Source organism: Parabacteroides sp. TM07-1AC (assembly GCF_003480915.1).
Lineage (GTDB): Bacteria > Bacteroidota > Bacteroidia > Bacteroidales > Tannerellaceae > Parabacteroides > Parabacteroides chongii.
On the sequence record NZ_QUKD01000008.1, the window covers coordinates 85,525 to 143,195 of the forward strand.

40 protein-coding genes (2 of these 40 only partly in view) are annotated in these 57,671 nt (G+C 43.0%); 17 read left to right on the forward strand and 23 right to left on the reverse strand.

Going from position 1 to position 57,671, the window contains the following annotated elements:
- The 4 genes from DXD68_RS16075 to DXD68_RS16090 form a co-directional block, all read right to left on the reverse strand.
- On the reverse strand, nucleotides 1-111 hold the 5' end (the start) of the coding sequence (locus tag DXD68_RS16075; protein ID WP_122362543.1) for a tyrosine-type recombinase/integrase. It extends 807 nt beyond the left edge of the window; the window shows 111 of its 918 coding nt (coding positions 1-111); its start codon is at nucleotides 109-111; the stop codon falls past the left edge of the window.
- Between the two features lie 631 nt (nucleotides 112-742).
- On the reverse strand, nucleotides 743-1,084 hold the full coding sequence (locus DXD68_RS16080; protein ID WP_122362544.1) for a DUF86 domain-containing protein: 342 nt from the start codon (nucleotides 1,082-1,084) through the stop codon (nucleotides 743-745).
- A complete protein-coding gene (locus DXD68_RS16085) occupies nucleotides 1,068-1,364 on the reverse strand; it encodes a nucleotidyltransferase family protein (RefSeq protein ID WP_122362545.1) in 297 nt (98 codons plus the stop codon). Before DXD68_RS16085 ends, DXD68_RS16080 begins: the two co-directional genes overlap by 17 nt.
- 267 nt (nucleotides 1,365-1,631) lie before the next feature.
- Nucleotides 1,632-3,584: an alpha-L-arabinofuranosidase C-terminal domain-containing protein gene (locus DXD68_RS16090; protein ID WP_122362546.1), complete on the reverse strand. Its 1,953-nt coding sequence runs from the start codon at nucleotides 3,582-3,584 to the stop codon at nucleotides 1,632-1,634.
- 189 nt (nucleotides 3,585-3,773) lie between these two features.
- On the opposite strand from DXD68_RS16090, the gene DXD68_RS16095 reads away from it, so the two are divergent.
- The 6 genes from DXD68_RS16095 to rpiB all read left to right on the forward strand — a co-directional run bounded on the left by DXD68_RS16095 (nucleotide 3,774) and on the right by rpiB (nucleotide 10,787).
- Entirely contained in the window at nucleotides 3,774-4,850 is a 1,077-nt protein-coding gene (locus tag DXD68_RS16095; protein WP_122362547.1) for an aldose epimerase family protein, read from the forward strand.
- Between the two features lie 45 nt (nucleotides 4,851-4,895).
- Nucleotides 4,896-6,152 carry an MFS transporter gene (locus tag DXD68_RS16100; RefSeq protein ID WP_122362548.1) on the forward strand — a complete coding sequence of 419 codons (1,257 nt, stop codon included), beginning with the start codon at nucleotides 4,896-4,898 and terminating at the stop codon, nucleotides 6,150-6,152.
- A gap of 90 nt (nucleotides 6,153-6,242) precedes the next feature.
- Complete coding sequence (galK, locus tag DXD68_RS16105; RefSeq protein WP_183669366.1) at nucleotides 6,243-7,388, forward strand: galactokinase; 1,146 nt, start codon at nucleotides 6,243-6,245, stop codon at nucleotides 7,386-7,388.
- Nucleotides 7,389-7,416: 28 nt separating this feature from the next.
- On the forward strand, nucleotides 7,417-8,109 hold the full coding sequence (locus tag DXD68_RS16110; protein ID WP_122362549.1) for an NUDIX hydrolase: 693 nt from the start codon (nucleotides 7,417-7,419) through the stop codon (nucleotides 8,107-8,109).
- A gap of 159 nt (nucleotides 8,110-8,268) precedes the next feature.
- Nucleotides 8,269-10,296 (forward strand): transketolase family protein, encoded by a 2,028-nt coding sequence (locus tag DXD68_RS16115; protein WP_122362550.1) that lies wholly within the window; start codon nucleotides 8,269-8,271, stop codon nucleotides 10,294-10,296.
- Nucleotides 10,297-10,355: 59 nt separating this feature from the next.
- Entirely contained in the window at nucleotides 10,356-10,787 is a 432-nt protein-coding gene (gene rpiB, locus DXD68_RS16120; RefSeq protein WP_122362551.1) for a ribose 5-phosphate isomerase B, read from the forward strand.
- A 119-nt stretch (nucleotides 10,788-10,906) separates the two neighbouring features.
- On the opposite strand, the gene DXD68_RS16125 is transcribed toward rpiB, so the two are convergent.
- From DXD68_RS16125 to DXD68_RS16155, 7 genes are all read right to left on the reverse strand, one after another.
- The gene (locus tag DXD68_RS16125) at nucleotides 10,907-12,490 is read right to left on the reverse strand and encodes a carboxylase (RefSeq protein WP_122362552.1); all 1,584 of its coding nucleotides are present in this window, start codon (nucleotides 12,488-12,490) and stop codon (nucleotides 10,907-10,909) included.
- A gap of 63 nt (nucleotides 12,491-12,553) precedes the next feature.
- Nucleotides 12,554-14,473, reverse strand: a complete 1,920-nt coding sequence (locus tag DXD68_RS16130) for a SusD/RagB family nutrient-binding outer membrane lipoprotein (protein WP_122362553.1) — start codon at nucleotides 14,471-14,473, stop codon at nucleotides 12,554-12,556.
- A 37-nt stretch (nucleotides 14,474-14,510) separates the two neighbouring features.
- The gene (locus DXD68_RS16135; RefSeq protein ID WP_122362554.1) at nucleotides 14,511-17,678 is read right to left on the reverse strand and encodes a SusC/RagA family TonB-linked outer membrane protein; all 3,168 of its coding nucleotides are present in this window, start codon (nucleotides 17,676-17,678) and stop codon (nucleotides 14,511-14,513) included.
- A gap of 286 nt (nucleotides 17,679-17,964) precedes the next feature.
- On the reverse strand, nucleotides 17,965-18,636 hold the full coding sequence (locus DXD68_RS16140) for a hypothetical protein (protein WP_122362555.1): 672 nt from the start codon (nucleotides 18,634-18,636) through the stop codon (nucleotides 17,965-17,967).
- Between the two features lie 108 nt (nucleotides 18,637-18,744).
- A complete protein-coding gene (locus DXD68_RS16145) occupies nucleotides 18,745-19,167 on the reverse strand; it encodes a hypothetical protein (RefSeq protein ID WP_122362556.1) in 423 nt (140 codons plus the stop codon).
- Nucleotides 19,168-19,303: 136 nt separating this feature from the next.
- Nucleotides 19,304-21,082: a SusD/RagB family nutrient-binding outer membrane lipoprotein gene (locus tag DXD68_RS16150; protein ID WP_122362557.1), complete on the reverse strand. Its 1,779-nt coding sequence runs from the start codon at nucleotides 21,080-21,082 to the stop codon at nucleotides 19,304-19,306.
- A 13-nt stretch (nucleotides 21,083-21,095) separates the two neighbouring features.
- On the reverse strand, nucleotides 21,096-24,458 hold the full coding sequence (locus tag DXD68_RS16155; RefSeq protein WP_122362558.1) for a SusC/RagA family TonB-linked outer membrane protein: 3,363 nt from the start codon (nucleotides 24,456-24,458) through the stop codon (nucleotides 21,096-21,098).
- A 694-nt stretch (nucleotides 24,459-25,152) separates the two neighbouring features.
- Here DXD68_RS16155 and DXD68_RS16160 point away from each other — a divergent pair.
- On the forward strand, nucleotides 25,153-28,575 hold the full coding sequence (locus tag DXD68_RS16160; protein ID WP_122362559.1) for a SusC/RagA family TonB-linked outer membrane protein: 3,423 nt from the start codon (nucleotides 25,153-25,155) through the stop codon (nucleotides 28,573-28,575).
- Between the two features lie 19 nt (nucleotides 28,576-28,594).
- Nucleotides 28,595-30,505 (forward strand): SusD/RagB family nutrient-binding outer membrane lipoprotein, encoded by a 1,911-nt coding sequence (locus tag DXD68_RS16165; protein WP_122362709.1) that lies wholly within the window; start codon nucleotides 28,595-28,597, stop codon nucleotides 30,503-30,505.
- A 98-nt stretch (nucleotides 30,506-30,603) separates the two neighbouring features.
- Here the strand turns inward: DXD68_RS16165 and DXD68_RS16170 are convergent, their stop codons facing one another.
- On the reverse strand, nucleotides 30,604-31,260 hold the full coding sequence (locus DXD68_RS16170) for an HU family DNA-binding protein (protein ID WP_122362560.1): 657 nt from the start codon (nucleotides 31,258-31,260) through the stop codon (nucleotides 30,604-30,606).
- 318 nt (nucleotides 31,261-31,578) lie between these two features.
- On the opposite strand from DXD68_RS16170, the gene DXD68_RS16175 reads away from it, so the two are divergent.
- From DXD68_RS16175 to DXD68_RS16195, 5 genes are all read left to right on the forward strand, one after another.
- Nucleotides 31,579-32,670: a BT4734/BF3469 family protein gene (locus tag DXD68_RS16175; protein WP_122362561.1), complete on the forward strand. Its 1,092-nt coding sequence runs from the start codon at nucleotides 31,579-31,581 to the stop codon at nucleotides 32,668-32,670.
- The gene (locus DXD68_RS16180; protein WP_122362562.1) at nucleotides 32,667-33,131 is read left to right on the forward strand and encodes a DUF3874 domain-containing protein; all 465 of its coding nucleotides are present in this window, start codon (nucleotides 32,667-32,669) and stop codon (nucleotides 33,129-33,131) included. Before DXD68_RS16175 ends, DXD68_RS16180 begins: the two co-directional genes overlap by 4 nt.
- Before the next feature lie 436 nt (nucleotides 33,132-33,567).
- Nucleotides 33,568-36,993, forward strand: coding sequence for a SusC/RagA family TonB-linked outer membrane protein (locus tag DXD68_RS16185; protein ID WP_122362563.1), 3,426 nt, complete (start codon nucleotides 33,568-33,570; stop codon nucleotides 36,991-36,993).
- Nucleotides 36,994-37,023: 30 nt separating this feature from the next.
- The gene (locus DXD68_RS16190; protein ID WP_122362564.1) at nucleotides 37,024-38,928 is read left to right on the forward strand and encodes a SusD/RagB family nutrient-binding outer membrane lipoprotein; all 1,905 of its coding nucleotides are present in this window, start codon (nucleotides 37,024-37,026) and stop codon (nucleotides 38,926-38,928) included.
- A 69-nt stretch (nucleotides 38,929-38,997) separates the two neighbouring features.
- Complete coding sequence (locus DXD68_RS16195; protein ID WP_147383002.1) at nucleotides 38,998-39,636, forward strand: hypothetical protein; 639 nt, start codon at nucleotides 38,998-39,000, stop codon at nucleotides 39,634-39,636.
- 128 nt (nucleotides 39,637-39,764) lie between these two features.
- Here DXD68_RS16195 and DXD68_RS16200 read toward each other — a convergent pair whose 3' ends face one another.
- The 5 genes from DXD68_RS16200 to DXD68_RS16215 form a co-directional block, all read right to left on the reverse strand.
- On the reverse strand, nucleotides 39,765-40,298 hold the full coding sequence (locus DXD68_RS16200; RefSeq protein WP_233577189.1) for an FKBP-type peptidyl-prolyl cis-trans isomerase: 534 nt from the start codon (nucleotides 40,296-40,298) through the stop codon (nucleotides 39,765-39,767).
- A 36-nt stretch (nucleotides 40,299-40,334) separates the two neighbouring features.
- Nucleotides 40,335-41,333, reverse strand: a complete 999-nt coding sequence (locus DXD68_RS16205) for a M28 family metallopeptidase (RefSeq protein ID WP_122362567.1) — start codon at nucleotides 41,331-41,333, stop codon at nucleotides 40,335-40,337.
- Between the two features lie 196 nt (nucleotides 41,334-41,529).
- Nucleotides 41,530-41,688, reverse strand: coding sequence for a hypothetical protein (locus DXD68_RS24315; RefSeq protein WP_199715706.1), 159 nt, complete (start codon nucleotides 41,686-41,688; stop codon nucleotides 41,530-41,532).
- A 180-nt stretch (nucleotides 41,689-41,868) separates the two neighbouring features.
- Entirely contained in the window at nucleotides 41,869-42,420 is a 552-nt protein-coding gene (locus DXD68_RS16210; protein WP_122362568.1) for a beta-class carbonic anhydrase, read from the reverse strand.
- 33 nt (nucleotides 42,421-42,453) lie between these two features.
- Nucleotides 42,454-43,227 carry a Cof-type HAD-IIB family hydrolase gene (locus DXD68_RS16215; protein ID WP_122362569.1) on the reverse strand — a complete coding sequence of 258 codons (774 nt, stop codon included), beginning with the start codon at nucleotides 43,225-43,227 and terminating at the stop codon, nucleotides 42,454-42,456.
- A 108-nt stretch (nucleotides 43,228-43,335) separates the two neighbouring features.
- Here DXD68_RS16215 and DXD68_RS16220 point away from each other — a divergent pair, with 108 nt between their 5' ends.
- Entirely contained in the window at nucleotides 43,336-44,370 is a 1,035-nt protein-coding gene (locus DXD68_RS16220) for an aldo/keto reductase (protein WP_122362570.1), read from the forward strand.
- A gap of 107 nt (nucleotides 44,371-44,477) precedes the next feature.
- On the opposite strand, the gene DXD68_RS16225 is transcribed toward DXD68_RS16220, so the two are convergent.
- The 4 genes from DXD68_RS16225 to DXD68_RS16240 all read right to left on the reverse strand — a co-directional run bounded on the left by DXD68_RS16225 (nucleotide 44,478) and on the right by DXD68_RS16240 (nucleotide 51,960).
- Nucleotides 44,478-45,875: a DUF1186 domain-containing protein gene (locus tag DXD68_RS16225; protein ID WP_122362571.1), complete on the reverse strand. Its 1,398-nt coding sequence runs from the start codon at nucleotides 45,873-45,875 to the stop codon at nucleotides 44,478-44,480.
- A 110-nt stretch (nucleotides 45,876-45,985) separates the two neighbouring features.
- Nucleotides 45,986-49,543, reverse strand: coding sequence for a pyruvate:ferredoxin (flavodoxin) oxidoreductase (gene nifJ, locus DXD68_RS16230; RefSeq protein ID WP_122362572.1), 3,558 nt, complete (start codon nucleotides 49,541-49,543; stop codon nucleotides 45,986-45,988).
- Nucleotides 49,544-49,576: 33 nt separating this feature from the next.
- Complete coding sequence (locus tag DXD68_RS16235) at nucleotides 49,577-50,755, reverse strand: ATP-binding protein (RefSeq protein WP_075557002.1); 1,179 nt, start codon at nucleotides 50,753-50,755, stop codon at nucleotides 49,577-49,579.
- A 185-nt stretch (nucleotides 50,756-50,940) separates the two neighbouring features.
- Entirely contained in the window at nucleotides 50,941-51,960 is a 1,020-nt protein-coding gene (locus DXD68_RS16240; protein WP_122362573.1) for a branched-chain amino acid aminotransferase, read from the reverse strand.
- A gap of 84 nt (nucleotides 51,961-52,044) precedes the next feature.
- Between DXD68_RS16240 and metF the strand changes: the two genes are divergently transcribed.
- Entirely contained in the window at nucleotides 52,045-52,995 is a 951-nt protein-coding gene (gene metF / locus DXD68_RS16245) for a methylenetetrahydrofolate reductase [NAD(P)H] (protein WP_122362574.1), read from the forward strand.
- A 193-nt stretch (nucleotides 52,996-53,188) separates the two neighbouring features.
- On the opposite strand, the gene DXD68_RS16250 is transcribed toward metF, so the two are convergent.
- Nucleotides 53,189-54,094 (reverse strand): metallophosphoesterase, encoded by a 906-nt coding sequence (locus tag DXD68_RS16250; RefSeq protein ID WP_199715708.1) that lies wholly within the window; start codon nucleotides 54,092-54,094, stop codon nucleotides 53,189-53,191.
- 391 nt (nucleotides 54,095-54,485) lie between these two features.
- Between DXD68_RS16250 and DXD68_RS16260 the strand changes: the two genes are divergently transcribed.
- A complete protein-coding gene (locus tag DXD68_RS16260) occupies nucleotides 54,486-55,610 on the forward strand; it encodes an ATP-binding protein (RefSeq protein WP_122362576.1) in 1,125 nt (374 codons plus the stop codon).
- 8 nt (nucleotides 55,611-55,618) lie between these two features.
- On the opposite strand, the gene DXD68_RS16265 is transcribed toward DXD68_RS16260, so the two are convergent.
- The gene (locus tag DXD68_RS16265; RefSeq protein WP_122362577.1) at nucleotides 55,619-56,941 is read right to left on the reverse strand and encodes an MATE family efflux transporter; all 1,323 of its coding nucleotides are present in this window, start codon (nucleotides 56,939-56,941) and stop codon (nucleotides 55,619-55,621) included.
- Between the two features lie 256 nt (nucleotides 56,942-57,197).
- On the opposite strand from DXD68_RS16265, the gene DXD68_RS16270 reads away from it, so the two are divergent.
- A protein-coding gene (locus DXD68_RS16270; RefSeq protein ID WP_122362578.1) for a gliding motility protein GldB crosses the window boundary here: on the forward strand, nucleotides 57,198-57,671 show its start. 522 nt of this gene lie beyond the right edge of the window; 474 of the gene's 996 nt are visible here — the first part of the coding sequence; its start codon is at nucleotides 57,198-57,200; its stop codon lies off the right edge, out of view.

Below are 57,671 nucleotides of genomic sequence, written 5' to 3' on the forward strand. Positions count from 1 at the left end.
TATAAAATGATTACGCACTGCCCGATACAGATCAGCCGTACTTTCATCGCCGCAGGAACGTTTATCCTCTTCCTGCAACAACATCTGTCTATAAAAATCTCTTTTCTTCATAACTTTTCCTCCATTTATTCGGATTAATCAAAAAGATAAAGATAAACATTCACAGCTTTCAGAATGTTCGATTTTTACAGTTCAGGCTAACAGCAGTTTTCAGTCAAACAGCTGTTCCGGAAGAAAACCCCGCCTTATCACCCCGTTTTCCTCTCTTCATAACCTCTCCTTTCGGAAATCATTGCAATGATTCTTCCCTGTCATCACAATGTCCCGACAGAGTCATCACAATGTCCCGACAGAGTCATCACAATGACTTCACGTACTCATCACAATGATGTGGGACAATCATTGTGATGAAAATTTTAACACTACAAAATATGGGGATATTTACTTCGAGATTATACTCCAAAACCAGGTTTACGTGTCTTTCTGAAAGCTAGAAGCTCTTTCTGAACGATTCATTTTCATTTGACAAATAATAGTAGGTTCCGCCTTTTCCCTGTCACTAACTCCGAAATCATTATGATGATTACATTTTCCCCACTTAAATGTTTCCGCTAAAAAGAAAATCCCCTCAATCCGTCATTGCTGAACTCCGGATCAAGGGGATATATGTTTTTAAACTCTCCTTTACCTCTATACACGACAAAGAAAGAGTACATGAATTAACTGATTGTCAAAATGATAATTACTTATCCAATATTTCTTGAATCTGCTTTTTTAAAGGTAAAAGTTCTTGCGTAATTGTAGCCCAAACAATTTCATCTCTGATCTGATAATAACCATGAACCAAAACATGACGCATACCGATTATTACATTCCATTCTATCTCGCAATGAGAATCACGAAATTCTTTCGTTAATAAATATGCTGCTTCACCAATTATTTCAAGATTCTTAATTACAGCAAAGCGAAGGATTTTATTTTGCTTATAAGATTCAAAATCTACGCCTTGTGTAAACTCTACTATATTATCGATAGCCTCAATTATATGAAGTAACCGACTTTCATCTTTAGGCTTTTCTCTCATAGATCAACAGTTTATCTTGGTTAGCACTCTCTTTAGCAAAATCTTTTAGTTGCCCTTCTTCCACAAGGTCTACTTTCTTTTTCAGTAGTTTTTGAAGTGCATCGACCATTCCTGCATATTTAAAAAGAGTAATATTAGCATCCGGTAAAAATTGAACCAAAATATCAATATCACTCTTCTTCGATTCCTCCCCTCTGGAATAAGAACCGAACACCCATGCCCTTTGAACAGGTTGCATAGAGAAAAATGAGGACAGTTTATTTAAAATTGAAACCTTCATATATAACTACTTCATATCACAAAGATAGCTAAATATGTGAAAAATATCAACATGAGTTCTTTTTTAACAACTATCTGATAATTCTAACTTTCATAAGTCATCATTCATGATTCTATTTTCCACTCTTCTATATTGCGCGTCTTTGCGCTAAAATTCACCCCTATCTTAAATATTTTTTGAGAAGCTCATGTTTATCTGTTTAAGATTTTTGCCCCAAACGGCAAATTACTAAAGCCTAACAAACTCCGGATTGAGGGAAAACTAATATCAAAACGCAATGCGATAAACAGAGAAACTTAACGGGCGAAGTACTACTTCTGCAGCCGGAGCTTCCAGTTCAATTTCTGAAACAACAGGCACTACCTGGTCCGGTTTGCAGATCGTATTTTTAGCTTCCAAGTCAGAAGCGTGAAGTACGGTTACTGTACCTTTATGTTTTCCACCGGAAAGGCCGTTTAAATCCAGTTTCACTTTTCTGTTTTGAATGCCGGTATTGGCGATCTTAATGATTAACTCATTTGTCTTCTTATCGACTGCTGCTGTTGCATACAGATCATTTTGTCCGGTAACCGGTTCGTTCTGCATGGTCAAAGGCACGACATTCGTACCGGCATTATGACCGTAAAGTTGCTGCACATAGTAATTCGGTGTCTTCACCAAAGAAAGATTATCGAACCAGATCAAATCCGGACGCCATTGCCAGGCATCCACATGGGCAAACAGAGGGGCATAAGTACAGATATGTACAACATCCGCATTACGCTCAAAACCAGTCATAAAAGCCGCCTCAGCCAATGCTGTCAGGAAACTATTCTCGCGATTGTTCGGATGACAGGCATATTCACCGGCAAAAACCTTAGGACCATTACGATCGTATGAGTCATAGCGCTTGGCACCATTCAGGAACCATTCGGGAGAACGGTAAAAATGTTCATCTACCAAATCGACTTTCATCCGCTTCATTTCAGGCCACAAGAAGTCGAAATCTTCCCCTTCCGCCTGTGGGCCAGAACTACCAATAACTTTGATATCCGGATATTTGGCACGAATAGCCTTTACAAAAGGTTCCAGGCGTTCAGTAAACAAAGTACCCCACTGCTCATTACCAATAGCTATAAACTTCAGGTTGAAAGGAGCCGGATGTCCCATATCGGCACGCAGTTTTCCCCATTTAGAAGCCACAGGACCGTTGGCAAACTCGATCAGGTCAAGTGCATCGTCAATATAAGGTTGCAATTTATCGACCGGACAGTTTTCTTTCGGATCATCATTTTCATACTGACAGGAAAGACCGCAGTTCAATACAGGAAGCGGCTCGGCACCGATATCCTCACTCAACTGAAAATATTCGAAGAAACCTAAACCATAAGACTGATAATAATCGGAGAACCTCTTATGAGGAAATGTATAATTCCAACGATTGATATTGATCGGACGGTTTTCAACCGGACCTACCGTATTTTTCCACTGATAACGGGTGGCCAGGTTCGTTCCTTCCACGATACAACCTCCGGGAAAGCGGAATACACCCGGCTTAAGATCTTTCAATGCCTGTGCAAGATCGGCACGCATACCGTTCGGACGGTTATTGAATGTTTTCTGAGGGAATAAAGATATATGTTCCAGATCCGCCGTTCCCTGTGTAAGCATCGTGATACGTAAACGGGAATGGGCTTCTGTTGCCGCAGGAGTCAGGACAACGGAATACTTTTTCCAATCTTTACCGTTTATCTCAACTTCCTTTGTTTCATAAATGTCATGCCCACTATTTACCAGATTTATACGAAACTTGATCGGACCGTTAGTTACCGTACGGGCATAGAAAGAAAAGTCATACTTCTCCCTTGCCTTTATACCAATACCTTTAAAACCTTCGTTATCCAGTCCTGTACCGGTCAGTTCTTTATTATAAGAAAGACGTACATAATGCGGGTTCTCGTCAAAACAGGGGGATTTGGTCTGTACCGTTACATTTCCAAAAGGAACCCAGCCCCCGAAAGGATTTTCAAACTCAAAAGAACGGTTCTTAATCAGCTCTGCATACAATCCTCCATCCGCTCCGAAGTTGATATCTTCAAAAAAGATACCGTACATGGTGGATTGGATAGGCGCACCCGTTTGCTGCACGTCTATTTTAAATTCATTGGTCTGTGCCATCAGACTGCTTACCCCCATGCTTAAGAGGAACAGGGAGATAGCGTTTTTCATGCTTCTTCTCATATCAAGTGTTTTTCCGTAAATAAAAGATTTATTTAGTTGCAAATGTACACTAAATACATATTTAAAAGGTGGACTAATACACTAAATTGGTAGACAAAAAGCGGCTTTATGCTCTATAACATCTTTTCGTGCATCCTATTTACGAAGAAGTAGGCTAATTTTACACGCAATTTTGATAACATTACATACATGAAGAACAAGAATACACTGTCTGGCTTGACTGTGGCTAATTTCAGCAAGCAAATAGACGGGAAGGAGACGATGCTATGTATCCTGACCAATAAGAAAGGAGCAGAACTTACCATTACCAACTACGGTGCAAAAATTGTATCGCTTATGGTACCGGATCGGTCCGGCAAGTTAACCGATGTTGTTACCGGACATAATTCAATCGATGATTATCTGGTTTCTGAAGAGCCTTACTTCGGAGCTATCTGCGGTCGCTACGGGAACCGTATAGCCAAGGGTTCATTTACACTCGACGGCGTTGTGTACGATAAGTTGGCCATCAACAATGGCCCCAACAGCCTTCACGGAGGACTCAAAGGTTTTAATTCTGTTGTATGGGATGCTAATCAGACCGATGACCAGACCGTAGAACTGAAATATACGTCAGCAGACGGTGAAGAAGGTTTCCCCGGAACATTAAAAGTGACTGTTACATACCATCTGACAGACGACAATGAAGTCGCAATCATGTATCATGCCGTAACAGACAAACCGACCGTATTGAACCTGACCAACCACTCCTACTTCAACTTATCAGGAGCAGGCGATCCGTCAGTAGCAGATCATACACTGACAATCAATGCCGATCAGTATCTTCCTACGGATGAAACAGCCATCCCTTACGGAGCACCGGAAAAGGTGGAAGGTACCCCGATGGATTTTCGTACCCCTTATCTGGTTGGTGCACGCATAGACGAACCGACCGACCAGTTGACTTGGGCAAGAGGCTACGACCATACCTATATATTAAATAAGGAAGAAGGCGAACTGGGTTTCTGTGCCCGTTGTCAATCGCCGAAGACCGGTATTGTCATGGAAGCATATACAACCGAACCGGGTGTACAATTATATACAGGTAACTGGATGACCGGTAATTTCGAAGGAAAGAACGGACAGCGTTACCCGGCAAGAGCTGCTTTATGCCTGGAAACACAACATTTCCCCGACAGCCCGAACAAACCGGAATACCCCTCTACCGTACTCCGTCCGGGAGAAGTTTTTGAAAGCAAGACCATTTATAAATTCTCTGCTGAATAACAAATAACAAAATTAATATATCAATAATAATAAAAATATCAATCAATGACTCAAGAAAAAAAACAATGGGGTGCCATCATCATTATGATTGCACTGTTTGCAATGATCGCATTCGTGACTAACCTTTGTTCACCAATGGCTATTATCGTAAAGAACGACTTCGGGGCTAGCAATGTTCTTGCCCAAATTGGAAACTATGGTAACTTCATTGCCTATTTGGTAATGGGTATTCCTGCCGGTATGCTTATCGCCAAATATGGCTATAAGAAAACAGCTCTTATCGGTCTTGTTGTAGGTATCGTAGGTATTTTAGTTCAATGGCTGAGTGGTCATGTGGGCAAGGAGAGCGCTTTCCTGGTTTACCTGGTCGGAGCATTTATCAGCGGTTTCACTATGTGTATTCTTAACTGTGTGGTTAACCCGATGCTTAACCTGCTCGGTGGCGGTGGTAACAAGGGTAACCAGCTTATCCAGCTCGGCGGTGTATTCAACAGTACTGCAGCCGTTGCCTGCTACATCCTGATGGGAGCTCTTATCGGTGACGCAGCCAAAGCACATATTGCCGACGCAACACCGGCATTGATGATCGCTCTTGCTATCTTCGTTATCGCATTTGTAGTTATCGTATTTACTAAAATTGAAGAACCTGAACAGGCACCTGTTGACACCAGTTTGATCAAGGGCGCTTTGAGCCATCGCCATTTTGCACTGGGAGCACTCGCTATCTTCCTTTACATGAGCGTTGAAGTAGGTACTCCTACTTATATTCTTCAATACCTTACAGCAAAAGGTATACCGGCCAGCACCGTGGGTCTTATCGTAGCTGTTTACTGGCTTATGATGCTTATCGGACGTTTCGTAGGAGCTAGTATCGGAGGTAAGGTTTCCAGCCGTACGATGATCACCATCGTATCGATTGCAACTCTTCTGTTGGTTAGCTTCGGTATGTTCTCACCTGAAACAAATACAGTTGAAGTTCCTGGTGTAGACTGGGCTTCATTAAGTGTGATCTGGCAGGAAGTTCCCGTTGGTATTCTGGCATTCCTTCTCGTAGGTCTTTGCACCAGCGTAATGTGGGGTGGTATATTCAACATGGCTGTAGAAGGATTAGGAAAATATACAGCTATTGCCAGCGGTATCTTTATGACAATGGTATTCGGTTGCGCTGTAATGGTTGCTGTTCAGGGTTGGGTTGCCGATATGACTGATTATATGACCAGCTACTGGGTTGTACTCTTCAGTGCTGCTTACATTTTATTCTATGCGGCTATCGGTTCTAAACCATCGAAAAAATCAGAATAAAATAAACAATATGCCAATTTATGAAATTATCCGGTTTTACCTTATAACCGGATAATTTCTTCATTTATAACCTTTAAAAGAAATAATATCATGCAGAAAAAAATTAGAAATAAATTTCAGGAGTTATTTAATACAGAAGGTAGTGTATATGCTTCTCCGGGCCGTATCAACCTGATCGGTGAACACACAGACTATAATGGTGGTTTCGTATTTCCGGGTGCTATCGATAAAGGCATGATCGCTGAGATCAAACCGAACGGCACAGGTAAAGTTCGCGCATTTTCTATCGACCTGAACGATTATGCAGAATTCGGACTGAACGAAGAAGATGCACCAAAAGCAAGCTGGGCAAGATATATCTTCGGTGTATGCCGCGAGATCATCAAACGTGGCGGTCAGATCCAGGGATTCGATACCGTATTTGCAGGCGACGTTCCTCTGGGTGCCGGTATGTCTTCATCAGCCGCTTTGGAAAGTACCTATGCTTTTGCTTTGAATGACCTTTTCTCTCTGGGTATCGACAAATTCGAATTAGCTAAGATCGGTCAGTCTACAGAACACAACTATTGTGGTGTTAACTGTGGTATCATGGACCAGTTCGCTTCTGTATTCGGTAAAGAAGGAAGCCTGATCCGTCTGGATTGCCGTTCTTTGGAATATAAATATTTCCCGTTCAATCCGGTTGGCTATAAGTTGGTATTACTGGATTCCGTGGTTAAACACGAACTGGCTTCTTCTGCATACAACAAACGTCGCCAGTCTTGCGAAAATGCAGCAGCTGCTATCCGTCGCAATCACCCGGAAGTAGAATTCCTGCGTGACGCAACAATGGACATGCTGAACGAAGTGAAAGGCGATATCAGCGCAGAAGACTATATGCGTGCCGAATACGTAATCGAAGAAGTACAGCGCGTACTCGACGTTTGCGAAGCTCTGGAAAAAGGCGACTACGAAACTGTAGGTCAGAAAATGTACGAAACTCATCACGGCATGAGCAAATTGTACGAAGTGAGCTGCGAAGAACTGGACTTCCTGAACGATGTAGCCAAGAAATGTGGCGTAACAGGTTCACGTGTGATGGGCGGTGGTTTCGGCGGCTGTACGATCAACCTTGTAAAAGACGAGTTGCATGATGATTTCATCAAAGAAGCATTCGAGTCTTATACAAAGAAATTCGGTCACGAACCTAAAGTTTACGAAGTAGTAATCAGCGACGGCGCACGCAAACTCGCATAATAAATTAATTCAATATCCATAAAATATCATGACAGCCGCATTTTATCAGAACGAAGTCAAATTTTTTGTTGCAGTAGATTGTATTATTCTGGGATTCAACAGTGGTGAACTCAACGTATTACTTTACAAACGGAATTTTGAACCACTAAAAGGACAGTGGTCTCTGATGGGCGGCTTTATCAAATCGGGCGAAAGTGTAAACGAAGCGGCTTCTCGCGTTCTTACCGAATGTTCCGGTATCGATCGTCTTTTTATGGAGCAGGTAGGTGCTTACGGAGATGTTACCCGCGATCTTGGAGAACGGGTTATCTCCGTAGCATACTATTCATTAGTCAATATGAACGATTTCAATCCGGAGTTGCTGAAAGAACATAATGCCGAATGGGTTAAAATCAGCGATATTCCCGAACTAATCTTCGACCACAACCAAATGATCGACGACACCCTGTCGCTCCTGAAGAAAAAAGCAGCAACACGCCCTGTCGGATTCAACCTTCTTCCGGAAAAATTTACCCTACCCCAGCTTCAAAGCCTATATGAAGCGATCTATCAGACCCCGTTAGACAAACGTAATTTCCGTAAGAAGTTAAACTCAATGGACATTCTCGAAAAACTGGACGAGAAGGATAAAAAGAGTTCTAAAAGAGGCGCTTTCTATTATATGTTCAATAAAGAGAAATACGACCGTTTACTGGATCAAGGATTCTATTTCTCCCTGTAACAAACCATCCGAATCGCGAAAATCGCCTTGCATATCCGGCTCTCTATGAGAAATATCGCTAATTAGGAAACTTTACAGAAAATGAATTGTTTGTATGATATAGCGGTCTATAAGAAGAGATTCCCTATCTTTGTGCAAAAATTAAAATAATTCATCAAAATGAACGATATCAAAGTAATGAACAGAGCAGCGGATAATATCCGCGTCCTGGCAGCGTCAATGGTAGAAAAGGCTAAATCCGGTCATCCGGGCGGTGCAATGGGTGGTGCTGATTTTATCAATGTACTATTTTCAGAGTATTTAGTCTATGATCCCAAGAACCCGGAATGGGAAGGTAGGGACCGCTACTTCCAGGACCCGGGACACATGTCTCCGATGCTTTATTCAGCCCTCGCCCTTACCGGCAAATTCACGATGGAAGAGCTGTCACAGTTCCGCCAGTGGGGAAGTCCTACTCCGGGCCATCCTGAAGTAAACGTCAAGCGAGGAATCGAAAATACCTCAGGTCCGCTGGGACAAGGCCATACTTACGCAGTAGGTGCTGCGATCGCTGCCAAGTTCTTGAAAGCCCGCCTGGGAGATGTAATGAACCAGACTATTTACGCATATATATCCGATGGTGGTATCCAGGAAGAAATCTCACAAGGTGCCGGACGTGTTGCCGGAACACTGGGACTGGACAACCTGATCATGTTCTACGACTCCAACAACATCCAGCTTTCTACAACCGTAGAAGAAGTAACGACTGAAAATGTTGCTATGAAATACGAGGCATGGGGCTGGAAAGTGATCAGCATCAATGGAAACGATGTAAATGAAATACGTAAGGCTTTGGATGAAGCGAAGGCTGAAACCCAACGTCCTACCCTGATCATCGGTGATACCATTATGGGTAAAGGTGCCCGCGGAACCGACGACAGCAGCTACGAAAACAAAGTATCCACACACGGTCAACCCTTGTCTGCTGCAGGTGCATCGATCGAAGAGACAATCAAGAACCTGGGAGGCGATCCTAAGAATCCGTTTACTGTATTTCCGGAAGTTGCCGAACTGTATGCAAAGCGTGCAAAAGAACTGGAAGCTATCGTAGCCGAACGTTATGCTGCTAAAGAAGCATGGGCGAAAGCCAATCCGGAACTGGCTGAGAAAATGCAATTCTGGTTCTCCGGCAAAGCTCCTAAACTGGACTGGGAAGCTATCGAACAGAAAGCAAACCAGGCAACACGTGCCGCATCCGCTACCGTATTAGGCGTATTGGCAACCCAGGTTGAAAATATGGTTGTTTCATCTGCCGACCTTTCCAACTCGGACAAGACAGACGGTTTCCTGAAGAAAACACATTCATTTATAAAAGGAGATTTCAGCGGAGCTTTCTTCCAGGCTGGCGTTTCCGAATTGACCATGGCATGTGTATGTATCGGTATGTCACTGCACGGTGGTGTGATCGTGGCTTGCGGTACCTTCTTCGTATTCTCCGATTATATGAAGCCAGCCATCCGTATGGCAGCATTGATGGAGCAGCCGGTTAAGTTCATCTGGTCGCACGACGCTTTCCGTGTCGGTGAAGACGGACCTACTCACGAACCGGTTGAACAGGAAGCACAGATCCGCCTGATGGAAAAACTGAAGAACCACAAGGGACACAACTCTATGCTGGTTCTCCGTCCGGCCGATGTTATTGAAACGACAATTGCATGGAAGATGGCAATGGAAAATACCGCCACTCCTACCGCTTTGATCCTTTCCCGTCAGAACATTAATGACCTGCCCGCAAAAGGAAGCCGTTACGACGAAGCTCTGCAGGCAGAAAAGGGTGCTTATATTGTAGAAAGCGATGAAAACCCGGACGTTATCATGGTCGCTTCCGGCTCGGAAGTAGCCACATTGGTTGAAGGAGCTGCATTGCTTCGCGCCGATGGCGTAAAGGTTCGTATCGTATCCGTTCCGTCTGAAGGACTGTTCCGCAGCCAGAGCAAGGAATATCAGGAATCTGTTATTCCGACAGGAAGCAAGATTTTCGGTCTGACAGCCGGTCTGCCGGTCAACCTGGAAGGATTGGTCGGAGCCAACGGTAAGGTATGGGGACTCGAATCATTCGGATTCTCCGCTCCTTACAAGGTTTTGGACGAAAAACTGGGCTTCACCGGACAGAATGTATACAATCAGGTAAAAGAATTATTAGCATAAGAAACTATTAGTAAAAAGGGGTGTAACAGCCCCTTTTTGTCTACCTCTAACAGATAAAGATGAAAACACTAGGTTTATGTTGTGACCACGCAGGTTACGAACTAAAAGAGTATGTGAAACAAATACTGGACTCCAAAGGATTATCCTATAAGGATTTCGGAACCTGTTCAACAGAAAGTTGCGATTATCCCGATTTCGCCCATCCGTTGGCTTACGCTGTAGAAGCCGGGGAAGTATATCCCGGAATAGCGATCTGCGGATCAGGAAACGGTATTGCGATGACTTTAAACAAACACCAGGGAATACGGGCCGCTTTATGTTGGCAGGAAGAGATTGCACGACTGGCTCGTGAGCACAATGATGCCAATATACTTGTCATGCCCGGTCGGTTTATCAGTCAGGAGGAAGCTACCCGCGCTGTCGAAGCCTTTCTGAACACTCCTTTCGAAGGCGGTCGGCATATACGAAGAATAAATAAAATCCCGTTGTAAAAACAACGGGATTATTATATTAGTGTCAACCCCTGTGACACTATAGAGTTAACAGTTGTAGGATTATAGGACTGATACCTATAGGTATATAGTGCCAACAGCTCCATAGACCTTTGTGCCTAGGAGAACATATTATCTTTGAATTTTTCCTTTTTACGTTTAGTCAGGAAATTACGGGCCGACATCGGAAAGAGTTCCAGCAACAAGACTTCTTTCTCATTTTCGGCAACCAGGATACCGACTTCATCTATCATCGGGTTTTCCTGCATCTCATAATCCGAAGCATCATAACATTGTTCTTCCCGTTTACCGGTTATTTTCAAACGAAATTCCGGATCTATCGGTAAAGGTGTTTTTCCAAACTCTCCCCGGATCAGGGAGATAAAAGGATATACAGGTTTACTGTAGAGAGGGCGACCATTCAGTTCATCCAATGCACAAGCTACAGCCTGTGAAGCGATCACCTGGCTTACCGGGGTAACCAAAGGAGGCAAACCGGCATCCATACGTACCTGAGGAATCAGCGACATCGCTTTCTCCAACAATTCGGGATGTCCCTGTTGCTTCAACAAAGCTACAATCTGATTATACATATTTACCGGGATCTGTGACTTCTGAACCAATTCATTCGGTTCGGGGAAGTTGAAATATTCCTCGATAGCACGACAGAAAATGATCAGGTCGTCTTCCTTGTCATGGCGGGCAGCTTCGATAGCGTCATTGAAGAAACGGTCTATTTCGGTAGGTAATTTATCGGTCAGAGGATTAAAGGGATTAGGAAGTTCTTTGGCGGAATCGTAAGCCCTCAACTCCTTGCGTATCTTGAAAAGTTCGGCATTGATACGGGCGACAGCTTCCATATCGATCTCCAACTCTATTCCCATCTTCTTGCAGAAAACATAGATCAATTCGATAGCGGGTGCAGAGCAACCTCCGGCAAAATACCATATATTCGTATCGACGATATCCACACCGTTGACAATAGCAGCCAGCATAGAAGGTAGTCCGTATCCGGCAATACAACGGGTATGGAAGTCAACGGGAGCCTTCAGATTCTTCTTGAAAAGACGTATCAGCTCGGCTGTCTTTCCCGGAGTGATCAGGCCGTTGGCATCTTCCAGAGTAATAATGTCGGCACTATAATTTTCCATTTGCCGGGCTTTGTCCAGAAAATAGTCATTCTTAAAAATCGGCTTATGCAACGGGCGGCCATGCAGGGCGGCTTCTATCCGTTCCAAAGCAGAATGATGTGGATCGATGGCATAGCAGACGGCGCAATCGGCCATTCCTCCATAACGATCGGTATATTTGATAGCCGGCTTCATATTGTCGACATCGTTCATAGCATCGAAGATACGCATAATATTAATGCCCGACTCGACAGCGTTACGGCAAAGACCTTTGACGACATTGTCCGGATAAGGATTGTAGCCGAACAGGTCACGCCCGCGGCATAAGGCGGCGAGCTTGGTTGTCATACCTACGGCTGCTTTTATCTTTTCCAGTCTCTCCCAGGGATCTTCATTCAGATATCGCATGGCAGCATCGGGAACTGCCCCACCCCACACTTCCATTGCGTAGAAACCAACCTCTTTATAGAAAGATAATACACGGTCGATTTGTTGTTGTGACATGCGTGTTGCAAATGCTGACTGCTGCCCGTCACGGAGGGTGAGGTCGCGGATTAATAATTTATGTACCATATTTTTGTTTAATTTCACTTTTCTCTTGATCTTTTGTCTACTTTTGGATCAAGCCAAAAGTAGTTAATGTTGATTCCACCAAAGCGGGGTTGTCGTTAGATCCGGTCCCCCCAGCAATTCCAAAGCTTTCTGATACCCTTCCAGGTTATTTGTCTGGATATTGGCAGGATAACGGTAGCGTTTAGGGTAGAAATCCCAGCGGCATTCTTTGGCTGTTGCCATAGTCAGAGGAACCTGGTTCAATGGGTTGTAGTCTTTTTCTACAGCCTGATTCTCAAAGAACGGCAAACCGAGACGGCGATGATCGCTCCAGGCTTCTTCCGGTAACCAGGGTACCTGTGCAATGTATTTCTGAGTGATAATTTTCGTCAGTGCATCGTTGTTGTAAGAGCCACCGCGATAGATGGAATTTTTCGGATAATTATATGTCATTGTCTTATTTTCCTTTGTATAAGGATCGACATAATTGACAGTGTACGGTTGCGCTTCTGTTGTATGGTCAAAGCTGACAGAGGTACCTACACGATTATAATCCGTCGATGTCAGATATTGTGCAACCTGGTTTTGCAAGCCATGATATTCGAAACTGGCAGTGATGCCACTCTCATAATTCGACTTGGCGGTACCCGGAACCGTCCAACCCTTCAGAGCAGCTTCCGCCAACAGGAAATAACTTTCCCACGGACCGAAGAAAACACGTTTCTGAGTATTCATACGATACTGTTTCGACATGGAAGGATAGTTATAATTCTTTCCTGTCAGTGCACTGACCAGACCGGATAGATTATTCCATTCTCCGGCTACCCAGGTACCCCAGGTATAACGAGGATCGACCGTCAGCATCGGTTTAGTATTATCGTTCGGGTCCATCAATTCGACCGGCTGTACTTCGCTGGCCGCACCGATATAATCGGAATAAACCACACCGTCATTCCAGCCTACCACGCTGAACAGTTTAGGTCCACGCGGATCGACATACTGAGGGATCGCATCAAAATAGAATCCGGCACACGGATCGTTCGTCTTCAGCGGGAAATGTTTGTCCAGATATAACCCCATATAGGTATGAGGATCTTTCAGATGACTCTTCAGTGAGTCAGGAACAGGAAATTCGATACCGCCTAACCCTTCTGCCAGATTCTTGAAAGTGACAGACATTGCCTGTGCATTCCAGGTACGCGACATGACACTTGTCAAATCGTTCCAACCATCTTTTTCCTGTACGCCAGCCAGGTCATTCAGGGAAGAGATAAAAGTCTTGCCCGCTGCATCTTCGAACTCAGTCTTTGCCAGTTCCGGAGAGACAGCCGAAATACGCATGGCGTAACGCATACGCAAAGAGTTGGCATATTTCTTCCATTCATTGATATTTCCGGCATAGAAAGCATCTTCACCAGCCATCGGTTCCATATTAATGGAAGGATCGAGGGCAGCCTCCGCTTCTTTCAGCTCTTTCAGGATAAAGCCGTAAATAGTTTCCACACTATCATATTCGGCAGGCACACCCGTGAAAGCCGACAAAGCCGGGATCGGTCCGAAACCATCCGATACTTCCGCATTCAGGTAAGCACGCCAGATACGTGCCATCTGTATCACATTCTTATAATAAGGATATTGTTCGGCTTCGCCTTCGGCAACCTTCTTTTCACCCAGTTCGATCGCTTTGGTGGCTTTGTTCAACCAACCGACAGCGTATGAGTTACTCAGATATAGGGTAATATAGTCGTTATTGTCCGTTCCGATCGTAAAACCGCTACCCCGGTTAAAACGGGAAGCACGGTTCCACTCGGCAATGAAGATACGCTCGGCAATCTCCGGATTCATCTGTGCTCCGACAATAGAGCCGTTCAGGAACCATTCAGGCTTAACTTTGTCCTCACCTACCTGGTTAGGGTCTTCGTTTATTTCCTGAAAATCATTACAGGATGTAAACAAAGCGGCTATCGAGAACATGCCTGCCAGTAATATATTCTTGGTGTTCATCTTGTTTTATTTCTTTATTGTTCTTATTAAACCATCTTTAAAATCCTACCGTTACGTTGAACGTAAATGAGCGGCTGGTCGGTGCAGCCCCGTTTTCAAATCCGGTGGCATTCGTATTGGTTGCCGATACGGATTCGGGGTCGATACCCGGCAGGTTATAATGGATCATCCATACATTGTTACAAGTGGCCGACAGACGCAGACGCTGGAACGGTGTCTTTTGTAACATGGCCCGGTTAAAGTCATAGCCAAGCGTGATATTACGCAGACGGATATTGGTAGCATCATACGTAAACATTTCAGGCAAACCGTAGTTTCCGGTCGAACCGATACGTTCCCAATAGTTCTGATGAGTTACAGGGACTTTATTTTCCGCATAACCGTTAGAGGTCTGTACGACAGAATTAGGAACTACGAAGTCCTGACGATTACCGTTGACTACTGTTCCGGCAGCATTACCACGAACATACAGGTTGGAAGCCGTAGCCGAATACAAGTCACCACCGATACGGAAGTCTACCAGGAAGCTAAGATTGAAGCCTTTATAAGAGAAGCTGTTCGTCCATCCCAGCATCCAATCGGGACTTTGATTACCGACCTTCGATTTGCCGGTCGTGATCAGAGGCAGACCGTCTTCACCTACAATGATCTTGCCATAGTTAGGATCGTTCTTATCTTCTACACGCTGGAATGTTTGTCCGTAGATATCACCGTAATAACTACCTTGTACGGCTACGATCTGGATAGCATCCAATGTTTTTATATCATAGAGGGTAACACCCGGATACAGGTCGATGATCTTGTTCCGGTTCAGAGAGAATTGCGCCGTTGAATTCCAGCTCAATCCTTTCGGGTTATCGAGGATCGCACCGTTCAATGAAATTTCGATACCTTCGTTCTGGATATTACCGGCATTTACTTTCCGTGAACTATAACCGGAGAACGGGTCCATCGGGAGGTTCAGCAACTGACGGGTGGCGTTTGTCTTATACCAGGCAGCATCCAATCCCAAACGATTATTGAAGAAGCGGACATCGAAACCGGCTTCCCACGATTTGATCAACTCACTGCGTACCGTAGAATCAAAGAGCACATTACCCGGAGCAGCCGTCGTATTCCCATTCTCATCTTTTCCTACCGTAAAGTTATTGTATAACTGATACGGATCGAGGTCGTTACCTACTTCTGCATAAGAAGCTCTCACCTTGGCAAAAGTAAACCATTCAGGCATCTGCCCACCCAACTTCGGAACCATATCGGAGATAACGCCCGACAAGCTGACTGACGGATAGAAATAAGAACGATTGGCTTTCGACATAGTAGACGACCAGTCGTTACGTGCCGTCACATCCAGGAACAGATAACCGTCCCAGTTCAATTGCAACGATCCATACAGCGAATTCATCTTGCGGCGGGTCAGTTCGGAGGTGACTGTCGGTTTATTGATACCATTGTTCAGAGAGAAAAGGTTCGGGACAAGCAGTTCGCCTGCCGAAGCATTCATCTTCGTTCGTTTCTGCATCATCAGGTTACCGCCGAAAGAAACAAATCCACCCAGACGGTCGATCAGGTTATCCTTACGGGCCGTAGCCAGGAAACTATAGTTATTTTCGTAGAATGTTTCAGAACCTTCATTGTACAGACCGCTTGGCGTTGTATTCCCACCGGCATATACTTTTTCATTTTTAGTAGTCGTATAATAGTCGGTACCACCCCGGAGTTCGATATCGAACCAGTTCGTTGGAGCGTATTTCAATGCGATATTACCCAGCAAACGGTTACGGGTATCGTTGTTTTGCCGGTATTTAGTTACCCAGTACGGGTTTTCCTGCGGATTCTTCGAGGCATCCCACCAGATCATGTTTCCTTGTTCATCCACATCCTGTTTGAACTCAGCTACATTCAGTGAACGTGGCAAATTGTAGATCGTATTGAATGCATTGGAAGGATTGACACCCTGGATCGGGCGGTTGTGGGCATTCATATTGATGTAATTCACTTTGGCATCGATCTTCCACTTTTCGGCTTCATCGAGGAAAGTGGTTGCACGCAAAGTAATGTTCGTCTTGTTCAGTTTTGATTCGGGAGTGATACCGGCATCATCCGAACGGTTGATAGAAGAGAATACCGATGTCCCTTTTATATTCTGCTGGAAGCTGACACCTTCATTGAAGGAAGTCCCGGTATTGAAAAAGGCATCTATATTATCATAAGTCTTTAAAGGCACCTGACGTCCGAGCCAGTCGGAGACCATCTGTCCTTCCGCTTTCGGTCCCCAGCTCAAACGCGACTGATTATCGTAAGCGCCGACCGAACCTTGTCCGAAGCTGTTCTGCAGATCCGGTTTAAGGAAAATAGATTCAGTCGTGATACCGGCATTGACCGTGATACCCAGACCTTCGTTCTTCTTTCCCGACTTAGTGGTGATCAGGATCACACCGTTACCGGCACGCGACCCGTACAAAGCGGCAGCAGAAGCACCTTTCAGTACCGTCATCGATTCGATATCTTCGGGGTTGATATCGGAAAGACCGTTACCCATATCGGCACCGGAGTTACCCCATACATCATCGACACCGCCTGTGAAGTTATCCATCGGCGTACCGTCGACTACGATCAGCGGCTGGTTACTACCGGTTAGGGAGTTATTACCACGCAGAACGATTTTAGAAGAACCACCTACCCCATTACTGGAGCGCACGATCTGCAGACCGGAGACTTTTCCTGATAATGAATTGGCAAGATTCGGTTCGCGTGACGACAGCAATTCGTCACCTTTCAGTTCCTGCATCGCGTAACCCAGTGCTTTCTTGTCACGTTTCATACCTAAAGCGGTCACAACGACTTCATCCAGCTTCTGGGCATCTTCTACCAGTTTCACATTCAATGTAGCTTGTCCGGTGTAAGGGATATCTTGTGTGGCAAAACCAATAAAAGAGATTTGGATAATGTCTCCCTTCTTTACGCCTTCCAGAGTGAAATGACCATCCATATCGGTCATGGTACCTGTGGTAGTGCCTTTTATCACAACAGAAGCCCCTGCGACGGGTCCGAACTCATCTTCTACTGTTCCCGTTACTTTCGTATCCTGTTGGGAAATGTCAATAGCAGGATTCCCGGTATTCGGATTGGCAAAGGCGTTTCCGTTGAAACCCAACGCGCCCGCCAGGAGAATCATGCTGACAGATTTGAATCTTTTCAACATACTGATGTTTTTTGTTTAATTTATTAGATTAAATGTGTTTGGCGTCAACCAACGTCATTTGGTAATATAAACAGAAAGAAACAAGCGTTGTTGCAAGATTAACATTGGGGAACAGCGGGATTTGTTCCCTCTAAAAGCCTTCCCGGCGAAAGGCACAAGCTATAAATCAAAAGGAGGTTGAGAACTCTTTTTTATTGGTTATTCAATCAGAGCATAACTTTTTTTTATTTTTAATCACAAATACTTGTAATGGATTTGTGAAAATAAAGAAGAAAGAACCTTCTTCCTACATAGTCTGACAAAGAACTATCAATTTAGCTACTTGCCATGGATCATCAAAATGAATAGATTGCTCTTTTACCAGCTGACGGATGGCTTTCCGATGAGTATCGGGATAGAGTTTTAAGAATGATTTTAGGTTACTGAAAGATACTTGCTGTCCATCCAGACAGGTCCGATAGGTATTTTGATAGTCCTTTTTATATACACTGTTAGTGGGAAAACTAAGACCTTTATTCTGCATTAATGCCACATCCACCGAAGCCTGACCTCCGGATTGGGTAACAACCCCCATCGCACCGCGCTTACCTTTGTAATGCAATTTTACTTTCCAATCAACTAGTAATATATCCTCTCCTACAGGAATACATTCAAAAAAACTGGCACCTTCACGACTTGGAACAAACTTCCGATTTTGTATATAAAGAGTATCGATATTAGATGTATTATACATCATTTGATATTCATTACCGTCTTTGTAATATAATTCCTGCTTTTCACAATTATAGTTGAATTGGGTTTCTATACAGCGTTTATCAGTCAGTAAAATCTTTCCATCAGCAAACTGGTCAAACAAAAAAATACCCGACTGTTTTTCTAAAATCTTCTGTGCTCCCAAAATGAAAGGAAACAAAAACAAGATAAAACTTCCTTTCAGCAAAGAATTCACTTTCTTCATTCTATATATGATAGTTCAAGGGGATTCGTCTAAAACTTAACAGATACTATAAATTTAGTTATTTGCTAAACTTATAAGAGGGTGTGATGCACCCTCTTATAAAATTTTTCAATCAAATCCTCCATCTGAACCATATATAGAAAGATAAATATCACTACTACTATGGGGACTTTTTAATTTAATAGAATATTCCTTAGTTCCAGAAGGTTTTCCTATTGCAGAATCTTGAAAACTTCCCAAATCATTGTCAAAATAACCAGATTTAATATTAACTATATATACAACCTGTGGGTTCGTTAACGGACCTGTATATTGCCATGACACAGTAAAATTTACCTTTTCCACATATCCATATGAATCATACGAATAACTTATATTCGAAATTCTATAATCAACATGATTTTCCGAAGATAATGAAACAATCCAAGTAGTATTGTTTTCATTAGAAGGAGTATTTTCCATTTCAGAAGCAAAAGCATTATTTACATTACATAAAAATGCTACAAATAATAATAATACTAGATGTTTCATAATAATACCTTTTTAAGTTTGTGCACACAAGATAAGTATTATTTATCATACAATCTACTAAATTGTATGTTTTTTTAACAAAAAGGCGTTTCAATTTACACTGAAACGCCTTTATATATTGAAACTTAATACTTAATTACAAAGCATCACCATTCGTATTCACAGCTGTAGTAGTTCTATCAGCCCACCATACTGGAGTGGTATGATTATTCTTATGAGCTACTTCCTGGAAGTTCTCAGAATTTTCTTGACCTTCACTATCCGGATAATAGAAACGATCCATAAAGACTATATTGGCCAACGGAATAATTGGAAGTTCTCCATTTAAATCCTTAACCAAACGACGCGCTTCATTATAAATTTCGTATGGATTCATTATATTCATATCCAAGAATTTCTGGTCGAAAATAAATTTATACTTCTCTTGTGCAGAAGATAATGTATTAAACTTATTAGCCACAAACTCACAATAATCAGCCAAGTGAGCCTCATCCAAACGAGGTGCTTCTGCACTTGCTTTCAAATACTGCAAAGCTGGAATTGTCGCTGCATTATATTTATTATTTATATTCGAATCATAATAGAAACGAGTAGAAATATCAATAGCTTGTTTAATATGTTCTGCCGGATTTATATCGCTAAAAACACCCGGCCAACGAACTGCAGCTTCAGCCAATAATAGATGAACTTCCGGAGCATGAATTACAGGGAATGCCATATCGAAATTAAAATAAGTCCGACGATTGTACATTGTTACTAATCGTGTAGGAGACCAAGGACTATCGCTATAGTCATCATACTGGAAAAGATCATAAATTTCCTGATCTGTGTAATATTCATGTAATTTAACAGTATCAGCCATATGCATTGGCAGACCTATATAACGTCCATGTCTATCCGGCTGGAACATAGCATACAAACGAGGATCAAAATCATGTCGATCCGCAGCAATACCATTTTCATCACCAGGTTGATATTTGTAATTCATGATACCTTGAATCATCGTCTCCGGAGCAATACATTCATTTGCACGTTCTTCAATGCCACGATAGAAAGTAACCTCAAAAGCATGTGTTTTATCTTGCTCTTCAAAGCCGATATTATATTCATATTCAGTAATCATACGGTTATCGTTAATCAGTTCACGGATTGTAGCCTGTGCTACATCCGGTTTCACATGACATAAACGCATCGCCATACGTAAACGTAAAGAATTAGCTAAGCGAATCCATTGATCAATATCTCCTTTACAAAGGATATCAGCCGCTTTAAACTGACTCTGATCCATTTCTGTTTGAAATTCAAATACAGATAATCCGTTAACAGCCTCTTTCAGCTTTGTCATAATGTCATCGTAGATTTCTTCCTGCGTATCATACTCTACATAAAATTCACCATGAAAAGCACCACCTGCACCAAAATAAGGAATATCATCATACAAGTCAGTACAACGTTGATAAGCATATGCACTTACTATGTTCCGACAATAAACATATTCCATATTTCGTTCCCGATCTTCTTCTGACATCTCTGCAAACATCAAGTCCATGGCATTCAAGTTCTTACTGTAATCCACAGCAGTCTTATTAAAAATCACCTTATTGAATTCCACACCTGACCAGCCTAACCAAGGCTGAGATATCGAATTATTTTGACTCGCATCCAAAAAGTCCGGACGGCTACACAAACCTAACATTCGACTAAAGCCAATCATGTAATGGTATGTAGGACCGTATTCCATACGGAACAAATGACCTTGTGTTAATGCCGAAGAAAAGAATAAATTAAACTGAGGCTCTGTCATCTGATCCGGATCGTTAAAATCTTCACGCAAATCATCCGCGCAAGAAGAGATAGATCCAGCTGTCAATGTGCCTAAAGCCAGGCAAGCAATATATTTTGTTATCTTTTTCATTTTCTATAAACTATTAGAATGATACATTAAGACCCAAGCCGACACTACGAAGTCCCGGAGTGATAGACTGCTCCGTATATGAGCTAGTACCCATTGATGATTCCGGAGTTACATTAGGCACATCTTTATAGATATAGCACAAATTATTTGCAAAGAGACTCAAACGAGCATTCTGAAGTTTGAATCGACTAATCAAGTTCTTTGGCAAATTATAGCTAAAAGAAAGTGAACGCAAGCTAATGTAATCACTCTTGTACATCTTATCCTCAGACATTGCGCTACCAGACTGCCAATATAGTTGGCTATAATATTGTTCTGCAGGAATTAACATTTCATTCTTTTTACCATCAGGAGTAACACCAGGAGTGATCACACCATCATGTAAGATGAAAGGATAATAAGAATCTGCCGGAACAGCAGCATTATGGCTATCTAACAAAATACGATCACCATTAGTGTTCATATAGTAAGGAAGACCGCCACGAGCTTCGTCACGATATTTCAAAGATTCTTTTCCAGAACCATTACCAAGCAAGTACATATTTGTCTGTGAAATCATAGTTGCACCAAACTGGAAGTCGAACACAGCACTCAGAGAAAAATCTTTATAAGAAATACTTGTATTGATACCCCCTATGATATCCGGAGTAATTTTTCCTACCTTCTTATATTTTGTTTGATCAAATTCCCAAACACCAGTACTCTGATTTACAATTCGATTTCCTTGCTCATCCGTTTTATATGGACGAATCCAGATTTCACCATATTGACCACCTACTGGAGCCATAACTTGTGCCCCTGTTTCCTTCCAAATTGTCAACTGATTGATTCCGCCACCTAATTCATTGATCTTTGTAGTATAATTAGAAAGATTGAAACCTAATTCCCATGTCCAATCTTTAGTCATGATAGGCTTTGTATTCACTGATAATTCCACACCGTTCTGAGCAATATCACCAGCATTCATATAAGCATATTCAACGCCGGAAGAAGTAGGTACTGATAATTTAATAATCTGATCGTACGTATTATTATGGAAATAAGAGAAATCCACACTGATTCGATTTCCTTGCAAGAAGGATGTTTCAAAACCTATTTCATACTCACGTTTACGTTCCGGTTTCAAGTTTGGAACAGGGAAACCTCCCGTAGAACCAGCAAAATCAGCAGGCGGTAAGAAATTACCCATGCTCATAGTCGGAACACCACCGTAGGAACCCACAGAGAAAGCTACGTTACCAAAATAACGTGGACCCGGCCGACCTACATCAGCCCAAGAAGCACGAACCTTACCAAAAGTCATTGTCGGAATATCGAAAGTTTCAGTAAAGATCCAAGAAGCACTTACACCTGGATAAAAATAATGATTGTTTTCCGGAGGTAGAATAGATGACCAGTCATTACGTGCCTGAACTTCCAAATACAATTGATTATCGTAAGCCAACTGAGCAGATCCATACACACTTAATAACAAATCTTTTCCACGCTCACGAGAACCACGCGGACCAAAGTCTTCCCTTGTGTTTTTCAAAGAAAACCAGTTTTCCAATGCAAAATTTTCCATTACATATTGATTCTGATTTTCCATTAGGTTTTGTTTTACAGCACCACCCAGCATCACACTCAAATCCCATTTTTCATTGAAAGTCTGATTGTAATTAAAGGCAGTCTGTGCATAATAAGTTGTATTACGAATGCTCTGAATACCATAATACCCTTGTTTACTTTCCTGAGTTAACGGTTGAGTTACATGCTGTTTAATTTCATGATCCACAATAGTATAATCCATACCACCCAATGTAGTCCAAGAGAAATTGTCATTAAAAGTAACATCCATATTCAAAGACTGGATCAAATGGTTACGTCTATAATCGTTAGAGTTTACCAACTGTGACCAATAATAATTTCCTATATACTGAGTAGCACGATAACGATCTCCCATGGAACGGTCAACAGAAAATCTGTTATAACCTTCTTCTGTCATTAACAGATCACGAATCAGATTTACATCCAATTCACGCGGCACACCATACGTAACCATATCTCCAATCTGATAAGGAGCATTATGATCTTTTGTAGTAGAAAAAGAAGTATTAGCTTTCAGTTTTATAAAATCGTTGGCTTTTAAATCTCCTGCAAAGTTGAAAGAATGCGCATCATTCGTTGCTCCTACAGAGGTTGCAGCATAGTCACGATAATTATAGGACAAACGAAAACTACCAAGATCACCACTATTACTAAGAGCAAAATTGACATTTGACTGATGACCAGTACGGAACATATCCGTCAAGTTATTTTCCTGAGCGACATAAGGACGATAAGTATCGTCAAACCATAACAAGTTGCGACCATCCAAACGCGGACCAAAGTTAGCAGAGGCACCTTTCCATAAAGATTCTACCATATTACCAGTTGTCGGATCCTGCATCATATAAAAGCCATCTTTAGACAAATTGGCAATACGAGCAGAACCTGCACTAGAACCTGTACCAAATTCATTCTGGTATTCTGGATAATAGGCCGACATGTTCCAAGTATAGTTCACACCAAAGTCTATACCTAATCCCTTCTTACTTCCAGTTTTTGTGGTAATCAACATAACACCATTAGCACCTTCTGATCCATACAATACAGCTGCTTTTGCACCTTTCAAAATTTCGATCGAAGCAATATCTTCTGGATTGATATCGTTTAGACCAGTACCATGGTCACCACCATCACGACTGTTGCTAGTCATTTTCGTGTTTTCATCATGAATTGGAATGCCATCTACTACGATCAACGGACGAGTAGTAGATCCTTCATTCAACGATGCCGCATTACGAATCTTAATATTCATACCACCGGAAGGACCAGATGCAGTAGTTTGCAGTTGCAAACCTGAAGTTTTACCATACAAAGCCTGCATAGCATTCATCGGCGTACCGGCTTCAGTCAGTTCTTCACCTTTTACGCTACTTACAGAATAACCCAGCGCTTTCTTTTCGCGTTTGATACCCAAAGCTGTTACAACAACCTCATCCAACTTTTGAGTATCTTCCGCAAGTTTCACTTGTAAAGCAGGTTGACCTGTGTATTTGATTTCCTGGGTTGCGTAACCTATAAAAGAAATCTGAATAACGTCACCGCTCTTCACACCTTCCAATGTAAAGTTACCGTCCATATCGGTAATCGATCCATTAGTTGTACCTTTCACTACGACAGATGCTCCGGCAACAGGACCGAATTCATCTTCAACTACTCCCGTCACTTTCCCATTCTGTTGGGAAATACTGGTTTTTGGCATTGCTGCAACCGTATCCGCAGACACATATCCGGGGATACCTAGTGTTCCGGCTAACAGCAATAAGCCCACAGGCTTAAAGTTTTTCAACATAATTGATGGTTTTATTTGAACATAAAATAGACACTGCTTTGGCGAAACAATGGTCTGTTCTAATCTCCTTGGATATAAACTGCAACTATGATTTAGAAACTAGTGTGTATTTTAGTTGGCGTTAACCTTAGTTCTAAAAGAACTCTGTACATTTTATATCCGCGACAAATATATGAAATAATTATTACACAGTGTTATTTTTCGTCAAGAAATTATCATGAGATTACGTTTTTAACACATTGGCTAACAATAATCCATCGTAATTAAGTTAATAGAACAGTTGAATCATGGCTCATATGTTAATATAAATTTACCGGAATGCCGCATTAAAACAATCTTACATTTCTTTCTTAACATTTATAAAGTAGCTCTATTTTATCCTCAAAATGGATAAAAAACAATTCTATCCTCAAAACAAATATGAGGGATAGATTTTAATACTATTACAAGGAAAGACAGCACGCAACCGTTTAATTCTCCATGATTATCAATAAATCCTAAAATTTATTCAGTCCTTGTATTCATTTTTTCACTATAAACTCCAATAACCTTAGTTCTTTTAGTACTACGAACGCCACAAAACGCCAAATCATCCAGGCGTTCAACAATAAAGCCTCTGGGGTCTTATATCAAATTATGTTCAAAAGTGCTTTTTACGCCAAATAGCACTGGAGTATTTTAAAAACCATCAATTATGTTGAAAAACTTTAAACCAGTTAGCTTAATTTTGTTTGCCGGAGCGTTATGTTTACCTAAAACATACGCAGAGACAACACCAGTTAGGCCGGAAGTGAATTTTTCCCAGCAAAACGGGAAAGTCACAGGAACAGTTGAAGATGAATTCGGTCCTGTTGCCGGAGCGTCTGTCGTAGTGAAAGGAACAACCAACGGTAACATTACCGACATGGACGGTAATTTTACATTGGAGGGAGTAAACAATGGTGATATCATCCAGGTCTCTTTTATAGGATATGCCACTCAGGAAATTCAGTATACAGGACAAGCATCTCTGCAGATTAAATTAGCAGAAGACACTCAGAAGCTGGACGAAGTCGTTGTGACGGCTTTAGGTATGAAACGTTCGACGAAAGCTTTGGGATACGCCATGACAGAAATGAAAGGCGACGACTTGAACAAGAATGTCATCAACCCGGTATCCGCTTTGCAAGGGAAGGTAGCAGGTGTGGAAATCTCCGGCTCTGATGGTGGTATGTTCGGTTCTTCCAAAATTTTGATTCGCGGTGCTTCTACATTAGGAGCGAACAACCAGCCTATATACGTCGTAGACGGTGTCATCCTGGATAACGGAATTAAAGACGGAGATCCTGAATATTCTACGACCGACGCCGACTATGGTAACGAACTGAAAAACTTGAATCCGGACGATTTCGAATCCATCTCTGTATTGAAGGGGGCTGCTGCAACCGCTCTTTACGGTTCACGCGGTCTGAACGGTGCTGTCGTTATTACGACAAAAAGCGGTAAAGGCATGAATGGTCTGGGTATCAATTTCTCTCAGACTGTCGGTATCGACCATATGTATAAACAACCGAATCTGCAGTATGAATACGGACCGGGACAATATGCTGGTAACGTTTCTTACGGCCAGACAGACGGCTCTGGTAATTACTATAAATGGGACAACATCGGCCAGTTCATGCTGAACAGCGCAGGACAGCATACCTTGATCGGTGCCAGCGGACGTCACTGGGGACCGAAATATGACGGTTCAGCAATCGAAATGTGGGATGGTTCTATGGGCGTCTACAGTCCGTATAAGAACAATATGAAAGATGCCTACGACCTGGGAGTAAACTCGAATACGAATATCTCTGTCAGCGGTTCAAACGAAAAGACCTCTTTCTACACCTCCCTTTCTTACAAATATGCAAACGGAACATTACCGAACAATAGCTTCCAACGTTTGTCTTTCATGGCAAAAGCTTCCCACAAAATCACCAACAAGGTCGAATTGGAAGCATCCATCAATTTCGCCAACTCAAATCCGAAAAATGCACAGCCTAATATCGGTGAATATTTTGTAGATACAAACTTAGGTCCGTTCGGCGGTTTGTATGACACCCGTCACTGGAGAACCCGTTATAAAGGTTCACACGGTGGTCTGGCCAGCTCTGCTTATGGGGATGAATATGCCAATATCCCTGGTATCGGATTATGGTGGAACATTTTTGAAAATGAATACAGCCAAAAAGAAACCTCTGTCCGTCCGGGATTAATCCTGAATGTAGATATTTTGGACTGGTTAAAGTTCCGTGCCGAAGGAAACTACAACTATTATTACAAACGGCACGAAAGCAAACAACCGGGTACAGGATACGCCAATACGAAAACCGGTTACTATGCATTAGGTTTATATAATAAAGAACAGACCAATTTCAATGCTATGTTTACCGTAAATAAACAAGTCGGAGATTGGAATTTCGGTGGTTTCTTACGAGGTGAATATTATAACAACTTCGAACAGACCATGAGTATGAATACTAATGGCGGCCTGGTTATCCCCAATCAGTATTTCATCGAAAACTCCATTAACCAGATTTCATATTCAGGTAAAGTACAGTATGAAAAACGAATGCTGTCGGTTGCTTTCCAGGCCAGTGCCAGCTGGAGAGATCAGGTATTCGTCGATGTAACCGGACGTAATGACTGGTCGTCTTCATTGGTTTATTCAGACACACATGGTAATTATTCTTATTTCTATCCGTCAGTAAACGGATCCTGGCTGATTTCCTCTACATTCCGGGATCAGTTACCGGAATGGGTATCTTTCGCTAAAGTACGTGGTTCATGGGCACAGGTAGGTAATGATACGGAAGCTTATATTATCAACTCCGCTTATTCGCTAAACACATCTACAACGGCGAACGGATCCAATATTTATGCATTGGAATTACCGACAAAAGCTTATTCTCAAGATCTGAAACCGGAACGTAAAAACGCCTGGGAAATCGGTTTGGACTGGCGTTTTATAAACAACCGCATCGGTCTTGACCTGACCTATTATAAGGAAAACACGAAAGATCAGATCATGACAATCGACGTACCTTATGTATCAGGTATCAGTCAGCAATTGATCAATGCCGGTAACATCCAGAATAAAGGTATAGAAATCGCATTGAACACAACACCCTACCAAAACGATGACTGGCAGTGGGATTTGAATTTCACCTATACGAAGAATACGAGTAAAATCGTAGAACTGCATGAAAATGTAGCTGACTATATCACCTTAGACGGACAGGTGAGCGGAGGTAACTTCCGTATCGGTTCTGTTGCTAAAGTAGGTGAATCTTACGGTCTGTTGATGACCGACTCGAAACCGAAAGTAGACAAAGCGACAGGCTTACCGATACTGGACGCCACGACTCAATATGGAGCTATGCATGCCATGTATTACAAACGTTCGGGTACTGCCGAAATTATCGGCTCACTGGTTCCGGACTTCTTAGGTTCGGTCAACACTACTTTGAGATATAAAGACTGGAGCCTCAGTGCTTCGTTCGATATGCGTTTCGGTGGTTATATCGCTTCTTACGGTGACCGTTACGGTACGGCATACGGTATGACGGAAACATCTTTGAAATGGCGTGACTCAGAACATGGCGGTATGACTTATACCTCTATCTGGGACGGACAAACTTACCATGACGGTTTGATCCCGGTCGGTTTGGTTGAAGGCGGAACTTCTCTGCCGTTACCCGATGGTACGACATATACGGTTGCTGACGGAGGTGAAACTTATCAGGCTTTGTATGACAAAGGCTTGGTAGACCCGCAACATGGTTCTGCATGGCATTTCTTCTCTAACGGATGGTCGCAAGGTACAATTAACGACAGTTGGTATAAAAAACTGAACTATATCGCCCTGCGTGAATTGTCGTTAAGCTATCGTGTCCCGAAAACTTTCTGTGAAAAGTTCCATGCTAAGAATCTGAGCCTTTCATTTACCGGACGTAACTTAGGTTATTTGCTGAACTCAATGCCAAACAAATCGAATCCGGAATCCGTACGTGGTACTTCTGCTTCTGAATTCCGTGTTCGTTCTTTCAGTGGTCTGACAGCCAGCTATATGTTTACATTAAATGTTGGTTTCTAAAATACAAGGTAATAAGAATATGAAAAAGATAAATAATTCAAAAAAAATATTGGTTGCTGCTTTGATGGGGGTAACCGCACTCACAAGTAGCTGCCGGGATGATTTTGCGGATATCAACTCAAGCCCGTCACAGGTTACGACAGCAGAACCGACCTACCTGTTTGCCCAGGCAGTGTTGAAGTTTGAGCCATCCGGATATTTATATTGGTTCTATAACGCCCCGATGATGTATTCATGGGCACAGATGGCAACACCGACCAACGGATTCACTTCTACCTTTACAACAACGACTGCGACCGGACAACAGGGTACACAGTATTTGGAAACACTGAAATACGTACGCGACCTGGAGCACTACCGTTCAACGCTGAGTGAAGAAGATGCCGCTAAATATGCAAACATCGCCGCCTGCCTGGATGTCCTGACTGCTTATTTAGGCATTTTCGATACAGATATGTATGGAGATACCCCCTTTACTGAAGCAGCAAGGGCCATTCACGGAGGTACATTGACACCGGCTTACGACACCATCGAAAGTTTGTACGACCTGTGGCTGACTCAGCTGGATGCAGCCATCAATACACTGACAACAGCGACCAATCAGATCGAGTTATCAACACAGGATGTAGTCTTCAACGGAGATGTTGCCAAATGGGCTAAGTTGGCCAACACACTGAAACTTCGTATTGCATCCCGCCTGATCTCACAGAATAAATCACGTGCATTGGAAATAGCACAACAGGTTACATCTGCTTCCTGCGGCTATATCGACAGTGCCAATGACGCGATGTTGTTCAACAAGGCTATGACGAATACAAGCTCTAACGACTATGTTTATCACTGGAGTAACGGCTTCCTGGAATCAACTGCCGGTAGTCAGCGCGTACTCGATTTCATGCTTGAAAACAAAGACCCCCGCGTTCGTTTCTGCTATAGCAAAAATGAATGGAACTCCATGATTATACAAGCTTTCTACGATCAGAAAAGAGAAATTCCGTCTTATGTAGAAAAGAATGTTGAATATACGACAGATGCAAACGGCAAGAAAACATTCGTAAAATGGAAAGGCATGGGTGAACCCTGGGTTCGTTACTACGGTATACCGGTAGAATTCAACGCACAGGACAATGCTGCTTTATACGGAGATTACTTCAAGCCTGAAACACGTTTCAGACTGACAGAAGAAGGCGGTACGGCTAGTAAATATTATACGCCTTATTCTATGTTCCAGCGTCAGATGGTTATCGGTCGTAACTATAACTTTACCATGCCGACACCTCCGGGCGGACCGGTTATCGAAAGAAAAGAGGACCGTCCCTGGTATGGCTTATACTTCGGTGCCGCCGAAGCAAACTTGTTCCTGGCTGAATTTAAACTGTTAGGTGCGAACCTGCCTCAATCTGCCGAATATTATTACAACCGTGGTGTCAGATTCTCTGTAGAAGAATATGATAAACTGGCTGAACTGAACCAGATTGCTTATTATGGTACAACCTACGATTACGACCCGCATGAAGTCTCCATTGAACTGAAAGACGGCGAAATCGATACCATGATGGAGAATGAAGATTATAAACTGACAGGAAGTGCTGCAGAACAATTAGAAAAAGTGTATATCCAGCAAATGCTGAATTATACGCTTTATCCGGATGAACTGTACGTAACAGCTCGTCGTTCAGGTTTACCCAAATTCGGATCGAATCTGATTTCACGTGAAAACTTTTCATTGGTACCGGTGACAAATATTCCTCGCCGACTGGATACAGACCTTCCTCTGGAAACAGACTTGATGTATAAAAACAAAGTAGAAGCATTCCAGCGCCAGGGCTTCACTCCTACCGCTGCCGGTCCGAACGGTCCGACTTTGAATGCCGAACGTGTATGGCAAGACAAGGGAGCTCCTCAATGGGGAGAAGGTCCGAAAGAATAAGGTTCACCTGTTTCTTGGATAACAGAAACAGTCCGATATTCAATCTATAGAAAGGTGACGCTGTCTTGTCGGGACGGCGTCACCTTTTCTTTTATGCTTCACCGGTTTTCTTCCTCTCCTATATTCGACTCCACCACCAGCGTATCCGGCAGTTCCACCGGCTCCGGTCGCCGGGTATAGATGCACATCCGTCGGGTCCCGTCCTCTATCAGAACACCGTCAGCCACAAATTGTCGGAGTTCTTTCCGCGCCATATATTGCGTGCAGCCATTCAATCCCTGATATGCCAGGGTCGTGATATAAGCATGACGTTCCAAATAGTGTAACAATCGTCTCTCCTTCTCCTCCAGTGAGAAGTCGGTCTTTTTAGGTTCCCGGTAACGCTCCAGATGCATCGTCTTCAACTCCCACTTCAACTGAGCACAACAACGGAAATTCACATTCTTGAAATGTACCGATTCACTGCGTAGCTCTTTCTTGTCTTCAACCGGACGCGATTGAAGGGAGACACTGAAATAACCGATCCCGTCGAGATTGACATTATACCCCTCCTTCAATTTTTCCTTCAACAGATCGGCGATCAGCCGGACCGCCCCCTTCAGGTCCCCTCCGGTATAGGTGGAACGTGAAGAAGCCTCCTTGATCAAATGATCCGTACTCACTGTATCCCAAGGTATTATACGAGGATGCAATACGACTTTTTTCCCTGAACCCTTTTTCGGCGGGTTCTTCTCCATTTTGTAAACTGCTGTCATACTAGTGAACTTTTATCATTCGTACTATATACTTTTAAGGCTAAAGAAGTGACTCATTAAGTTTTCGACCCGGGCCAACCATATATTCGACCTAGGTCGAACTTCAATTTGACCTAGGTCAACTATATGTTTGCCCCTGGTCGAACAGTTAAGAACATATGACCAAAGATACAAAATATAAGTACATAAACAACAGTTCTCCCCTTTATTTACAACAGATGAAATAAATGCAATATGCTTGATAATGATCGGCCCCAACATGCTTCAAACCGACACTCCGGCACTTACCTTTGAGAAAAAATCAATAAAAAAGAGCCTATGAAAACAACATTATTCAGTGCCAACATGAAAGCACAACGAACTATCGGAATGGAAAAACTGATCGAACTGATCAGAAACGGGTACAAAGCAAAGCAGGTGACAGCCCTGCGCGAAGAGCTATGCCACACCCGACACGGGGTTTCCGTCAAACAAGCCAACCGGATACCGGTGGTCTACTTCTGTTCTACTTTCAGAAAGCAAGAAAAGAAGTTGGTGAGAAAAGAATACAACGGGTTAATTCTGCTTAAAATAAATAATCTGACCAACCGTAATGAAGCGGAAAAGGTACGCCGGCAGGCTTCCGCTTCTTTACAAACGATGATCACCTTTATCGGTTCGGGCGGGAAAAGTGTCAAAATCGTTATACCTTTCAGATTACCGGATAATACTGTCCCTCAGAATGATACTTTGATCCGATTCTTCCATGAAGAAGCATATAACAGGGCAGCCGCTTACTACAGGGAATCCTTGCAACAGGATATCGCCGTCGAAGAAAACGAATTGGATGCAGCCTGCCGCCTCTCTTTCGATCCGGATATTTATTACAATCCGGACGCACTGCCTATCCGGATCGAACAACCATGGAAGCTACCGGAAAAGCTACCCGTATCTACCCTGGAGCATACCGTAAAAGACCCGTTGCAGCGGCTCGCTCCCGGTCATGAACGAAGCCGCATCATCTCACTGCTCTTCGAAAATTCATTACAGCAAGCGATGGAGACAAGCGGCTACCACAGGGAAGAAAAAGACATCAAGCCTTTTCTGACCTGCCTGGCCGAAAATTGCTTCCGCAGCGGTATACCGGAAGAAGAAGTGATCAAATGGCTCCCCATCCATTCTCATTTCCGGATCTTTGAAACGGAGATACGGACTACGATCCGGAATGTTTACCGACTTTCTTCCGGTTTCGGTAGAAAACCCTGCATCCGCCCGGAACAGGCACTGGCCATGCAGACGGACGAATTTATGAAACGGAGGTATGAGTTCAGATACAACCTCCTGAAAGAGGATGTCGAATACCGCGAAATATCCTGCAAAAACCGGTCATCAATGCCCGCCGGCCTTACAAGCGCAGTGTCCAGTCGATGAAGAGATACGCCTCTTTCATTGCGACCTCCAACAATGCAGACCTACTGAGCGACCCGACCGGAAGCCGCCGTTTCATCTGTATCGAACTGAACGGGACTATCGATCACAGCCTGTCGGTTAATCATAGCCAGCTGTATGCCCAGGCGGCTGCCGCATTACGTACTAACGAACGGTATTGGTTCACATCCGAAGAAGAGACAGCCATTATCCGCAATAACCACCAGTTCCAGCAGATCCCGATTGAAGAACAGCTCTTCTTCCAGTATTTCCGACAGCCGGAGGTCGGAGAAAAGGGTGAACTTCTTCCTGCCGCTGAAATATTAAGGCGGATCGAACAACGCAGCAAAATAAAAACGGGTATCCGCAATATGGCTTTGTTCGGACGAATACTGCTAAAAAACAATGTGACCAAAAAACATACCAAAACAGGCAATTACTATCATGTGACAGAGCTTTTATAAAACAAGAGGGGTGACGCTGCTTTCTACCAGGGCGTCACCACCTATTTCACTATATTACAAGACATTAAAACCACTTCATTAAAGGGTGACGCCCAATTAAGTAAAATTTATATAAATAGTAAAAATCCGAACGTTGCCTCTTCTCCCAAAAATCGTTTAATAAATATTTACTAAACAAAATGTTCTCAAAAGCTGCAAAAAAGGTATGAACAGCGCTTGTTTTAAATGCAAATAAGTGTTTAATTATTTTATATAAGTATTGAAATTCAGTTATTTAAGTTGTTAATATTACCATTGTTCTTTTAGAACTATGAGGATCACTAATGATTTTTTTACACAGACGTTAAATTACATAGCTTAATACATTATTATCATTTTAAATAAAGAAGTGCTTATTCGCCAAAATAACACTTCAGTAATCTAAAAACTATCAATTATGTTGAAAAACTTAAAGCCTGTCAGCTTAATTCTGATCGCTGGCGCACTCGGTTTCTCCGGAAGCGCATATGCAGATCTGATGCCAAGTAAGCAAAGTTCCGGGATTACCCAACAGAATGGGAAAGTCACCGGAGTAGTAGAGGACAGCTTCGGCCCCGTTGCCGGAGCCTCTATCGTTGTGAAAGGAACCACTAATGGTACAATTACCGACGTGAATGGTAATTTTACACTGGAAAACGTGCAAAACGGAGCCACTATCCAGGTCTCGTTTATCGGCTACGCCTCACAGGACATCCGGTATACCGGACAGTCCTCCCTACGCGTGTCGTTAAAGGAAGATTCACAAGCTCTGGATGAAGTGGTTGTTACCGCTTTGGGTATGAAACGCGAAACGAAAGCATTGGGATATGCCGTTACCGAATTGAAAGGTGAAGAATTGCTGAACAACGCAATCAACCCGGTTTCTGCTTTACAGGGTAAAGTGGCTGGGGTTGAAATTGCCGGTTCTGACGGTGGTATGTTCGGTGCGACCAAGATTCAGATCCGTGGTGCATCTACATTGGGTAAAAACAACCAGCCTATTTATGTAGTAGACGGTATTATCCTGGATAACGCCATCCGCGACGGTGATGCAGACTGGAATGCCAACAACTACGACTACGGTAATGAGTTGAAGAACCTGAACCCGGATGACTTTGAAACGGTATCTGTACTGAAAGGTGCAGCCGCTACCGCCCTGTATGGTTCACGCGGTTTGAACGGTGCGGTCGTTATCACGACAAAATCGGGTAAAGGCAAGCAGGGGATCGGTGTGAATGTTTCACAGACGTTCGGTATCGACCATATGTTCAAACAGCCGAAGCTACAGAACAAGTACGGACGCGGACAGTACACAGGTAATGTCAGTTATGGTGAGACGGATGCCAGCGGCAACTACTACCTGTACGACAACATCGGCCAGTTCTATCTGAACTCGGCAGGTAATCATACCCTTACCGGTGGAACAGGTCGTCATTGGGGACCGGCGTTCGACGGAAGCAGCATTGAAAACTATGACTATTCAACTATCGCCTATAGTCCGGTAGAGAATAACTTCAAGGATGCATACAATTTGGGATTCAACAGCAATACCAACGTATCTGTCAGCGGTAGCAGCGAAAAAACCTCTTTCTATACTTCTCTGTCTTATAAGTATGCAAGCGGTACACTGCCGAACAACAGCTTCGACCGTACATCGTTCCTGGCTAAAGCATCGCACAAGGTAACCGACAAGATTGAGGTGGAAGCATCCATCGCCTTCGCCAATTCAAATCCAAAGAATGCACAGCCGAATATCGGAGAGTTGTTCGTAGACGGTACCTGGGGACGTACGTATGATACCCAGTATTTCCGCAAACGCTACAAAGGTACTCACGGAGGTCAGGCCAATTCCGGCTATGGTGACGAATATGGTAATAACCCGGGAAGAGGTACCTGGTGGAATATCTACGAAAACGACTATCGTCAGAAAGAGACTTCCGTACGTCCGACATTGGTATTGAACGTGGAGCTGACCGACTGGATGAAATTCCGCGCGGAAGGTAACTACAACTATTACTACAGACGTTATGAAGAGAAACAGCCGGGAACAGACTATGCAAACAAGCGAAGCGGTTATTACGGAATGGGACTCTACTCGAAAGAACAGACCAACCTGAATGCTGCATTTACATTCAACAAGAGCGTAGGTGATTTCACATTCGGCGGGTTTATCCGCGGTGAGTATTACAACAATATACAACAGACTATGGCTGAAAATACAAACGGTGGTCTGGTTGTTCCTAACCAGTATTTTATTGCCAACTCTATCAATACACCGTCTTACAGCGGTAAGATAGAAGGGGAAAAACGTATGTTGTCCATATCCTTCCAGGCAAGTGCAAGCTGGAGAGATCAGTTATTCCTGGATGTGACCGGACGTAACGACTGGTCGTCTGCCCTGGTTTATTCGGATACACATGGTAACTACTCCTATTTCTATCCGTCTATTTCGGCCTCCTGGCTGGCTCATGAAACGTTCCGCGAACAGCTGCCGGAATGGATCTCTTTCGCCAAACTGCGCGGATCATGGGCACAGGTAGGTAATGACACGGATGCTTATACAATCAATTCGGCTTATTCATTATTGACAGCCCAGCTGCAAGGTGGTGGCAACGTATACGCGCTGAGCATCCCATCAACGGCTTATTCCACAAATCTGAAACCTGAACGTAAGAACGCTTGGGAGATCGGTTTGGACTGGCGTTTCCTGAATAATCGTATCGGTATCGACATGACTTATTATAAGGAAAATACAAAAGACCAGATCATGTCGATCAGCGTTCCGGGTATCTCCGGTATCAGCAGCCAGTATATCAATGCAGGTAATATCGAAAACAAGGGGTTGGAAATTGCCTTGAACACGACACCGTTCAAAAACAAAGACTGGCAGTGGGATTTGAACTTCACATACACCAAGAACAACAACAAAATCGTTGAACTGCACCCGAACGTAGCCGATTATATCACGTTGAGTGGTGAGGTGGCTTACGGTAATTACCGTGTCGGTTCAGTTGCCAAGGTGGGTGAATCTTACGGGGTATTGATGAGTGACTCGAAAGCCAAGATCGACGAAAAGACCGGTCTGCCTATATTGAACGCGACTTCTTATTACGGTGGCGACAGAGGTATGCATGCCATGTACTACCAGCGTAGCGGCGAAGCAGAAAAAATCGGTTCGATGGTTCCCGACTTCCTGGGTTCCGTAAGTACTTCGCTTACGTATAAGAACTGGAGCCTGCGTGCTTTGTTTGATATGCGCTTCGGCGGTTATGTAGCGTCTTATGCAAACCGCTATGGTCTGGCATACGGCTTTACGGAAAGCTCTCTGAAATGGCGTGACGCAGAAAACGGCGGTATGAGCTATACTTCCATCTGGGACGGCCAGCAGTATAACGACGGTTTAATCCCTGTTGGTCTGATCGAAGGCGGAACATCTATTCCTCTGCCGAACGGAAGTTCTTATACGGTAGCCGACGGTGGCGAAACCTACCAGGCACTGTACGATCAGGGACTTGTTGACCCGCAACACGCTTCGGCATGGCACTACTGGAACAATGCATGGGGAACCGGTACAGTAAACGACGACTGGGTGAAGAAACTAAACTACATCGCAGTACGTGAAATCACCGTATCCTACAGAATGCCTAACAAGATTGCGCATAAACTGGGTGCACAGCATTTGAACCTGTCGGTGTCCGGACGTAACCTGGGCTACCTGCTGAACACGATGCCGAATAAGATCAACCCGGAATCTGTCCGCGGTACATCTGCTTCTGAGTTCCGTATCCGTTCTTTCAACGGCTTGACTGCTAACTACACATTTACTATTAATGTTGGATTCTAACTAAACAAGAAACTTTAAATTAATTGAAACATGAACAAATATAGTAATATATTAATGGGATTCGGCCTGGGTGTAGCCTTAGTGTGCACGACCGGATGCCGTGACGATTTCGCAGATATCAACTCCAGCCCTTCGCAGGTGACTGTGGGTGATCCCTCCTATCTGTTTGCAATGGCTGTGATGGATTTCGATCCGTTTGATTACACCTACTGGTTCTACGATGCACCGATGCTGACCTCATGGACGCAGATGGCGGTACCGACAGGCAGCTTCACGGAAAGTTCTGCACTGACAACCGTTACTGGTGGCGTTAATTATGTGAGAGTATTAAAACTGGCTCACGAAATTACCTACTTGCGCTCCAACATGAGCGAAGAAGATGCAGCCAAACATGCGACAACAGCCGCTTGTGTGGATGTACTGACAGCCTATCTGGCTCTTTCCAGCAGTGATATCAACGGGGATATTCAGTTTACGGAAGCGGGTAATGCCCTGCATGGCGGTACGCTGACTCCGGCTTACGACAGAATCGCCGACCTGTACACCTTGTGGCTGAGTCAGCTGGACAATGCCATCACCGTATTCACTACGGCTTCTGCTACCGAGCAGATTTTTGAAAGCGAACAGGATATTGTCTTCAAAGGTGACCGTGCCAAGTGGGCAAAAGCGGCCAATTCAATGAAACTGAAAATCGCAGCCCGTCTGATTTCTCAAGATAAGGCACGCGCACTGACGATTGCTTCGGAAGTGGCCAATGCCTCTTGTGGCTATATCGACTCTTTGGCTGATGCCATGCTGTTCAATAAAGGTATCGTAAACTCAAGCAATAATGATTACATTTACCACTGGAGCAACGGCTTTATGGATGGAATGGCTTCCAATCAGCGCATAGTCAATTTCATGCTTAAAAACAAAGACCCTCGCGTTCGTTTCCAATACCGTAAAAACGACTGGAACTCTAAAATCGTTCAGGAATTCTACGATCAAGGCAAGGCGATTCCTTCTTATATCGAGGAAAACGTTGAATATACAACCACTGGCGGAAAGAAAACATTCGTGAGATGGAAAGGAATGGGCGAACCTTGGGTACGTTATTACGGTCTTCCGGTTGAATATAATGCCAGCAATAATACTGCTGTCTACGGTGAATGGTTTGACTATAGCAACCGCTACAAAATTACTGACGAAAACGGTCAAAGTGCAAAAACGTATCGCCCCTACTCCATGTATCAGCATCAAATGGTTATCGGACGTAACTATAACTTTACAATGCCGACTCCTCCGGGCGGTCCTGTAATCACTAAAAACGACAGCCGTCCCTGGTACGGACTGTACTTAGGAGGTGGTGAGGTAAACCTGTATTTGGCAGAGTTCAAATTATTGGGAGCCAACCTGCCTGGTACGGCTGAAAGCTATTTCACACAGGGTGTCAAACTGTCTGTTCAGGAATACGATAAAGCAGCTGAATTAAACCAGATTGCTTACTATGGTACTACGTACGATTATGACCCGAACGAAGTTTCCATCGAACTGAAAAGCGGAGAGATCGAAGCGATGCTGGCATCAGCCGATTATCAGCTGACCGGTTCAACCAGCGAACAACTGGAAAAAGTATACTTGCAGCAGTTGATCAACTTCACCATGTATCCTTATGACCAGTTTGTTACGGCCCGCCGTTCAGGCTTGCCTAAATTCAATTCACAGTTTATCAGCCGTGAGAATTTTGCATCTATTCCTGTGACCAACTTCCCTCGCCGTTTCCAGACAGGTGTTCCTAACGAAACGAGCCAGTTGTATCAGATCCAAAGAGATGCCTATGCAGCACAGGGTTATACCATTACAGGTGCCGGCGATGCAAACACATCTATTCTGAACTCAGAACGTACCTGGCAGGATCAGGGTGCTCCGCAATGGGGTGAAGGGCCGAAGAATTAATTCTTTTATTAATAACCTCGAAAGAGTAGTTACAAATTCTGTAACTGCTCTTTCCCATATTCTACTACAATGAGAACATACCTGTTAATCACCATCCTGTGCTGTATAGCAACCGTAGGTAGTGTTAATGCACAGAAGAAACGTCAGATGCTTTTTGAAGATTACTCGAAAGGTGTCGTGTTAATGAAGAACAACTCCAAGACAATGGCAGAGCTTAACTACGATGCCGGCAATCGGAAGATGATGTTCAAAAACGGTTCGGAAGAAATGCTCCTTACCAACGTTGCCCAGATCGATACGGTCTATATTGGGAATGCCAGATTCATTCCGACCGGATCCGGTTTCTATGAGATACTGCAGATACCGAATGGTCTTATCGGTATAAACTGGTTGTTGAAGAATGCATCCCAGGGATATAAAAATGCTTTCGGCGTAACGCAACAGGCTAAAGTGGAAACTCTGAATACGAATCAGTTAAACTATAGCACTTACGAAAATCAATACACTGAAGTTTATAAACTCGCCAATCAGAATGAGTATTGTATTTTCCGTGATGGCACTCCGCTCAAATTCAAAAATAAGAAATCGCTATTAAAACTCTTTCCCGGCAAAGAGAACCTCATCGAAACTTATATCAAAGAGACGAAAACAGACATGAAGAATGCAAAGGATGTCATCACACTTGTTAATTACTGCCTGGGATTATAATCAGGTTAAATAAAAAACGGGTAACGCTGCTTTTTTATAACAGCGCCACCCGTTTTTACATTATAGATCAAAATCCTAAAACGTCAAAGAAAGATCTAACATCAGGTTTCGATATAATATTTTCAAATTCAATCAAAGTCTATTACTGTAAAAGTGAACTTTAATGTCGAGAAAAGAGGAATAGAATACTCCCAATAATCTTGATCTCCATATCCCAACCGATAAGGAATAACAGTTTCTATTCTTTCCCCTTTACGAACTTGTTGTAATACGGCAGACAATCCTTTAATAACACCTGGATCATTCGGACGTATCGTTGTCTCAACCGGATTTCCATCCTTATCACCTACAAAAACTTTTTGAGAGACAGGCAATTCCCCTCTAATAGACACTTTTATATCAGAATTGGGCTGAGGTAAGGAATCGACTTTTCCTACTTCTCCTAACAAGCGATACAACACTGTATCTTCCCCCACAACAAGTTGCTTATAAACTAACTCTCCATCAACCATAGCCTCTTTCTGTTCTTCAAAATAAGCTTGATTACTAGCAATCCAAGCCTTCTGTTCTTCCGTATAAGGATCTATGATTTCACCATTGTCATCACTGCAAGCCACCAAACCGGTAACCATCATCACTGCCCAACACAGGGCTACATACATCGATTTCATTGTTTATTTACACTGTTTAGTTATATATTAATACTTCTTCTCATTCGCCAGATTCCACATATTCAGGAAAGAGGCTTTCGTTATATCGACCACCTTCTCCCAGTTAAGCTTTTCAGTATGGTCGCTTGGCATATGATAGTCCGGATGGCCGTTGGTATGATACCATATAATAGGTATCTCACGTTTGGCAAAAGAACCATTGTCGCTCCCTCCTACCGGCTTGTCCCAGGCATGATAGATCGGCTTCAGGTTCAGACCGTATTTCTTGATGTCATTCTTCAGCCAGTCACCGAAAGCCTTGTTGGCTTCCGTATAGAAATAATCGACCTGTTCGGGAACTGATTCATTCGAGTTACGACCGATCATATCATAGTTCAGATATCCCTTAATATCTTTCAGGAAAGAACAGTTCTGTACAAAATATTCGGAACCCAGCAATCCCTTTTCTTCCCCATCCCAGAAAGCAAAGATCACGGTACGTTCCGGTTGCTGGCCCGATGCCAGGAAAGCTTTCGCTACCTGCAGAACTGCCGATACGCCGGAAGCATTATCATCGGCACCGTTATAAATCTGGTCCCCCTCCAGCATCGGATCGAAACCCAGGTGATCATAGTGTGCTCCGATGATAACGTATTCATTCGGATTCTTTCCTTCTATCTTTCCCAGGATATTGCGCAAGGATAATTTCTGATGTACGCCTTGTTTCAACTGCGCGATCGAATCCGGATGCACCTGGAAACGTCCTCTCTTCTGACGTTCCTTATTATAAGCTTCAAAAGGCTGGTAATAAGAATCATTCAAAGGGGCAATCCCCATGGTCTTCAGATTGGAAACGATATATTCAGCGGCAATACGTCCTCCCTGAAAACCGGCTTCACGCCCTTCCAGTTCATCACTGGCCAAAAAACCGATATATGCCTCAGCATTCTCTTTATTGATTACATTCAGTCCTTTTTCAATAGGCGACTGTGCCCAAAGGGTTGTAGATAGCATGACGGATGCTACAAATAAACCAGCTCTTTTCATCGTATGATTGTGTTTTATAGATTTGTTCCGTGCACAAAGATAGAAGATAAATTGAAGAATTCTAAGGGCTATAAAATAAAAAAAGGCTAATCTTCACTGATCAGCCAGTGTCGAATGCCCATCTTTTTGTCTCTCACCAGTCTTTAAAAAGACATTGGTGAAGAGAAAACATCTAATAATATACTAATCTTTTTGCTTAATTTTTTACGTTAGCGTCCATTTCTTCCAACAGACGACGGATTTCAGCATTTACTCGCTGACTCATTGTTCCATTTCTCATTGATCTATAGCGATCGGCCTGGTAACGCAACATCGCTAAAGTACGAAGATTTTCTTCATTTCTACTTGTCATCATAATCTTTACATTTTTATGTTTCCCACGCTTGGGAAACTTATTAATAATTAACCTAAACTCTAATCTTTTCTTTTTGTTTACAATGCAAAGATAGACACTTTATTTGAAACTATGCTATAAAACATATAAATAATTTCTATCTTTACATTTATTTAATTTATAGTCAGATCTTTTTAGATGCTAAACATGCTGTTTTACCTCCGTCAATTCGCCTGTAACAGAATCAATTACAAAGCCTCTAACCGTTACATCGGAGGGGATCAGCGGATGATTGACAACCTGGTTTACTGTATTCCTCACAGAGCCTTCGGACGAATCAAAACCATGCAGCCATTCTTTAAAGTCGACTCCGCAATAACGTATCATATCGATACGATCTGACGGAATACCCCGCTTCTTCATGGCTTCTATCATGGTATCGCTGTCCATATGTTGTGCCCCGCAATCCGAATGCCCGATGATCATGATCTCAGTAACTCCCAAATCATAAATGGCAACCAGCAAACTGCGTATCACACTACCAAACGGATGCGAGATAACAGCACCGGCATTCTTGATCACTTTCACATCACCGTTCTTGACCCCCAGTGAGGCAGGAAGAAGTTCTGTCAGGCGGGTATCCATACAGGATACGATCGCTATTTTCTTGTCCGGATACTTATTCGTGATAAACTTTTCGTATCCTTTGTTCTTTACGAACTCTTTATTAAATACTAGTAATTCGTCAATCATATGTTTACTTCTTAGTATAGAAACAACTTACGATCAGATAATGTTCAAATGTTCTAATGCTTTGAATATTCCGTCCTCATCGACAGAATCGGTTACATAGTCGGCATATTGTTTCACATCGTCCTCTGCATTGCCCATAGCCACTCCTATCCCGGCATGTTCAAGCATCGCCACATCGTTACCACCGTCACCGAATGCCACGCATTCGTTTAACGGTATCCTAAAATATTCCAGCATTTTATCGATCCCTATGCGCTTGCTGCTTCCGGCAGGCACCACATCTGTAAACAAAGGATTCCAGCGAGTGGATTCACAATGCGACAATATCGGCATGATCTTTTTTTCCTGGTCGGCAGTAAAGAAAGAGACAAGCTGGTAAACAGTCTCACCGCGTATCTCACTCATCGGGCGGATCGGCGGTTCCGGGAAGTTCAGCATATTGAATATCTCTTCTACTGTCTCATCTTTATAATTCATATAAATATCTTTCTCCCGGACAAAGGCACACGGGAAAGATTCTTCCGTCTCCATATACCGGATCAGGGCTTCGACATCCCGGTCAGGGATACTGTGCTTATAAATGACTTTATCACCAGCAAAACAATATCCACCGTTCAACGTTACATATCCGTCAAAGTTCAAATCGCCCAGATTATTTATGGAACTGAAATGCCGCCCCGTAGCTATAAAAACCTTAATACCCTTCTTTCTTAAAAGATCCAACGCTTCGATAGTAGATTGCGGTACTTCGTGAGTTTTAAAACTGACCAATGTTCCGTCTATATCGAAAAAAACTGCCTTAACCATACTTTTTATTATAACCTAAATTTGATACAAAGATAAGAATAAATAAATACATGCATATTTTATATACCTTTGTAAGTAAGATCTTAATAACAATTTAATAGGTAAGCTATGGAATACAGACAATTAGGAGGTTCAGGGCTATATGTACCCGTACTCTGTTTAGGGACTGCCACTTTTGGAGGCACAAACGGTTTTGAAGGTTGGGGTCATACCCAGGTGGAAGAAGCCAGACGCATGATAAACCGCTGCCTGGATGCGGGCGTAAATCTGTTCGATACCGCAGATGCATACTCTGACGGATTATCTGAAAAAATATTGGGAAAAGCAATGGAAGGGCTGAGAAACAAATTATTGATCTCAACCAAAGCGACATTCAACCTAAACCCGGAAAGCCGCAATGCGATGGGTTCTTCCCGTTTTCATCTGATCGAAGCTTGCGAAGCCAGTCTGAAACGGCTGAACACGGATCATATAGATATTTATCATATGCATGGATTCGATGCCAATACGCCGGTAGAGGAAACGCTTCGTGCACTGGACGATCTGATCACGGCAGGTAAGATACGGTATATCGCCTGTTCCAATTTCTCCGGATGGCATCTGATGAAAGCTTTATCAGTATCCGAACGATATGGCTGGAGCCGCTATGTGGCACAGCAGGTTCATTATTCTTTGCTGAACAGGGAGTTCGAATGGGAGTTGATGCCGCTCGGTATCGATCAGAAGGTTGGCTCTATCATCTGGAGTCCGCTTTCTGCCGGCCGCTTAGGCGGGAGATACAGAAGGAACAATCCGATACCGGCTGACGGACGTGTAGCTCGCGGCGGCAGCCCTATTCCTGACGAAGCGACATCTTACGAACGGTTGTACAATATTATGGATGTATTGGATGAAATAGCCGAAGAGACGGGACATACTGTTGCACAATGTGCGTTGAACTGGTTATTGCAACGTCCTACTGTTTCCAGCCTGATTATTGGAGCCAGCACAGAGGAACAATTAAAACAAAACCTGGAAGCTGTCGGGTGGAATCTGACACCGGAACAGGTAAAACGTTTAGATGAAGCCAGCCAGGTCACTCCCGTTTACCCGTATTGGCATCAGGCACAATTCCCGTTCCTGAATGCACAGATTCAGTTTTAGAAAATAGTGACCCCGCCCCTACGGTCGAACCTGCCTGTTCCATTGTGACGGCGCCTGTAAGGGCGGTTCGCGAACCGCCCCTACATTCAAAACTGATCCTTCCGCTCTTATTCCAACCTCTTACACCAAGAACTATAATACTTCTGATTACGTTCATAGATATCGATCAACTTTCTTTCTCTGAGAGGTTTTTCTTTAGCGAGTATATCCTCTTTCACGACTTCCAAAGTTCCACAGGACATTTCATCCACATCACAAACTTCAAAAAAGTCCTCGATCTCCGGCAATAACTCCTCAGGGCAAATATCCAGCATCTCAGCTATCATCAAGCCACCCAATCCGGCTGAATAGATTGAAAGATCGGTCGCATTCTCCTTAAAAAATTGCATCAACTCGCGGTACCACTCCAGTACATCTTCCCGCCTTCCAGGTTCATCGGATATCAAATTCATTGCTATGAACACGACGAATTTGAAATACATATACAGTCCGGGTTCCTTGACAAATGCCAGTAACTCCGGTAATTTGTTACGCCCTACATAATAAAGAGTCAAACCCAAAACATCATCGGTCGAATCTCCAAAATTGATATCCATAAACTCAGAATCCTGACGCATCACTTCGAGGACTGTGTCCAATGCCTCTTCCGCCCTCAATTCCCCCAGGAAGAAAAGAGCATGGATCAACGCAACATCCCCATTATTCTGTCCGATCATATACAATACCATTTGCTGCAAATCGGCTATCAGACTTTCACGAGGAAGGGAAAGGATTTGCTTTATATCCTCCGTCGATAATAGAAAATCATTGTGTGAACCTAAAAGAATCTGCAGTTCCTGATGAAACAGATTCAATTCAGACGGATACATCGGAGGATCATAAGTATAAGGTGTTTCCGGATATTCTTTAAAATCAGGGAATAAATCAGAAAAATCATCTTCCTCCTCATCTGCTATCATTAGTCTAAAATTACCATTCGTACTCTTTTCCAGAGCAGGAAGATATTTGCTTGCTTCCAAATTGCTCTCTACCACCAGATAAGGAGAACCATCCCTGCCATATTCATATTCGATTAAAGGAATATCATCCGTATCTTCTTCCAATATATATTGTGTCAAATCAAAACTCTTATCTGCTTGAATCCCCAGATCCTCCGCATAAGAAATCGCTCCGTAAATAATATTATGAGCCTCATCATAACTTATCTCAGTATGATTTTCCACCATCAGATCCTCTAGTATAGAATCAAAATCAGCCGGTGTTATATTAAACTTAAATATAGAATCTTTCAATCCGAGACAGAGAGTATCGACCAAATAGATCCCGAATGTATAATTTCCACCGGTATGACGACGGGAAACAAGAACTTCTGCTAATCCGACCTCTTGCCAATCAGTTGAAACAAAACACTTGTCTATTGATAGATTCCTGGCTTTCAGGCGAATGTATTTTTCAGGTGAAAGCTGTTGCTGCTGTTGAGCTGGTTTACTTTTCTTTTTAGCCATTTGCTTATTTGTTTAGTCCGTTAAAGATACGATGATTTATTTACTCTATAAAAAAAGCGGGACCTTCTTTCGAAGATTCCGCTTTTACTATTTAGATGATCATTAATCAATTATTCCTCAACACCCCATTGCTGTTTAGCCAGACGCTTGTAGTTATTAAGTCTCCACTTAGCGTTGTCTTCAGCAGCCTGGAACAATTCGCCAGCTTCAGCCGGGAACTGTTTTGTCAGAGATGCGAAACGTACTTCACCCTTCAGGAAGTCCTGGAACTTACTCCAATCCGGTTCTTTGCTATCCAAAGTGAACGGATTCTTGCCTTCAGCTTCCAATGCAGGGTTGTAACGCCACAAATGCCAGTAACCGCATGCTACTGCATCAGCTTCTTCCTGCTGGCTCTTACCCATACCCTTCTTCAAACCGTGGTTGATACAAGGAGCATAAGCGATGATCAATGAAGGACCGTCGTAAGCTTCAGCTTCGCGGATAGCCTTCAATGTCTGTGCCTGGTCAGCACCCATTGCGATCTGAGCAACATATACATAACCATAAGTTGTAGCCATCAGACCCAGGTCTTTCTTACGTACTCTCTTACCAGCAGCTGCAAACTTAGCGATTGCACCGACCGGAGTAGCTTTAGAAGACTGACCGCCTGTGTTAGAATAAACTTCAGTATCCAGAACCAGGATGTTGACGTTCTTACCGGAAGCAATTACATGGTCGAGACCACCGTAACCGATATCGTAAGAAGCACCGTCACCACCGATGATCCACTGTGAACGTTTTACCAGGAAGTGAGAAAGTTCCTTGATCTGTGCGCTAAGCGGACAGCCGTGAGTGATACCTTCTTCAGCAATAGCGATTATCTGAGGAGCCAATTCTTTTGTCTTATCAGCATCGTTCTGGTTTTCAACCCATGCTTTAAGTACTTCTTTTACTTCAGCAGGAGCATTTTCACCAGCAATAATTTCGTTCATTGCATTCGTCAGACGAGCACGCATCTTTTCGTTAGCCAGTTCCATACCCAGACCGAATTCACAGAAGTCTTCGAACAATGAGTTAGCCCAAGCCGGACCCTGTCCTTTATCATTTGTTGTATACGGAGTTGAAGGAACAGAACCTGAATAAATAGAAGAACAACCTGTTGCATTAGCTACCATTTCACGGTCACCGAACAACTGAGTTACCAACTTCACATACGGAGTTTCACCACAACCGGAGCAAGCACCGGAGAACTCAAACAACGGAGTTGCGAACTGAGAGTTCTTCACGTTAGCTTTGATGTCAACCAGGTGTTGTTTGCTTGAAACCTTTTCTGCACAGAAATCCCAGTTCGGAGCTTCAGCCAGCTGAGTTTCCAAAGCAGCCATCTTAAGTGCTTTACCACCCTTCTTCGGATTACCCGGACAAACATCGGCACAGTTACCACAACCCAGACAGTCAAGAACGTCAACCTGGATACGGAACTGCATTCCTTCAAATTGCTTTCCTGTAGCTTTCAAAGAGTTAGAGAACGGAGCAGCAGCCTGTTCAGCAGCATCCAACACAAACGGACGGATAGAAGCATGAGGACAAACATACGCACACTTGTTACACTGGATACAGTTGTCCGGTTCCCAAACAGGAACAAAAGCAGCTACACCGCGTTTTTCGTATTTAGCTGTTCCCTGATGCCATGTACCGTCTTCGATACCTTCGAATGCAGAAACCTTCAACAGGTCGCCATCCTGAGCATTGATAGGACGAACTACTTCGTTGATGAAAGCAGGATCGTTGTTTGCTACAACCTCATCATCCGGCAAGTTAGCCCATGACGGATCGACAGCAAGCTGAGTATATTCGCCACCACGATCGACAGCAGCATAGTTCTTATTAACTACATCTTCACCTTTCTTACCGTAAGACTTCACGATGAATTTCTTCATCTGTTCGATAGCCAGGTCAACAGGAATTACACCTGTGATACGGAAGAATGCAGACTGAAGGATTGTATTGGTACGGTTACCCAAACCGATTTCCAATGCGATCTGAGTTGCATTGATGTAGTAAACAGTAATGTTTTTCTGAGCGAAATAACGTTTTACCTTATTCGGCAGGTGTTTAGCCAGCTCTTCACCATTCCATACGGTGTTCAACAGGAATGTACCGTTTTCACGCAAACCACGAGTTACATCGTACATACGCAAGTAAGCCTGAACGTGGCAAGCAACGAAGTTCGGAGTATTTACCAAATAAGTGGAACGGATCGGATGGTCACCGAAACGCAGGTGAGAACAAGTGAAACCACCAGACTTCTTAGAGTCATAAGAGAAATATGCCTGGCAATATTTATTTGTATTGTCACCGATGATCTTTACAGAGTTCTTGTTAGCACCGACAGTACCGTCAGCACCCAAACCGTAGAACTTAGCTTCGAACATACCTTCGCCACCCAGAGCGATTTCTTCTTTCTGAGGAAGAGAAGTGAATGTAACGTCGTCTACGATACCAATTGTGAACTGATTCTTCGGCATCGGCAATGCCAGGTTTTCGTAAACTGCAAGGATCTGAGCAGGAGTAGTATCCTTAGAACCCAAACCATAACGGCCACCCACGATTACCGGAGCATCGGCCTGACCATAGAAACATTCTTTTACGTCCAAATATAACGGTTCGCCGTTAGCACCCGGTTCTTTTGTTCTGTCAAGAACTGCGATACGTTTTGCAGTCTTAGGAACAGCAGCCAGGAAGTGCTTAGCAGAGAACGGACGATACAAGTGAACTGAAACCAAACCAACTTTTTCACCCTGAGCTGTCAGGTGGTCGATAGCTTCACGGGCAGCTTCCGTTACAGAACCCATTGCGATAATTACGCGTTCTGCATCTTCTGCTCCGTAATAATCGAACAAACCGTATTTACGGCCTGTCAGCTTGGAGATTTCGTTCATATATTCTTCTACGATAGCAGGAACTGCTTCATAGTATTTGTTTGAAGATTCTCTGTGCTGGAAGAAGTGATCCGGGTTTTCAGCCATACCGCGAGCTTCCGGTTTTTCCGGATTCAATGCACGTGCACGGAATTCAGCCAACGCCTTCTGGTCGATCAGCGGAGCCAGATCCTCATTTTCCAACGCTTCGATCTTCTGGATTTCGTGTGATGTACGGAAACCGTCGAAGAAGTTCACGAAAGGAACGCGAGACTTGATAGTAGCCAAATGAGCTACACCTGCCAAGTCCATAACTTCCTGAACAGAACCTTCTGCCAACATTGCGAAACCAGTCTGACGTGCAGACATAACATCCTGATGGTCGCCGAAGATACACAAAGCGTGTGAAGCCAGTGTACGGGCAGACACATGGAATACGCAAGGAAGCAACTCACCAGCAATCTTGTACATATTAGGGATCATCAGCAACAATCCCTGAGAAGCTGTGTAAGTTGAAGTCAGGGCACCGGCTTGCAAAGAACCGTGAACTGCACCTGCAGCACCACCTTCTGATTGCATTTCCTGTACCAAAACCGTTTCGCCGAAAATGTTCTTACGTCCGGCGGCAGCCCATTCGTCTACATATTCTGCCATTGTAGACGACGGAGTGATGGGGTAAATAGCGGCTACTTCGCTGAACATATATGAAATATGAGCAGCAGCCTGGTTACCATCACAGGTCAAAAATTTCTTCTGTTTTGTCATAGACTCTTACTATTAGTATTTAAAAGAATTTTATTAGTATAAAAAGCCAAAAAGCCAAAGCGGGATCATATTGCCATCTCCTACTTCAACCTTGTCTATTGCATAGTATAAATCGGGATTATTTTTCACCTTCATACTCTCCTCTATCCTGAAATTATACTTTTCATTTACCAAAAAGTGAGCGTTCTTAATTCCTTCGTTCAGTTTATTGTCTTTCAAAAGCTGGTTATAGAAAAAAGATTCGCGCACAGCCTGTATGTTCACCTCCATCGGACGGATGGGGTACATCAGATTCGAATTGTACATATATACGGTAGAGGGTTTTTTCGGAAACGATTCGCCTACCGGATACAGCATATTCATCAAACGGGCATCGGTCAGATATTTAATATAATTCATCACAGTTGCCCGTGAAGTTTCTATGTCTTTACTTAACTGGCTGACGTTTGGCGTACATGGCGCACTGATCGCCAGCAAATATAATAATTTTCGGAGCTTCGGCAGATAACTTTGCTCGATTTGTTTAATATAAAGAACATCTACCTCCAGCATCATATTCATTGTCTTTAGCAGATTCTCCGAAAAATTACGTTTCTCCAAGAAAAAAGGATAAAAACCATGGTGCAGGTAATCCTGAAAATAAGCCATCGGTTTGGCTACCGAGCAGATATTACGGGCAATTTCCTGATGCTTTTCGATCACTTCCTCAAATGTATACGCCGGAAAATTATTTCCCGACATCAGATTCAGAAACTCACGGAAAGAAAAACCACGTAAATTATAAGAAACAACTTTACCTGAGAGATCCGGATTTTCCTCTTTCAGCCGCATTACAGACGAACCGGAAAAGATAATCTTCAGATCTTCAAAATTATCATAACAGTAACGTAACTCTTTCGACCATCCGGAATATTTAAAAACCTGGTCGATCAACAAAACTTTCCCTCCTTTCGCCCTGAACTCAGAAGCAAAATCGACTAAAGTACGTTCCGTAAAATAAAAATGATTCAGATTAATGTATAGGCACTCCTTATTATCAGCACCAAAATGTTCGCGAGCATAATCCAGTAAAAAAGTAGTCTTTCCTACCCCACGAGAGCCTTTGATACCGATCAACCGGTCATTCCAGTTAATCTCATCCATCAGCCCCCGGCGTACCGGTGCATGCAAATGTTCTACAAGGTATTTATGTGTTTTAAAGAATGCTTCCACCTTACTGTCTTACTATATAGGCCACAAAGATAGAAAATATCCGCTACTTTGCAATACCGAGATAGCAATTTTATTTTCAGTTGGCAATCCAAAGTTAACAATGCGTATTGACGTTTGAGAATTCAGAGTTGGCAGTTAATGGTATTTTTTAGAAATAACCACTAACTGTCAAACCTTTATCTTATTTATTCAATTATCGTTACCCATCCGTATGTATCAGGTTCATCACCATACTGGATACCACGCAGTTTATGATATAATTTTTCACAAACAGGTCCCGGCTTGCCATCTTTAGCAATTACATAAGACTTGTTGATGTCCAGATCGTCGATTTGTGAGATCGGAGCGATAACGGCTGCTGTTCCACATTCCGCTGCTTCATCAAATGTTGCGAGTTCTTCCACCGGAACCGGACGACGTTCAACTGTCAGTCCCATATCTGCAGCTAATTGCTGCAAACTCTTGTTGGTGATTGAAGGCAGGATAGAATGAGACTGCGGAGTGATATAGCTATTACCACGGATACCGAAGAAGTTTGCCGGACCACATTCGTCCAGATATTTCTTTTCTTTCGGATCCAGATAAAGAACGGCTGCATATCCTTTTTCCTTTGCTTTTTCACCGGCAACAAGGCTGGCGGCATAGTTACCACCGACTTTGATCGTACCTGTTCCCTGAGGCGCAGCGCGGTCGTATTCACGCATGATACAAACCTTCGACGGTTTGAAACCACCTTTGAAATAAGGTCCTACCGGTGTTACGAATATCATAAACATATACTCGGGAGCCGGCTTCACACCAACCTGTGCACCCAAACCGATCATCAGCGGGCGGATATATAGGGCTGCTCCACTCTCGTAAGGAGGAACAAAACGTTCGTTCAATTTCACTACTTTGCGAACTGCTTCTTCAAACATTTCTACAGGAAGTTCAGCCATCTTGATGCCACGGCTGGAAGCTTGCATACGTTTGCCGTTTTCATCCATACGGAATACACGGATCTTCCCGTCTTTCCCCTTGAATGCTTTCAAACCTTCAAACGACTCCTGTCCGTAATGGAGGCAGGTTGCTGCCATGTGGATATTAATAATTTCAGAAGAGCTAACTTCCAATTCACCCCACTTACCATCGCGATAGTAACACCGTACATTGTAGTCTGTCTTCATATAACCGAATGCAAGATCAGACCAATTCATATTTTCCATATCATTGTCGTAATTAGATTATGAACGCAAAAGTAAGCTATTTCAGATGATAATTGTTACTTTTGCAGCAAAAATAATTAAAATATGAAAGTAATTGATCTGATCAACGGCAGTAAAACGACTGCTTTCTCATTCGAAATACTTCCGCCCTTGAAAGGGAACAGCATACAGAAAGTGTACAATGTGATTGATAGACTGAAAGAATTCGATCCTAAATACATTAATATAACCTCCCATCACAGCGAATACATTTATAAAACGCTTCCCGACGGAAGTTTTCAGAAAGTGAATATCCGCAAGCGTCCGGGATCGGTGGCTATTGCTTCCGCCATTCAGAATAAATACGGCATTCCGGCGGTTCCACATATTATATGTAAGGGATTTACGAAGGATGAAACGGAATATGCACTGATCGACCTGAATTTCCTGGGCGTATACGATTTGTTATTGCTTCGCGGAGACGTAAAAACACTGGAAGCCGGACAGAACACCGATTTGTATCATGAGCATGCTACCGACCTGCAGCAGCAGGTGAATGATTTCAATAAAGGGATTGCTATAGACGGTTCTACTTTTGAGGCTAACGAAACGCCGTTCTCATACGGTATGGCTTGTTATCCGGAAAAGCATGAAGAGGCTCCGAATATGGAGTCGGATATCTTTTATCTGAAAGAAAAAGTGAAGAACGGGGCTGATTATCTGGTTACGCAGATGTTCTTCGATAATGAAAAGTATTTTTCGTTTGTGGATCGTTGCCGGGCAGAAGGCATTACGGTTCCGATTGTTCCGGGAATCAAGCCGGTCGTATTTAAAAGTCAGCTGACTGTATTACCGAAGATCTTCCGCTCAGACATTCCGGAACCTTTTGCAGCTGAATTGCGCAAATGCAAAAATGACGATGAAGTAAAAGCCGTTGGTGTAGAATGGTGTATTCAACAATGTAAAGACCTGATCGCTCATGGAGTTCCAAGCCTGCATTTCTATACGATGATGGCAACGGACAGTGTCTATAAAGTAGCGAAAGAAATTTACTAAACAATAGGAAAAAACGCTATTGAGCATCCGAATAATATGCCTTTCGATAATTATGGAAAGACCTTTTGATAGCTTTCGAAAGGTCTTCCCATAGTTGTCGAAAAGCCTTCCCATAGCTATCGAAAGGCAGATTGTTCGAAACTATCTGAAAAAATCATTGAGAAACTATCTGAAAACAAACAGGATAGTTTTATTAAACAGTACGATTCAACTCCTTATCTTCGCAATTAAAAAAACCATCAATACGAATGTTGTTGTTCACACCAATCTCAACAACAGCAAAACTATTATTCCCGGGTAACTCTCCCTCTATCATCCCTCTCATTGTCCAGTAATGGATATTATTACGGAAGCTGTAATGCCCCGGATGATGATGCCCCTGAAATACAGCAAGTATATTTCCATTTTCTTCCAGCAAGGGAACGACCTCATCCGCATTGCCGACACAAAGCGCTTTACTTATATCAGAGAAACTATCCAGCAACTGATGTATAAAAATCAGGATCGGCTTATTTTTATCTTTTAATTCTTCCTGCAGCCATTGGATCTGGTCTTTAGGGATAAAAGCTTTTGTCCAAACAAAATTACCTTTATCGTAAGGTGTTCCGTCTGGATTATTATTTGCATCCAGAACAATGAATTTTATATTGTTACAGGTAAATGAGTAATATGTTTTCTTATCGGCATCACCATGATTGGAGGTATGTTGTAAAAAGTCTTCCTTGGAAATACTATCCATGTCGTGGTTACCCAACACATGATAAACAGGTCCCCGGAAAGTTTGGAACTCTTTTTCTATTTCATCCAGATAAGTAATTGTCTGCTCTCTCTGAGGAACATTGTCCTGATCCTTCAGATCCCCCAGCTCTATCACAAAATCCAAGTTTGAGTTATTAAAGACCTTTATAGCTTCTTTCAACTTCTCCATAGTTTGAGGGAAATAACGTGTTCCGTAAGGTTCACGCCTCGAATAATGCAAATCGGTAACAACCCCAAAACGGACTGGTCGTTGCTGCTGATCGCAGGAAATCAAAGAAGGAGAAGCAGCCAGAAGCAACACTCCTCCACAGGTTCTTTTTAGAAATAAACGTCTGTTCATCATATTGTCAGTTTCACGGATTTGAAATAAGACCATAAAGTTAAGAAAAAGTGAATATGACAAACACACAGAACGGCTAAATCATTAATAATTTACGCCTGACTCAAACCCTAATGCAGCTTTTTCGTATCTTTGCGCGTCATTTATGTATAAAAATCTGTTATATCGATAGGGGTTTTTGAAAGATCTCTGTCTTACAGATAAAATTTAAAAGAAGACAAAAATGAAATACGTATTATTTATTGCAATGGACCTTGCAGTATATCCTTTTCTACTGTTATTCTATGTCGCAAAATGTATCTTTGAGAAAATACAACCGATACACTAATGACTATTTCTTATTTCTCCCGATTATTCGTACCTTTGTTCTGACAACACAAAAGGGACATTCATGTATTTCAAAGATATAATCGGTCAGGAAGAAATAAAGAAACAACTTATCCATTCGGCACATACAGGTGTCGTACCACATGCCCAGTTATTTACGGAACAGGGAGGTGCAGGTGCTTTTCCTTTGGCTCTGGCTTATGCCCGCTACCTGAATTGCACCCACCGGACAGAGACGGATGCTTGCGGAACCTGTCCATCCTGCCTGAAATATAATGAACTGGCACACCCTGATTTGCATTTTGTCTTTCCTATCGTTGCCAAAAAAGAAAAGAAAAAAGAAGTCTGCGACGATTATCTGAGCGAATGGCGTGGTTTCCTCAAAGATCGTCCCTATTTCAATATAGACGGATGGCTCGACTATATCGATGCAGGCAACTCACAAGCGATCATCTATTCAAAGGAAAGCGACGAGATCATCCGCAAGCTGAATCTGAAAATATATGAAGCCACTTATCGAATCCTGATGGTCTGGCTGCCGGAAAAATTACATCCGACCTGTGCGAACAAACTCCTGAAAGTGATAGAGGAACCTCCTTTGAACACCGTCATATTGATGGTTTCGGAAATACCCGATCAGGTATTGGGCACTATCCTGTCACGTGCCCAGCGGATCAATGTCCGTTCCATCCACCCCGAAGCGATAACGGCTGCTATGATGGCACAATTCGGTTTGGCTCCAGACGATGCCAAGCATGTGGCTCATCTGGCAAACGGCAATTACCTGAAAGCCGTGGAAGCGATCAGTCTGAGTGAAGAGAACAGCTTCTACCTGGAGCAATTCAAAACGATGATGCGCAACTCCTGGGCGCGGAATGTAAAAGGAATGAAAGCAATGGGAGATATCCTTGCCGGCATCGGACGCGAACGCCAAAAGAACTTCCTGCAATATTGCCAGCATCTGATCCGCGAAAACTTCATGTACCGTTTCCAGTCGCCCGACTTAAACTATATGAATATGGATGAAGCCGGCTTCGCCGTCAAGTTCGCTCCTTTCGTAAACGAACGGAATGTGTTCGACATCATGGAAGAACTGGCTAAAGCGGAACGCCACATCACACAGAATGTGAATGCCAAGATGGTCTTTTTCGATCTTTCATTGCGGCTTACGGTTTTGATAAAACGATAATATTTATATCATAACCTTTTATTTCGCCAGTTTCCTTTCCACAAATAGAAGAAAGAGATCAGCAACATCATATTATAAACATGCTCCGTTGTCCAGCAAACGGCAACATCGGCATGTAACCAGATACCGACTATAAACGTGTAGGACACATACACAAAGATACTTGCCATATCGATCCATAAAGCCACCTGCGTATTCCCCGTACCCGAAACACTGAAAAAATAAATGAACGCCGGTACGGCTAGCAGATAAGAAGAAAGCATCACCCACAACGAGGGTACAGAATTTTGGATCAGATCCGGATTATCCGTATAGATGCGCAAAACCAAATCCGGGAACAAGGCGATCAATATAGCTAACGGCAGCACGAAGAAATAACAAAGCCGTATCATACGTCCGCATAATCCCAGGACCTGATCCGATTTACCGGAACCGATCAGGTTACTGACCAAAGAGCTGGATGTGGAAGCAAACGCATTCACAAACATAAAAAGAAAAGAAGAAATACTCCTCACCACATTCGTAACAGCCAACGGACGTTCTCCCTGATGCTCCATCACCACAAAGAAGATAAACCACCCCACGAATGCAATACCATGCTGTACCATAATCCAGACAGACACATTCAATATTTGTTTGAGCATCCTGAAATCGATCCCCACAAAACTGAACATCGCATATTTCTTATAATCGATCTTCTTCCAGGTATAAATAATAAAGAACAGGACCGACACCGCCTCTGAAATAGAGGAAGCAATCGCAGCACCGGCAATTCCCAATGCAGGAAAACCGAACTTACCGAATATCAGGATATAATTCAGGACAACATTGGTCAATACCATCACGACTGAATTGGCAGTCAATATCTTTGTCTTGGTGATACCCACATAAAATGCCCTGAACATGACGGCAATAAAAGAGAAGAAAAAGCCATACACACGCCAGTCGACATAACTCATGGTAGCCCGATACACATCGTCCGAACCGATCAGTTTCCTAAGGATCAACGGAGAATACAAATGAGATGCGGTAAATAAAACCGCCGCAAGTAACAACAGAAAAAGTGTCCCTTGCATAAAGACCGGACCGATCCGTGTATAATCGTGAGCACCGTTGCGCCGGGCAATCAGAACCTGCGCTCCGACACTGAAGCCGAACCCCAACATATAAATAACCAGGTAATACACACCGGCCAATGCCGATGCACCTAATTCAACCTCTCCTACCCGACCCAAATAAGCCGTGTCGGTCAACCCGATCATGTGCTCCATCAGCAAACTGATAAGTACAGGATAGGTAATCTGCCAGATTTGTTTATTCGTAAATTGCATAAAGGATATTCAAAAGGATTGCAAAGGTAGTAATAAGAAGTTTTCCACACAATATAACGGATAAATATCCGTTTACCAATTTAGTCATGTAAGCATTCGATGTAACGCATAGTCATATCCCTACATAAAAAGTGTTTCACCCTGATGAAACAGTTGTTCCACCTAGGAGAAACAGTTGTTTCATCAGGGTGAAACACTTTTGGAAATACTATCTTCACATCTTCATTTGACCATATAACATAATAAAGATAGAGCAATGAATTGTAAAACACTCCTGACATTCCTTATGATCGTCTGCTTTTGTAGTTGTAACGGACAAAATACGAACGCAAACAATATCACGGATGCGACTCCGATGGCTGTTAACCGGTTCGATAAAGCGTTGTATGAATTAATTTGTTCCGATGACACCACGCTCAATCAGCAGTTATTAAATCAATATCCTCAAATGACAGAGATTCTGGGGAAAGGTATTCTGAATATGCAGTCACCGGATCTGCCCGGCTTTTTCACCAAGTTGGAAAACTTTTATTCGGAGCCGACCCTGAAAAAGCTCTATGCGGATGCTATTGCAAAATACGAATCGGTAACAGAAATGGAACAATCACTTGGTAATGCATTTGCCTGGGTACATGAAAAATTTCCGGCAATGCAAATTCCGGCTTTATATATGCACGTTTCCGGTTTAAATCAGAATGTACTGGTCGGAGATAGCCTATTGTCTATTTCC

Coding starts and splice junctions, on each gene's coding strand:
- DXD68_RS16115 (WP_122362550.1), top strand. CDS start 8,269: ATGAACGATATCAAAGTAATGAACAGAGCAGCGGATAATATCCGCGTC.
- DXD68_RS16185 (WP_122362563.1), top strand. CDS start 33,568: ATGTTGAAAAACTTAAAGCCTGTCAGCTTAATTCTGATCGCTGGCGCA.
- DXD68_RS16090 (WP_122362546.1), bottom strand. CDS start 3,584: ATGAGAAGAAGCATGAAAAACGCTATCTCCCTGTTCCTCTTAAGCATG.
- DXD68_RS16225 (WP_122362571.1), bottom strand. CDS start 45,875: ATGGCTAAAAAGAAAAGTAAACCAGCTCAACAGCAGCAACAGCTTTCA.
- DXD68_RS16095 (WP_122362547.1), top strand. CDS start 3,774: ATGAAGAACAAGAATACACTGTCTGGCTTGACTGTGGCTAATTTCAGC.
- DXD68_RS16145 (WP_122362556.1), bottom strand. CDS start 19,167: ATGAAACATCTAGTATTATTATTATTTGTAGCATTTTTATGTAATGTA.
- DXD68_RS24315 (WP_199715706.1), bottom strand. CDS start 41,688: ATGATGACAAGTAGAAATGAAGAAAATCTTCGTACTTTAGCGATGTTG.
- DXD68_RS16155 (WP_122362558.1), bottom strand. CDS start 24,458: ATGTTGAAAAACTTTAAGCCTGTGGGCTTATTGCTGTTAGCCGGAACA.
- DXD68_RS16150 (WP_122362557.1), bottom strand. CDS start 21,082: ATGAAAAAGATAACAAAATATATTGCTTGCCTGGCTTTAGGCACATTG.
- DXD68_RS16240 (WP_122362573.1), bottom strand. CDS start 51,960: ATGGAAAATATGAATTGGTCTGATCTTGCATTCGGTTATATGAAGACA.
- DXD68_RS16195 (WP_147383002.1), top strand. CDS start 38,998: ATGAGAACATACCTGTTAATCACCATCCTGTGCTGTATAGCAACCGTA.
- DXD68_RS16080 (WP_122362544.1), bottom strand. CDS start 1,084: ATGAGAGAAAAGCCTAAAGATGAAAGTCGGTTACTTCATATAATTGAG.
- DXD68_RS16205 (WP_122362567.1), bottom strand. CDS start 41,333: ATGAAAAGAGCTGGTTTATTTGTAGCATCCGTCATGCTATCTACAACC.
- DXD68_RS16100 (WP_122362548.1), top strand. CDS start 4,896: ATGACTCAAGAAAAAAAACAATGGGGTGCCATCATCATTATGATTGCA.
- DXD68_RS16175 (WP_122362561.1), top strand. CDS start 31,579: ATGAAAACAACATTATTCAGTGCCAACATGAAAGCACAACGAACTATC.
- DXD68_RS16260 (WP_122362576.1), top strand. CDS start 54,486: ATGTATTTCAAAGATATAATCGGTCAGGAAGAAATAAAGAAACAACTT.
- DXD68_RS16170 (WP_122362560.1), bottom strand. CDS start 31,260: ATGACAGCAGTTTACAAAATGGAGAAGAACCCGCCGAAAAAGGGTTCA.
- DXD68_RS16160 (WP_122362559.1), top strand. CDS start 25,153: ATGTTGAAAAACTTTAAACCAGTTAGCTTAATTTTGTTTGCCGGAGCG.
- DXD68_RS16130 (WP_122362553.1), bottom strand. CDS start 14,473: ATGAACACCAAGAATATATTACTGGCAGGCATGTTCTCGATAGCCGCT.
- DXD68_RS16220 (WP_122362570.1), top strand. CDS start 43,336: ATGGAATACAGACAATTAGGAGGTTCAGGGCTATATGTACCCGTACTC.
- DXD68_RS16110 (WP_122362549.1), top strand. CDS start 7,417: ATGACAGCCGCATTTTATCAGAACGAAGTCAAATTTTTTGTTGCAGTA.
- DXD68_RS16165 (WP_122362709.1), top strand. CDS start 28,595: ATGAAAAAGATAAATAATTCAAAAAAAATATTGGTTGCTGCTTTGATG.
- DXD68_RS16180 (WP_122362562.1), top strand. CDS start 32,667: ATGAAGAGATACGCCTCTTTCATTGCGACCTCCAACAATGCAGACCTA.
- metF (WP_122362574.1), top strand. CDS start 52,045: ATGAAAGTAATTGATCTGATCAACGGCAGTAAAACGACTGCTTTCTCA.
- DXD68_RS16085 (WP_122362545.1), bottom strand. CDS start 1,364: ATGAAGGTTTCAATTTTAAATAAACTGTCCTCATTTTTCTCTATGCAA.
- DXD68_RS16190 (WP_122362564.1), top strand. CDS start 37,024: ATGAACAAATATAGTAATATATTAATGGGATTCGGCCTGGGTGTAGCC.
- nifJ (WP_122362572.1), bottom strand. CDS start 49,543: ATGACAAAACAGAAGAAATTTTTGACCTGTGATGGTAACCAGGCTGCT.
- DXD68_RS16135 (WP_122362554.1), bottom strand. CDS start 17,678: ATGTTGAAAAGATTCAAATCTGTCAGCATGATTCTCCTGGCGGGCGCG.
- DXD68_RS16210 (WP_122362568.1), bottom strand. CDS start 42,420: ATGATTGACGAATTACTAGTATTTAATAAAGAGTTCGTAAAGAACAAA.
- DXD68_RS16200 (WP_233577189.1), bottom strand. CDS start 40,298: ATGTATGTAGCCCTGTGTTGGGCAGTGATGATGGTTACCGGTTTGGTG.
- DXD68_RS16250 (WP_199715708.1), bottom strand. CDS start 54,094: ATGAACAGACGTTTATTTCTAAAAAGAACCTGTGGAGGAGTGTTGCTT.
- DXD68_RS16125 (WP_122362552.1), bottom strand. CDS start 12,490: ATGGTACATAAATTATTAATCCGCGACCTCACCCTCCGTGACGGGCAG.
- DXD68_RS16140 (WP_122362555.1), bottom strand. CDS start 18,636: ATGAAGAAAGTGAATTCTTTGCTGAAAGGAAGTTTTATCTTGTTTTTG.
- rpiB (WP_122362551.1), top strand. CDS start 10,356: ATGAAAACACTAGGTTTATGTTGTGACCACGCAGGTTACGAACTAAAA.
- DXD68_RS16215 (WP_122362569.1), bottom strand. CDS start 43,227: ATGGTTAAGGCAGTTTTTTTCGATATAGACGGAACATTGGTCAGTTTT.
- galK (WP_183669366.1), top strand. CDS start 6,243: ATGCAGAAAAAAATTAGAAATAAATTTCAGGAGTTATTTAATACAGAA.
- DXD68_RS16265 (WP_122362577.1), bottom strand. CDS start 56,941: ATGCAATTTACGAATAAACAAATCTGGCAGATTACCTATCCTGTACTT.